At 48.1% G+C, this 57,671-nt stretch carries 61 protein-coding genes, 2 tRNA genes and 1 rRNA gene (1 of these 64 running past the window's edge); 32 read left to right on the forward strand and 32 right to left on the reverse strand.

Annotated features, from left to right (window positions below; translation table 11 throughout):
* The 4 genes from QXJ75_04475 to QXJ75_04490 form a co-directional block, all read right to left on the reverse strand.
* Positions 1-227, reverse strand: a 227-nt coding sequence (locus QXJ75_04475; protein ID MEM3737322.1) for a hypothetical protein, incomplete at its 3' end; no start/stop codon positions are given.
* Between the two features lie 95 nt (positions 228-322).
* Positions 323-3,682 carry a helicase-related protein gene (locus QXJ75_04480; protein ID MEM3737323.1) on the reverse strand — a complete coding sequence of 1,120 codons (3,360 nt, stop codon included), beginning with the start codon at positions 3,680-3,682 and terminating at the stop codon, positions 323-325.
* A gap of 15 nt (positions 3,683-3,697) precedes the next feature.
* Entirely contained in the window at positions 3,698-3,898 is a 201-nt protein-coding gene (locus QXJ75_04485) for a winged helix-turn-helix domain-containing protein (GenBank protein ID MEM3737324.1), read from the reverse strand.
* A gap of 122 nt (positions 3,899-4,020) precedes the next feature.
* Entirely contained in the window at positions 4,021-4,194 is a 174-nt protein-coding gene (locus tag QXJ75_04490) for a hypothetical protein (protein MEM3737325.1), read from the reverse strand.
* Between the two features lie 582 nt (positions 4,195-4,776).
* Here QXJ75_04490 and QXJ75_04495 point away from each other — a divergent pair.
* Together QXJ75_04495 and QXJ75_04500 are read left to right on the forward strand one after the other, a co-directional pair.
* Complete coding sequence (locus tag QXJ75_04495) at positions 4,777-4,998, forward strand: hypothetical protein (GenBank protein MEM3737326.1); 222 nt, start codon at positions 4,777-4,779, stop codon at positions 4,996-4,998.
* A gap of 356 nt (positions 4,999-5,354) precedes the next feature.
* Positions 5,355-6,398: a type I restriction enzyme HsdR N-terminal domain-containing protein gene (locus QXJ75_04500; protein ID MEM3737327.1), complete on the forward strand. Its 1,044-nt coding sequence runs from the start codon at positions 5,355-5,357 to the stop codon at positions 6,396-6,398.
* A gap of 824 nt (positions 6,399-7,222) precedes the next feature.
* Here the strand turns inward: QXJ75_04500 and QXJ75_04505 are convergent.
* The gene (locus QXJ75_04505) at positions 7,223-7,372 is read right to left on the reverse strand and encodes a hypothetical protein (protein MEM3737328.1); all 150 of its coding nucleotides are present in this window, start codon (positions 7,370-7,372) and stop codon (positions 7,223-7,225) included.
* 238 nt (positions 7,373-7,610) lie between these two features.
* On the opposite strand from QXJ75_04505, the gene QXJ75_04510 reads away from it, so the two are divergent.
* Entirely contained in the window at positions 7,611-10,049 is a 2,439-nt protein-coding gene (locus QXJ75_04510; GenBank protein MEM3737329.1) for a valine--tRNA ligase, read from the forward strand.
* Here QXJ75_04510 and QXJ75_04515 read toward each other — a convergent pair.
* The 9 genes from QXJ75_04515 to pyrH all read right to left on the reverse strand — a co-directional run bounded on the left by QXJ75_04515 (position 10,038) and on the right by pyrH (position 18,628).
* Positions 10,038-11,591 (reverse strand): 2-isopropylmalate synthase, encoded by a 1,554-nt coding sequence (locus QXJ75_04515; GenBank protein ID MEM3737330.1) that lies wholly within the window; start codon positions 11,589-11,591, stop codon positions 10,038-10,040. The two genes, QXJ75_04510 and QXJ75_04515, sit on opposite strands and share 12 nt — an antisense overlap.
* Before the next feature lies 1 nt (position 11,592).
* Positions 11,593-12,633 carry an isocitrate/isopropylmalate dehydrogenase family protein gene (locus QXJ75_04520; GenBank protein MEM3737331.1) on the reverse strand — a complete coding sequence of 347 codons (1,041 nt, stop codon included), beginning with the start codon at positions 12,631-12,633 and terminating at the stop codon, positions 11,593-11,595.
* Entirely contained in the window at positions 12,608-13,102 is a 495-nt protein-coding gene (locus tag QXJ75_04525; protein MEM3737332.1) for a 3-isopropylmalate dehydratase small subunit, read from the reverse strand. Before QXJ75_04525 ends, QXJ75_04520 begins: the two co-directional genes overlap by 26 nt.
* Positions 13,103-13,104: 2 nt before the next feature.
* Positions 13,105-14,367, reverse strand: a complete 1,263-nt coding sequence (locus QXJ75_04530) for a 3-isopropylmalate dehydratase large subunit (GenBank protein MEM3737333.1) — start codon at positions 14,365-14,367, stop codon at positions 13,105-13,107.
* Between the two features lie 36 nt (positions 14,368-14,403).
* Positions 14,404-15,393, reverse strand: coding sequence for a ketol-acid reductoisomerase (gene ilvC, locus QXJ75_04535; protein MEM3737334.1), 990 nt, complete (start codon positions 15,391-15,393; stop codon positions 14,404-14,406).
* 7 nt (positions 15,394-15,400) lie between these two features.
* Positions 15,401-15,898 carry an acetolactate synthase small subunit gene (ilvN, locus tag QXJ75_04540; GenBank protein ID MEM3737335.1) on the reverse strand — a complete coding sequence of 166 codons (498 nt, stop codon included), beginning with the start codon at positions 15,896-15,898 and terminating at the stop codon, positions 15,401-15,403.
* Positions 15,899-16,295: 397 nt separating this feature from the next.
* Positions 16,296-17,576, reverse strand: a complete 1,281-nt coding sequence (gene prf1 / locus QXJ75_04545; GenBank protein MEM3737336.1) for a peptide chain release factor aRF-1 — start codon at positions 17,574-17,576, stop codon at positions 16,296-16,298.
* A 68-nt stretch (positions 17,577-17,644) separates the two neighbouring features.
* Positions 17,645-17,917: a hypothetical protein gene (locus QXJ75_04550; protein ID MEM3737337.1), complete on the reverse strand. Its 273-nt coding sequence runs from the start codon at positions 17,915-17,917 to the stop codon at positions 17,645-17,647.
* 9 nt (positions 17,918-17,926) lie between these two features.
* A complete protein-coding gene (gene pyrH, locus QXJ75_04555) occupies positions 17,927-18,628 on the reverse strand; it encodes a UMP kinase (protein MEM3737338.1) in 702 nt (233 codons plus the stop codon).
* A 187-nt stretch (positions 18,629-18,815) separates the two neighbouring features.
* Between pyrH and QXJ75_04560 the strand changes: the two genes are divergently transcribed.
* The 3 genes from QXJ75_04560 (at position 18,816) to QXJ75_04570 (ending at position 21,485) form a co-directional block, all read left to right on the forward strand.
* Complete coding sequence (locus QXJ75_04560) at positions 18,816-19,220, forward strand: hypothetical protein (protein ID MEM3737339.1); 405 nt, start codon at positions 18,816-18,818, stop codon at positions 19,218-19,220.
* A gap of 387 nt (positions 19,221-19,607) precedes the next feature.
* Positions 19,608-19,725 (forward strand) — tRNA-Leu (locus tag QXJ75_04565).
* Between the two features lie 191 nt (positions 19,726-19,916).
* Positions 19,917-21,485, forward strand: a complete 1,569-nt coding sequence (locus tag QXJ75_04570; GenBank protein ID MEM3737340.1) for a DNA topoisomerase I — start codon at positions 19,917-19,919, stop codon at positions 21,483-21,485.
* Here QXJ75_04570 and QXJ75_04575 read toward each other — a convergent pair.
* Together QXJ75_04575 and rrf are read right to left on the reverse strand one after the other, a co-directional pair.
* Positions 21,451-22,674, reverse strand: coding sequence for a DUF438 domain-containing protein (locus tag QXJ75_04575; protein ID MEM3737341.1), 1,224 nt, complete (start codon positions 22,672-22,674; stop codon positions 21,451-21,453). The two genes, QXJ75_04570 and QXJ75_04575, sit on opposite strands and share 35 nt — an antisense overlap.
* A 70-nt stretch (positions 22,675-22,744) precedes the next feature.
* Positions 22,745-22,863 (reverse strand): 5S ribosomal RNA (rrf, locus tag QXJ75_04580).
* A 119-nt stretch (positions 22,864-22,982) separates the two neighbouring features.
* Here rrf and QXJ75_04585 point away from each other — a divergent pair.
* Complete coding sequence (locus tag QXJ75_04585) at positions 22,983-24,098, forward strand: DUF1512 domain-containing protein (GenBank protein MEM3737342.1); 1,116 nt, start codon at positions 22,983-22,985, stop codon at positions 24,096-24,098.
* A gap of 15 nt (positions 24,099-24,113) precedes the next feature.
* A complete protein-coding gene (locus tag QXJ75_04590; GenBank protein MEM3737343.1) occupies positions 24,114-24,509 on the forward strand; it encodes a hypothetical protein in 396 nt (131 codons plus the stop codon).
* A gap of 134 nt (positions 24,510-24,643) precedes the next feature.
* On the opposite strand, the gene map is transcribed toward QXJ75_04590, so the two are convergent.
* Complete coding sequence (gene map, locus QXJ75_04595) at positions 24,644-25,546, reverse strand: type II methionyl aminopeptidase (GenBank protein MEM3737344.1); 903 nt, start codon at positions 25,544-25,546, stop codon at positions 24,644-24,646.
* Positions 25,547-25,650: 104 nt separating this feature from the next.
* Here map and QXJ75_04600 point away from each other — a divergent pair, with 104 nt between their 5' ends.
* On the forward strand, positions 25,651-26,130 hold the full coding sequence (locus tag QXJ75_04600; GenBank protein MEM3737345.1) for a pantetheine-phosphate adenylyltransferase: 480 nt from the start codon (positions 25,651-25,653) through the stop codon (positions 26,128-26,130).
* Here QXJ75_04600 and QXJ75_04605 read toward each other — a convergent pair.
* Entirely contained in the window at positions 26,124-27,278 is a 1,155-nt protein-coding gene (locus QXJ75_04605) for a tryptophan--tRNA ligase (protein MEM3737346.1), read from the reverse strand. The two genes, QXJ75_04600 and QXJ75_04605, sit on opposite strands and share 7 nt — an antisense overlap.
* 208 nt (positions 27,279-27,486) lie before the next feature.
* Here QXJ75_04605 and QXJ75_04610 point away from each other — a divergent pair, with 208 nt between their 5' ends.
* The 3 genes from QXJ75_04610 to pheT are packed head-to-tail and all read left to right on the forward strand — an operon-like array spanning position 27,487 to position 31,054.
* Positions 27,487-27,789, forward strand: a complete 303-nt coding sequence (locus QXJ75_04610; GenBank protein MEM3737347.1) for a hypothetical protein — start codon at positions 27,487-27,489, stop codon at positions 27,787-27,789.
* A gap of 35 nt (positions 27,790-27,824) precedes the next feature.
* Positions 27,825-29,375: a phenylalanine--tRNA ligase subunit alpha gene (locus QXJ75_04615; protein ID MEM3737348.1), complete on the forward strand. Its 1,551-nt coding sequence runs from the start codon at positions 27,825-27,827 to the stop codon at positions 29,373-29,375.
* Between the two features lie 2 nt (positions 29,376-29,377).
* A complete protein-coding gene (gene pheT, locus QXJ75_04620) occupies positions 29,378-31,054 on the forward strand; it encodes a phenylalanine--tRNA ligase subunit beta (GenBank protein ID MEM3737349.1) in 1,677 nt (558 codons plus the stop codon).
* A gap of 277 nt (positions 31,055-31,331) precedes the next feature.
* On the opposite strand, the gene QXJ75_04625 is transcribed toward pheT, so the two are convergent.
* Positions 31,332-32,378, reverse strand: coding sequence for a hypothetical protein (locus QXJ75_04625; protein ID MEM3737350.1), 1,047 nt, complete (start codon positions 32,376-32,378; stop codon positions 31,332-31,334).
* Between the two features lie 103 nt (positions 32,379-32,481).
* On the opposite strand from QXJ75_04625, the gene QXJ75_04630 reads away from it, so the two are divergent.
* From QXJ75_04630 to QXJ75_04655, 6 genes are all read left to right on the forward strand, one after another.
* Complete coding sequence (locus QXJ75_04630; protein MEM3737351.1) at positions 32,482-32,862, forward strand: hypothetical protein; 381 nt, start codon at positions 32,482-32,484, stop codon at positions 32,860-32,862.
* A 6-nt stretch (positions 32,863-32,868) separates the two neighbouring features.
* On the forward strand, positions 32,869-34,209 hold the full coding sequence (locus tag QXJ75_04635) for a glycosyltransferase (protein MEM3737352.1): 1,341 nt from the start codon (positions 32,869-32,871) through the stop codon (positions 34,207-34,209).
* 176 nt (positions 34,210-34,385) lie between these two features.
* Positions 34,386-34,775, forward strand: a complete 390-nt coding sequence (locus QXJ75_04640) for a hypothetical protein (GenBank protein ID MEM3737353.1) — start codon at positions 34,386-34,388, stop codon at positions 34,773-34,775.
* 29 nt (positions 34,776-34,804) lie between these two features.
* Positions 34,805-34,882 (forward strand) — tRNA-Asp (locus QXJ75_04645).
* 81 nt (positions 34,883-34,963) lie between these two features.
* The gene (locus QXJ75_04650; protein MEM3737354.1) at positions 34,964-35,683 is read left to right on the forward strand and encodes a nuclear transport factor 2 family protein; all 720 of its coding nucleotides are present in this window, start codon (positions 34,964-34,966) and stop codon (positions 35,681-35,683) included.
* Between the two features lie 128 nt (positions 35,684-35,811).
* A complete protein-coding gene (locus QXJ75_04655; GenBank protein MEM3737355.1) occupies positions 35,812-36,348 on the forward strand; it encodes an Hsp20/alpha crystallin family protein in 537 nt (178 codons plus the stop codon).
* Positions 36,349-36,662: 314 nt separating this feature from the next.
* Here QXJ75_04655 and QXJ75_04660 read toward each other — a convergent pair whose 3' ends face one another.
* Positions 36,663-36,812 (reverse strand): chorismate-binding protein, encoded by a 150-nt coding sequence (locus QXJ75_04660; protein MEM3737356.1) that lies wholly within the window; start codon positions 36,810-36,812, stop codon positions 36,663-36,665.
* Between the two features lie 290 nt (positions 36,813-37,102).
* On the reverse strand, positions 37,103-37,663 hold the full coding sequence (locus tag QXJ75_04665; GenBank protein MEM3737357.1) for a UbiX family flavin prenyltransferase: 561 nt from the start codon (positions 37,661-37,663) through the stop codon (positions 37,103-37,105).
* A 208-nt stretch (positions 37,664-37,871) separates the two neighbouring features.
* Here QXJ75_04665 and QXJ75_04670 point away from each other — a divergent pair, with 208 nt between their 5' ends.
* From QXJ75_04670 to QXJ75_04695, 6 genes are all read left to right on the forward strand, one after another.
* Positions 37,872-38,306, forward strand: coding sequence for a 4Fe-4S binding protein (locus tag QXJ75_04670; GenBank protein ID MEM3737358.1), 435 nt, complete (start codon positions 37,872-37,874; stop codon positions 38,304-38,306).
* Positions 38,303-40,072 (forward strand): aldehyde ferredoxin oxidoreductase family protein, encoded by a 1,770-nt coding sequence (locus QXJ75_04675; protein ID MEM3737359.1) that lies wholly within the window; start codon positions 38,303-38,305, stop codon positions 40,070-40,072. The genes QXJ75_04670 and QXJ75_04675 overlap by 4 nt, the downstream gene beginning before the upstream one ends.
* 242 nt (positions 40,073-40,314) lie before the next feature.
* Positions 40,315-40,914, forward strand: a complete 600-nt coding sequence (locus QXJ75_04680; GenBank protein MEM3737360.1) for a magnesium transporter — start codon at positions 40,315-40,317, stop codon at positions 40,912-40,914.
* 102 nt (positions 40,915-41,016) lie between these two features.
* Positions 41,017-41,511: a magnesium transporter gene (locus QXJ75_04685; protein ID MEM3737361.1), complete on the forward strand. Its 495-nt coding sequence runs from the start codon at positions 41,017-41,019 to the stop codon at positions 41,509-41,511.
* 69 nt (positions 41,512-41,580) lie between these two features.
* Positions 41,581-42,165 (forward strand): TrkA C-terminal domain-containing protein, encoded by a 585-nt coding sequence (locus QXJ75_04690; protein ID MEM3737362.1) that lies wholly within the window; start codon positions 41,581-41,583, stop codon positions 42,163-42,165.
* 6 nt (positions 42,166-42,171) lie between these two features.
* A complete protein-coding gene (locus QXJ75_04695) occupies positions 42,172-42,756 on the forward strand; it encodes a TrkA C-terminal domain-containing protein (GenBank protein ID MEM3737363.1) in 585 nt (194 codons plus the stop codon).
* Here QXJ75_04695 and QXJ75_04700 read toward each other — a convergent pair.
* The 7 genes from QXJ75_04700 to QXJ75_04730 form a co-directional block, all read right to left on the reverse strand.
* On the reverse strand, positions 42,753-43,088 hold the full coding sequence (locus QXJ75_04700) for a hypothetical protein (protein MEM3737364.1): 336 nt from the start codon (positions 43,086-43,088) through the stop codon (positions 42,753-42,755). The two genes, QXJ75_04695 and QXJ75_04700, sit on opposite strands and share 4 nt — an antisense overlap.
* 250 nt (positions 43,089-43,338) lie before the next feature.
* Entirely contained in the window at positions 43,339-44,007 is a 669-nt protein-coding gene (locus tag QXJ75_04705; GenBank protein ID MEM3737365.1) for an RlmE family RNA methyltransferase, read from the reverse strand.
* A gap of 8 nt (positions 44,008-44,015) precedes the next feature.
* The gene (locus tag QXJ75_04710; GenBank protein ID MEM3737366.1) at positions 44,016-44,411 is read right to left on the reverse strand and encodes a transcriptional regulator; all 396 of its coding nucleotides are present in this window, start codon (positions 44,409-44,411) and stop codon (positions 44,016-44,018) included.
* A 162-nt stretch (positions 44,412-44,573) separates the two neighbouring features.
* A complete protein-coding gene (locus QXJ75_04715) occupies positions 44,574-45,524 on the reverse strand; it encodes a transcription initiation factor IIB (protein ID MEM3737367.1) in 951 nt (316 codons plus the stop codon).
* 10 nt (positions 45,525-45,534) lie between these two features.
* The gene (locus tag QXJ75_04720) at positions 45,535-45,771 is read right to left on the reverse strand and encodes a Gar1/Naf1 family protein (protein MEM3737368.1); all 237 of its coding nucleotides are present in this window, start codon (positions 45,769-45,771) and stop codon (positions 45,535-45,537) included.
* Between the two features lie 66 nt (positions 45,772-45,837).
* Positions 45,838-46,164 carry a signal recognition particle subunit SRP19/SEC65 family protein gene (locus QXJ75_04725; protein MEM3737369.1) on the reverse strand — a complete coding sequence of 109 codons (327 nt, stop codon included), beginning with the start codon at positions 46,162-46,164 and terminating at the stop codon, positions 45,838-45,840.
* Between the two features lie 17 nt (positions 46,165-46,181).
* Positions 46,182-46,583, reverse strand: a complete 402-nt coding sequence (locus QXJ75_04730) for a 30S ribosomal protein S8e (protein ID MEM3737370.1) — start codon at positions 46,581-46,583, stop codon at positions 46,182-46,184.
* Between the two features lie 174 nt (positions 46,584-46,757).
* Between QXJ75_04730 and thiC the strand changes: the two genes are divergently transcribed.
* A complete protein-coding gene (gene thiC / locus QXJ75_04735; protein MEM3737371.1) occupies positions 46,758-48,044 on the forward strand; it encodes a phosphomethylpyrimidine synthase ThiC in 1,287 nt (428 codons plus the stop codon).
* Positions 48,045-48,049: 5 nt separating this feature from the next.
* On the opposite strand, the gene QXJ75_04740 is transcribed toward thiC, so the two are convergent.
* From QXJ75_04740 to QXJ75_04755, 4 genes are all read right to left on the reverse strand, one after another.
* A complete protein-coding gene (locus QXJ75_04740) occupies positions 48,050-49,306 on the reverse strand; it encodes a translation initiation factor IF-2 subunit gamma (GenBank protein ID MEM3737372.1) in 1,257 nt (418 codons plus the stop codon).
* An 88-nt stretch (positions 49,307-49,394) separates the two neighbouring features.
* Positions 49,395-50,396 carry a KEOPS complex N(6)-L-threonylcarbamoyladenine synthase Kae1 gene (gene kae1, locus QXJ75_04745; GenBank protein ID MEM3737373.1) on the reverse strand — a complete coding sequence of 334 codons (1,002 nt, stop codon included), beginning with the start codon at positions 50,394-50,396 and terminating at the stop codon, positions 49,395-49,397.
* 88 nt (positions 50,397-50,484) lie between these two features.
* On the reverse strand, positions 50,485-52,200 hold the full coding sequence (locus tag QXJ75_04750; GenBank protein MEM3737374.1) for a PGF-pre-PGF domain-containing protein: 1,716 nt from the start codon (positions 52,198-52,200) through the stop codon (positions 50,485-50,487).
* A gap of 65 nt (positions 52,201-52,265) precedes the next feature.
* Positions 52,266-52,523 (reverse strand): hypothetical protein, encoded by a 258-nt coding sequence (locus QXJ75_04755; protein MEM3737375.1) that lies wholly within the window; start codon positions 52,521-52,523, stop codon positions 52,266-52,268.
* Between the two features lie 290 nt (positions 52,524-52,813).
* On the opposite strand from QXJ75_04755, the gene QXJ75_04760 reads away from it, so the two are divergent.
* From QXJ75_04760 to serS, 7 genes are all read left to right on the forward strand, one after another.
* A complete protein-coding gene (locus tag QXJ75_04760; protein MEM3737376.1) occupies positions 52,814-52,981 on the forward strand; it encodes a TMEM165/GDT1 family protein in 168 nt (55 codons plus the stop codon).
* Positions 52,982-53,438: 457 nt separating this feature from the next.
* Positions 53,439-54,149: a KEOPS complex kinase/ATPase Bud32 gene (locus tag QXJ75_04765; protein ID MEM3737377.1), complete on the forward strand. Its 711-nt coding sequence runs from the start codon at positions 53,439-53,441 to the stop codon at positions 54,147-54,149.
* Between the two features lie 3 nt (positions 54,150-54,152).
* Entirely contained in the window at positions 54,153-54,755 is a 603-nt protein-coding gene (locus tag QXJ75_04770; protein MEM3737378.1) for an XTP/dITP diphosphatase, read from the forward strand.
* A gap of 306 nt (positions 54,756-55,061) precedes the next feature.
* The gene (locus QXJ75_04775) at positions 55,062-55,511 is read left to right on the forward strand and encodes a 30S ribosomal protein S15 (protein ID MEM3737379.1); all 450 of its coding nucleotides are present in this window, start codon (positions 55,062-55,064) and stop codon (positions 55,509-55,511) included.
* A 19-nt stretch (positions 55,512-55,530) separates the two neighbouring features.
* The gene (locus QXJ75_04780) at positions 55,531-56,976 is read left to right on the forward strand and encodes a DHH family phosphoesterase (protein ID MEM3737380.1); all 1,446 of its coding nucleotides are present in this window, start codon (positions 55,531-55,533) and stop codon (positions 56,974-56,976) included.
* Positions 56,963-57,202, forward strand: coding sequence for a KEOPS complex subunit Pcc1 (locus QXJ75_04785; GenBank protein MEM3737381.1), 240 nt, complete (start codon positions 56,963-56,965; stop codon positions 57,200-57,202). The genes QXJ75_04780 and QXJ75_04785 overlap by 14 nt, the downstream gene beginning before the upstream one ends.
* Positions 57,203-57,671: the start of a serine--tRNA ligase gene (gene serS, locus QXJ75_04790; protein ID MEM3737382.1), read on the forward strand. 1,115 nt of this gene lie beyond the right edge of the window; the window shows 469 of its 1,584 coding nt (coding positions 1-469); its start codon is at positions 57,203-57,205; its stop codon lies beyond the right edge, outside the window.

Genomic DNA, 57,671 nt, shown 5'->3' on the forward strand with positions numbered 1-57,671 from the left:
CGAATCCATTGATCAAAATCTGAAGACAAATGAAGAGTATTTGGATTCATAATTTGATAAGGTGATATTTTGTGATTCTCAGGAACGAATAATCTTCTGTCAATGTACAACCAGACAGAAATATTTAGTTGGGGAGATAATTCACGGACTAAGGTAATTACTTCTTGAAAATTTCCTCCCAGAAAATCTAAGAATGATTGTTTTTTGGTCTTGAACTCTTCGGACAATTTGTCGTATTGAGCCTGAACAATTTGATTTTCTAAGGTCATCCTAAACGTTTTCGACGCATCTGTCAATATTCCTACTGTTTTTCTTCTTCTCATTAGGATACCACATTTTCTCTGTTAGCAACGCTCTTCCACTGTTCCACGATATATCGAACAACTTCAATCTCTTCTTCGGGTTTTAGTTTCTCTGCTGGGTTTTGTATCGTGTAAAGTTCAGGCGACTTTGCAGCGTTTACCACAATGTAAAGCCAGTACTCGTTTCCTAGCCTATGCGCCATCAACCATTCATTAGGCGTGAGCGCTATCTTTCCCTCTCCCGCTCTCGCTTTAACCTCTATATATCTGATGCTTTCATCTGGCGCTTTAGAACGTATGTCAAAACCCAAGTTCTGGGCCGCCACATCCTCTGGACTTCGCCCCTGAGCCATCTCAAACTCCATAGCGACACGCATACCAATCTCTTCGATTTCCCTATCTTCTTTCAAGGTGTCGTCTACTGGCAGCTTAGGCAATACAGCCACTGCTCCAAGAACTTTCGGCGGAGACAGCAAAAGGTTGACTTCTGCCTCTATCTGTTTTTCAAGCTGTTCCTTCCTTCTCTCCAATTCCTCCTTGTTTCTCCTCTCGTTCTGTATTGCTGCTTCCGGAATGTTCTCTCCCTTAGCCCTCCTAGTCTCATAATCAAGCAATTTCACTTCCGATTGCCCAATAAGCTGTTGAAGAGACCTCACCCCATATCTCCTCTTAATTTCCGCGTCATGTTCCCTCTGCTTCTTCAACTCGTCCAGATACATGGGTAGAACCGTTTCCACTGCGAAGCTTAGAATGGAATCTTCGCTGCCCACCGATCTTAACAATTCAGTAGTTAGCGAAGCGTGGTGAGGCTTCAAATCCCAGAGAATAGATGGAGAAACCGACCTCACGTTATTGTGATTATCCTGATACAAGGCGAAGATTCGTTTGCCAGCCACCGAACCCGTTCCGTCATTTATCATACTTTCTAAGAACCAGATGAAGCCGTTCATGCTACCTGAAGGGTCGAGGAAAACTGTGCCTTTATCAACGTCACCACTGTATTTTTCGAAAATCTTCTCCACAACAGCCTCCAAAAGTGGATGCCCGGGCGCCACAAACTCTGCTTGCCCCTTAATCGCCTGTTCCTTGTCAAAGCTGATTTTGCCATATTCCCTGAAGACTTCTCCGAACTTTATCTTGAACTCGAAGGGAAGTCTCCTAAGCTCGTAGGGAATGCTGGCTATTCTGTAAAAGCCATCCTTCCTCTTTTCCACCTTCAAGCCAAGCTTCTCAGACGCTTTAAGGAAAAACTTCTCAATGTATTCGGGCACTAGCCTATTCTCTCTCGCTATTCTTGCTTCGCCCAAAATTCGGGTTAGGTCGATGTGCTTTGTGGCAAGACCTTCCATCGTAGCTTCCTTCGCCCTTCTAATTGCTTCCTCGTCTGGAATCCTCTCAATATCCTTCAGAATATCATCCAAAGAACGTTTGTTTGTCACAGCCTCTACAATGAGGTCTTGAAGGCTTCGTCCAGGAAGCACATCGCCAATCACGTCGAAGACTCTGTCGCTTCCAAGATGCATCCGTATGATGTCAAGTTTGTTGAACAATTTCTCAAGAATCTTGCCTTCCCTTGTGTCAATAGCCACAAGATTGTAAATGTAGGCTTCATACTGTTGCCCATACCTGTGTATTCGCCCCATCCTCTGCTCGAGCCTGTTTGGATTCCAAGGAATGTCATAATTCACCATAAGCCAACAAAACTGGAGGTTTATTCCTTCTCCGCCAGCTTCTGTGGAAACCATTATTTGCGCTTTTTCTTTAAACTCGTGCTCCGCCTCTATTCTCTTGTCGAGATTCATCGCGCCGTGAATGTACGTTACCGAGTAGCCCCACTTGCGGATTTTCTCTACAAGATATTCAAGAGTGTCTTTGGATTCGCTGAAAATTAGCAGTTTCTCACCGTTCTTTTTTAGCTTAACTTCCTCCATCACTTTCTTAAGCTCGTTAAGCTTCGTTTCAACCTCCTTCTTTTCAGCTTCCTTCGCCAGCCCGATAAGCTCGTTAAGCTTCTCGATTTCCTCCCTGAGTTCGTCAAGCGTCTCGGCGGAAGTAAGCTTCTCCAGCAGCTCGTCTTCTTTTCTCCACCTTTCCAGTTCAGAAGAGTCTTCAAGTGCTTCTTCGTCTATGTACCCGGCTTCCTGAATTATTTTTCCCTGGTCGAGCAGTTCCTGAAGCCTATCTCTCCTTCTTTCCAAGGACCTTCTTATAGCCCTTAGGCTGGATGCTAGTCGCCTTTGAAGGATAAGAAGGGCGAACGCAACGTTTCTCTTGTCTTTCTGCATCGCCCTATTATAGTGCTTCTCAACGTACTCCGTCACAGCGTTGTACAAAATCTTCTCGTCATCGCTTAGGCGATACTTGACGGTTATCACTTTTCTAGGAGGGAACAAAGGAGTATTGTCAAAGTTTTTCAAGTCTTCTTTCAGACGCCTCAAGAAAAGAGGGTTATCCTTGTTCGTTATGGATTCCACAAGCATCTCGTTCGTGGCGAAGAACCCTGGCTCAAGCAAATCCAAGAAAAGCCTAAAATTGCTTGGGTCACCCCTATGGGGCGTCGCTGTCAAAAAGAGCAGGAAATCGGAGTTTCTTGAAAGTAGCTCTCCAAGCTTGTATCTTTCAGTCTTCTTCATTTTCTCGCCGTATTTGTAAGCGGCCATCTTATGGGCTTCATCAACAATCACCAAATTCCATCGGGCTTCAGCGAGGCTCACCATGACATCTTCCTGCTTCGCAAAATCCATTGACGTTATCGCTTGGTTCTCTTCAAGCCAGACATTGCGCCCCCAAGACGCATCCATCACTCCTCTATCAATAGTTCTGAAAGTCTCGCCAAACTTCTCTTTAAGCTCCCTAACCCACTGGTCCCTCAAATGGCCAGGTATAACGATAAGAACTCTTTCAACAAGCCCCCTCTGCTTAAGCTCCTTGAGTATTAATCCAGCCATGATGGTTTTGCCAGCACCCGGGTCATCGGCGAGGAGAAACCTAATCCTAGGATGCTTCAAGATGTAATGGTAAACCGCGTCAATCTGGTGAGGCAATGGGTCAATCTGCGACACGTTAACAGCATAGAGAGGGTCAAACTGGAAAGCATAACGGATCCTTTTCCCTTCCATAGCAAGGAAAAACGCCTCAGCATCCCCAGAAAAATCCTTCTTCCCCAAATCAACTCTCTTAACCTTCTCCAAATCGCTCTTCCTCAAAATCCGCGAGTAAAAGCGTTCAGATTTTACACCGATGCCTTGCACTTCAACGCCAGTGCCAATCTGCTTGCATGAGATAACCTTTATGCGCTCAGGCCAGAAGGGCCCTTCCAGAATACTTTCTGGCTTCAAGAAAGCTTCGCCTAAAGATGCACCCCCACCTACAGCCGCCATCTCATCACCTTTCCACTATTTTTCCTTATTAAAGTAAACCTTGGCTGGGCCAATCTTCCTAGACTTCACGTAGCCATGCTCCTCCAGAGCACTAAGATAGCCAGAAAGAAAAGTCCTATTAACATCCATTTGCTTGGCAATCTCTTTAACAGACTGCCCAGGCTGCCTCTTCAAAAGCTCAACGATTTTGGTGGTTAAACTTTGACCATTCGGCACCTTCTTATCCCAAAACATAATCAACTCTCAACTTCATATATTTTCGCATGAGTTAACAAATCTGTTTATCGACCTGTATCCACGATTTCGTAGTATCAATCAGTGCTAGGCGCATCTTCTATTCATTTCTCGGTAACGATGAAATACTCCTTTGACTCTGGAAGACGTGGCGAGTCGATTACTGTGGCTACTCGTGTGCCTTCCTTAGCCTTTCTGATGTAAACTCTATGGGTGCATGCGTGGGCTAACACATAGCCTCCAGCTGGTCTGTTTGGGTCGCCGAAACCTTGCTGGATTAGCCTGCACCTGGTTTGTCACAACCACAGCTATGTTATAGATTTCCGCCAGCCGAAGCAGCTTATGTAAGCGCTGGTTGAGTTTTTGCTGTCGTTCAGCTAGGCTCTCGCGTCCAACATGTTCTCCTCGGAAATGGCTAATCATAGAATCAACCACAACCAGCTTCACATTCTCTTCGGGACAAATCTTGAAGAGCCCATCGATTAAGAAGACTTGTCGCTGTTGTACGCCCGTGCGATCATCACGTTGTTAAGCGCTTGCTGCCGATCCAAACCCATAGCGGCGGCAATACGATAAACCCTTTCAGGGCTAAAAGTTCCCTCGATGTCGATGAAAAGCACATCGCCCTCCAGGACTTCTTGGCTCTTTGGGCAGTTGCGCCATGACGCAAAGCTTCAGGCAAATTTGCATCCTGCCTACATGCTCTTTTTACTTATAAAGTCAAAATCTCGGCTGTGATCTGCTTAGCATAGTCTTCAGGTTAGGTTTTCTATCTGGGCCTCTTTTTCGCGCCCAGCTTGGCCCCGTTCCTCGTTACGGGTTTCACTCTTCAGAATAGTTGAAGAGGGGGGTTCTTTTATTTGAGGCGACTGTTAACAGCGAGGCAACTACTCATTTTTATCGTCTTGGCTTTAATGATTTCTAAAGTGGGATACTATTCACGTCTTAAAGCTTCCACGGGTGTCAGTCGGGATGCTCTCCAAGCTGGGATGATGCCGGCTAGCGCTCCTACTGCTGTGGCCATGAGGATGGCTGCGAGTATAAGCTCAGGGGTTACAACTGGAGTTATTGTGAGGCTTTGAACATGCGAGGTCCTAGGCCCGCCTGGGGGGCCTCCGAAACTGCCAAATGTGAAGCCCCCCCCAAAGATGGAGACTACAAAATGGGAGGCTACGGCTCCAGCTAGGCTTACATCTGTTTTCCCACCCCCCCCAAAACAATAAGAGAAGCCTCAAAAGACAAGGAGATTCACACATACCCACATAGACAAGGTTCACCTCACCCTCCCAACGTCTGCTTCAAACAACTCCCAAAGGGAGAGCCTGACACCCCTACCCATAAACTATAAAAAAGGAAGGAGCCTAATTTTGAATCAACCTATAGCCTATACCACAAATTAATAAAATATAGGGGGTCTCATGACAGAGGGGCTGATTAAGTGAACGACCTAAGAGAAGCATTAAAGCTGATGGCAGATAAGATAAAGAAGTTTCGTTCTCTCTATGAACAGAATGAAATGGCAGTAAGGGATCAAATAGTAAATCCTATTTTGAGAAATCTTGGATGGGACCCTGAAAACCCAGAAGAAGTTCAACCTAATGTATCTACTGAAGAAGGCGTGCCTGACTACTCTTTAATCCAAGATGGAAAGAGAATTTTATTTGTTGAAGTAAAAAAGTTGAGTGTTGACATTGAGCAAAGAGGAGTTATACGTCAATTGGCGAAGTACTCCTTCAGCGAGGGTACAAAATACGGCGTATTGACAAATGGCGCAGTATGGATACTAATTAAATCATTTGAGGAAGGGACCAGTTTACCTGAACGGGTTGTCTGGAAAGTAGATTTAGAGAATGATGAATTGTCGGAAGTTCTCAGAAATATAATTGCAATCTCAAAGGCCAATATCAAAAACATAGAAGTTTTAATGAAGAAGATTCAAATACTAGATGAAGTTTGGCAATCTATTCTAGACGCGCCTGAGAAAATTGTCAAAGGTTTAATGCCAGCAGTTAAATTAATTTTAACTCAAGGTTACCCAGGCTATCATTTTGAAGATGAAGAAATTGAAGATTTGCTGAAAGAAAGGCTCAAAGAAATAATTTCAGAACCAGATGAAGAGTCTCTAACTGAGGCGCAAATAGAAGCTACAGCGTGGCGAGGCGAAAGTCCACGAAAAATGAGGCTAAAAAATGAAGTATTTGAACTTCATAACTCCTTTGAAATTTTGGTAAACACTGCCAATTGGCTCATAAAGAACGGAAAGTTGAAACCTTCTGATTGTCCTGTGGGAGCTGGGCGTGGCAAAAGAAACCTTATCAACAAAGAACCAAAACATAAATATGGTGATAATTTTCGATCGCCCAAAAAACTTTCTAACGGGTTGTGGATAGAAACACATTATAGTACTGCTAGCGCTATAAATTATGCAAAGCAACTATTAGAAAAATTTGGAGTCCCATCTGAAGTACTCGTTATTGAGTGATTGAGTAACATATTTACACAAGATAACGCGCATAGATCACCGAATTTATAGCATATCTAATGGTACCATTCTAACCACAATACTCGTTTTGAATTTTCTGATTAAACTGCTTTAAAAATTGACGCCCCATTCATTCTTTAGAGACTAAAAATCCTCGGAAAGTACAAGCCGGAACTCTGGAAGATTCACTCCACGGAGTTATCTTAAGCCTGTGCCGTATGGGATGCCGATAGCGATGGCAATGGACTACTTGACCAAGAGGCTATGAATTATTAATGAAGAAACTTCCATGAAGCGCGAACCTTAACTTTTAAAGCAAATTGAAGAAATCGATGTTGAATCTTTATACCACATAGATGCTTTACATGAATCTGGCATACCAGAGCCTTTTCAACGCCAAATATTATCCATCTCCCAGCAATAGAGAAGTTTAATATTCCAAAAGCCCGCCTATACATAGTAACACTTTACCGTTTTAAAGGTGGCCCAATATGGGCGAACAGAAGACAAGAACGAGACTGGGCTTCCCAACATTCTGGAGAAAGAATATTCAGCCCGGACCACATGGCAGAAAAGCTCAAACTCTGAGACCACGCCGCCGAACAACCGAACGAAAACAAAACCCAATGGACAGGAGAACAAACACCTTAGCCAAGCTGAGCTATCGGCCCACGTAAATTCTTATCACTGGTTGGGCTTCTTATCTCTTTCTTCTCAGGGGGCACGCTCACCACACGTGACGGCAGAAGGACTCAACAACTCAGATAGTTCAGATCTTCTTCTGTGGGCGGTAATTCTTTTTGATTGGAGACCATTCGGATTCATTAATATTTTATCTCATAGAAGGAAGGTTGCTCTATGCGGTCGAGTATGAACTTAATTAAGAATGGCAAGATGAAATGCGTCAGAATTACGCCGATAGCTCCTATGTAAAGATCTCTCCTCGTTGCTTTGAAAGATTTTTTTTCATCCAAAATTTAAATCATCCACGATGGTGTTGTAAAACCTTCCATAAAAACTTAACTAGTCTCAGCTATGGTAAAGAGTGATTCTCGATCTTGGATAAAAGGATTCGTTTACATATCGAAGCTACTTCAAACACTCCGAAAGTTGACGTATAATATATATGCGAGATTCTTAATCTTCAATGAAAAATGCCTGTAGTGCGAAGGATGACGACTTCGTGGAAAGAGAGTTGATGGTTTGGGTGTATTGAGCTTGGCAGGAATGCTGCCGACCAACTTTAAGCCGAAGATAGCCGAGAAGAGATGGAAACCCGAGAGGGAAAGGTTCCTTGTCGAAGAATGGTCAAGGGAGGGTATCTACAAGTTTGACAGAACTTCTGGAAAGCCTATCTTCTCGATTGATACGCCCCCACCCTATGCGTCGGGCCGCTGGCATGTCGGCGGTGCTACCCATTACGCCCAAATAGACATGGTTGCACGATACTACAGAATGAAAGGATACGAGGTTCTCTTCTCTTTTGGGATAGACCGAAACGGCCTACCAGTAGAGGTTGAAGTGGAAAAGAGGCATAATCTCAATGCTCACGAGATCCCAAGAGAGAAGTTCATAGCCCTATGCAAGGAGTTTCTGGATAGTGTAGAGAAGGAGATAATCTCGACTGCCAGAAGACTGGGAATGAGTTGCAACTTCGAAGGACTCTACCGCACTGATAGTGCAGAATACCGGAAAATTACTCAGTCCACCTTCATTGAGTTATGGAATCGTGGTCTCATCTACGAGGACAATAGGCCTACTAACTGGTGCCCAGCATGCCAAACCACGCTTGCCGACGCAGAGGTGGAGTATGCCGACCTTGAGACGAGTCTGTGCTATATACGCTTCAGAGTCAAAGAGGGAGGTGAGATAGTCGTGGCTACAACTCGGCCGGAGTTGATCTGCTCTTGCGCCGCCGTAATATACCATCCAGAGGATGAACGTTACAGACATTTAGAGGGACGACACGCAATAACTCCCATATATAATGCTGAAGTTCCATTAATCCCAAGCCACTATGCTAAGCCCGAGTTTGGCACGGGTATAGCGATGATTTGCTCCTTCGGAGACTACACCGACGTGAAACTCTTCCGAGAGCTTGACCTTAAGCCGAAGATAGCGATAACTAAAACGGGTAGAATGAACTCTCAGGCGGGCATTCTCGAAGGCCTGAAGGTAGAGGAAGCTCGCAGTAAGATGATCGACCTCCTAGAAGAGGCTGAACTTTTATCACACAGGGAGAGGATTATTCATAAAACGCCGATATGCTGGAGGTCAAAGAATCCCATCGAGTTCATTGAGATGCCTGAGTATTATCTTAAGCAACTTCCATTCCTCGGCGAGCTCGCCGCCGATGCTGACAAGATGAAATTTCACCCACCTGAAGCTAAGCAGCTGCTACTTAACTGGATAAACTCTGTAAGCACAGACTGGCCTATTACTCGGAGACGCTATTATGGGACTGAAGTCCCCCTCTGGTACTGTCGAGAATGCGGCAAACCTTACCTCCCTCCACCAGGCGCATATTACCAACCCTGGCGTGAGAGACCTCCAAACGGAAGGTGTAGCTGTGGCTCCATCCAATTTGTCGGAGAGACCCGGACATTCGATACATGGATGGATTCTAGCATAAGCCAGCTCTATATCCTAGGATACGGATGGGATAATGACCTCCTGACTCAAAGTTTCCCTTGCACTTTAAGACCTCAGGGAACCGACATCGTAAGGACATGGTTATACTATTCCATGCTGAGAACTCGGCAACTTCTCTCGGCACTACCCTTTAAGCATGTAAGGATATCCGGAATGGGTTTAGACGAGAATGGGGAAGCCATGCATAAGTCAAAAGGTAACATCATCTGGCCTGAGCCGATCATAGAAGAATTAGGCGCAGACGCATTCAGGCTGTGGGGCGCAAGTGAGGCGCGGCTTGGCTCGGATTACCGGTTCAGCCGAGAGAGGTTAGAGGGGGCCGCGAGGTTTATTACCAAACTCTGGAATGTCTCCAGATTTGTTTCCTCCTTCCCTCAGCCCTCAGCTGGAGAGGCTGCCCTGATGGCTACGGATCAGATGATCTTAGCCGACCTTAACAACCTAATTCAAGAATGCGAGAAGGGATACGAAGAGATGGATTTCTTCATACCAGCTCAATCTATACGTGGTTTCCTCTGGGGTATCTTTGCCGACCATTACGTTGAGGCGGTGAAAACACGTGCCTACAATTTAGAGGGCAAGTTCACTAGGCAGGAGCAGGAGGGAGCTTGGATGACTTTACATACAGTCATCAAGACTGCCCTTAAACTCTTGGCACCCATCTGCCCGTTCGTTACAGATGCCATCTGGCGGGCAGTCTACGCTGGAACCTCAATCCACAAAGAGGATTTCCCAAGACCGCGACCTGAATGGAAGTCTGAGCTGGGCATGGTTACTCAGAGTTTTATGGAGTTCAACTCGACAGTCTGGAAGTTTAAGAGACTGAAAGGTATAGCACTTAATGATGAAATAAAAGCAGCATACGCCACCGAGGATCTACAACCACTTGAGAAGGATCTAGCGGCGATGCATAGGATACGTTTCCTCTCTTTCTCAACTCCCCCAAAGAGGTCTGACAGTCCGGTGGAGAAAGTAGGATCCGTCTACTTAGTCGCTTGATTGGGAGGCTTCAGACTTTTGCTTTCTTCTGCTTCTCTGGAGGAGGAGATTAAGACCGTTTACCATAGCCTCCACACTTGCCACAACGATGTCCGGTTTGGCGGCTCTGGCTGAGACTACCTCGCCACCTCCACTCTCCACTTTGATAATTACTTCTGCCAAAGCGTCGGAGCCCCCGGTGAGGGCTTCTAGTCTAAACTCCTTCAGCCTCACATCTATTAGAGTATCAGTCACCTTCTGGATGGCTCTCATCGCCGCGTCAACCGGTCCCACTCCTGTCTCCGATGCCACGTATTCTCTACCATCCAAAATCAGTTTGACTGAGGCAGTAGGTGTCATATTTACACCAGTCACCACAACCAAATCCTTGAGATTAATATAGTCCCGCACATTAACTTTTGACCCACATACGAGGTTGGCTATGGAATAGAGGTCTGTAGTGGTAACCGATTTACCCTTGTCACCCATAGCCTTGATCTGCCTTATTACCTCCCTCATCTGTTGCTCGGTTAACTGGAAGCCAGCTTCCTCTAACTCACGTTTTATACCATGATACCCCGCGTGCTTCCCAGCTACTATTAGGCGGCTTCTACCCACCAGCTCCGGGGAGATAGGCTCATAGGTTAGGGGCATCTTAACTACACCGTGAGTGTGAATCCCAGATTCATGGGCGAATGCGTTGTCGCCTACGATAGCTTTGTTAGGCTGGATCATCACCCCAGTCAGCCTAGAGACCATCCTCGATGTCTCATAAATGAGATGAGTGTTGATGTTGGTTTTCTTCTGGTATAGTGAATGTAGAGCTACTACAACCTCCTCCAATGCAGCGTTCCCAGCACGCTCACCTAACCCATTCACTGTGACGTGAACTTGCGAAGCCCCCCCTTCCAAGCCTGCGAGAGAGTTGGCGACCGCCAAACCGAGGTCGTTGTGGCAATGGACACTTATTGGGACACTGACTACTTCCGCCACTGAGCCTACAAGCATCCGCATCCGTGATGGGGTCATGACACCGACCGTGTCAGGTATATTTATCCTATCGGCCCCCGCCTCCACAACTGCCCCGTAGACGTGTTTCAGAAAATTCAGATCCGTCCTCGTCGCATCCTCAGCTGAGAACTCTACGATGACGCCTCGATCTTTCAGATATTTTACACTTTCAACAGCCTTCTCAACCACTTCGGCAGGAGTTAGATTGAGTTTATACTTCAAGTGAAGCTCAGAGGTGGCTATAAATGTGTGGATAGCATCTAAGTTGCACTTCAACGCTGCGTCAAGGTCTTCCTTAACAGTCCGAGCTAAGCCACAGATTTCCGCTCTAAGACCTTCTCTCGCTATTAGGGAGGCTGCCTCAGCTTCACCAGGAGAGGAGATAGGGAAGCCAACCTCTATGGTGTCGACGCCCAGTCTGTCTAGTTGCTTAGCGATTGCAAGCTTTATCTCCGGGGTCAAGGCTACGCCTGGCGTCTGCTCACCATCCCTCAGTGTAGTATCGAATATCCTGATCTTCTCCGGCAGCTTAAACTCCGACAACCTTACCACCTTAGCCACTGATCCTACCCGCTATAGCTGATGCAACTTCAAATGTTGAGGAGTTGCCGCCGAGGTCTGGAGTCATCACACCAGCGGCGAGCGTCTCCCTTACCGCCGACTCAACCCTCAAAGCGGCTTCAAGACACTTTTGGTCACTTTTACTCTCTCCAAGCCAGTCTAAGAGGAGAGCTGCAGCTAGGATCATGGAGCAAGGATTCGCCCGTTGCTTCCCAGCATGTTTAGGTGCTGATCCGTGTATGGGCTCAAAAATGGCGAAATCTCTGCCTATGTTGGCTCCTGGAGCCATACCCAAACCTCCCACTAGTTGAGCAGCCTCGTCGGAGAGTATGTCACCGAAGAGGTTCGGCATAACCATCACGTCGAACTCGTGGGGCCGCTTGATCAGATGCATCGCCGCGGCATCCACGTAAAGTTCGTCGTATGTGATTTGGGGGTAACGTGAAGCAACCTCTCTACAGACCTGTGAGAAGAGCCCGTCAGTAAGCTTGAGCACATTTGCCTTGTGAACTGCGGTTACCCTCTTCCTCCTCCTCCCAGCTAGTTTGAAGGCGAACTCGGCGATCCTGTGGGAGCCCTCCCTACTGATAACACGTAGGGCGGCGGCTGTATCCCTGTTGATCATGAACTCTATCCCCTTATAGAGGTCCTCGGTATTCTCTCTGACGATGACGAGGTCTATGTCAGGTCGCATTGCGGGGATATTCGGATATGCCTTGATGGGCCGCAGGTTGACATAGAGGTCGAACATTAACCTCAGCTTCACTATAACGTCGGCGGCTGTCTCTCCAACAGGCCCCTTCAGACAGGCTACAGAATCTTTGATTACTGCGAGCGTCTCCTCAGGCAGCGCTGAGCCTCGCCTCTTTAGGCAGTCATCTCCAGCCTCAACCTTGACGATCTCGAAGTCGAGCCCAACAACCTTCTCTACAGCTTCCAGTACGGTTATGGTGGCTTGCGTCTGCTCCGGCCCTATTCCGTCACCCGGTATCACAGCTAACCTATATCTACCTATAGTTCTCACTCCCCGCATTCACGTACCCTATGAGACCGCCATGCCTGAAGATGCTGAGTATAAACTTGGGTAGTGGTCGACTTTTGAAGGTCAGACCGCTGCTCAGGTTTTCTATTAAACCTCTCTCCAAGTCGACGAGCAGTCTGTCGCCCTCGTAAACCTTCTCGGCGACCTCTTTACACTCAATAATAGGTAACCCGATGTTCACAGCGTTACGGTAGAAGATCCTCGCGAAAGACTTGGCTATGATGCAACGCGTCCCAGCGTATTTAAGAGAGACTGGAGCATGCTCTCTGCTCGAGCCGCAACCGAAGTTCCTGCCAGCCACAAGAATCCCGTAGGACTTCACCTTCTCCGGGAAATGTGGGTCTATACCAGACATGGCATATCTGGCTAAGTCCTCCGGATTTGTCAGCGTCATGTAGATGCCTGGGAAGATCAGGTCTGTGTTGATGTTATCTCCATACTTGAGAGCCTTGCCCTCAATTATCACTCGCCCATAACCTCCTTGGGGCTGGTTATACAGCCCTTTAACGCCGAAGCTGCGACAGTTGCTGGTGAGGCGAGGTATACCTCAGCCTTCGGGTTTCCCATCCGTCCTAGAAAGTTTCGGTTTGTGGAGCTGATGCAAACCTCCCCATCGGCTAGGATGCCTAGGTGGCTGCCCATACATGGCCCGCATGTTGGACCCCCAAAGTAGGCTCCTGCCTCTACGAAGATCTCAGCTAGCCCCTCCCTAACTGTCTCCTTGTAAATATCCTGTGAGGCTGGTATGACGATCATCCTCACGCCGGCTTTCACCCGCCTTCCCTTTAATATGTTTGCCGCCACTCTAAGGTCATCTAACCTTCCATTGGTGCATGATCCTATGAACGCTTGGTCAATTCTGACACCCTCAACATCCTTAACAAGCTTGACATTGGCTACAGAGTGAGGGCATGCTACCTGAGGCTCTAAGTCTTCGACGCTGAAGTTCAACTCCTCCTCATAGTAGGCTCCAGGGTCACTGCTGACTGAGTTGATGGGGCCTGATAGTCTACCTTCTAGGTATTCTAAGGTCTTGTCGTCAGGTTCGATGATGCCAGTTTTGGCGCCAACTTCGACGACCATATTACTAAGTGTCATCCTGCCGTCGACGCTCATATCTCGGATGGTAGGCCCAGTGAACTCGATACCTTTATAGTTGGCGCCATCTTCACCGATGGTGCCAACTATACTCAGTATGAGATCCTTCGGGAACACATAACGCTTAAACCTCCCAGTAACGGTTACTTTAAGGGTTTCAGGAACTTTAAACCAGAGGCGGCCAGTCGCCATAGCTGCAGCTACATCGGTAGAGCCAACCCCGGTTGCGAAGGCGCCGAAGGCACCATAAGTGCAGGTGTGGGAGTCAGCGCCCACTATGACCTCGCCTGGAGCGACATAGCCTTTCTCAGGCATCACCTGGTGGCAGATGCCACCCCTACCTACGTCGTAGAAGTTGACTATGTTATAATCCTCCACGAATCTGCGGAGCCTCTTCTGAAGTGAAGATGACTGAGTAGTATTCGCTGGTACGTTGTGGTCAAAGATGACGACTACGCGGTTAACATCCCACACGCGCTGATCCTTGAGTTTGGAGAAAGCGTCAAGTGCAAGGGGGCCTGTTAGGTCATGAATCATGACACGGTCTACTCTTGCCTCGATGAAATCTCCTGCCTCAACCGTCTCTTGGCCTGAGGCTCTTGCCAGAATCTTCTTTGTAAGATTCATGGGTGGTCGCAGTTCTTCTACCCTCCAAGTTTGAGGTTACTTCCCTATCTTAGCCATCTCTCTTATGTAGGCACCAACCTTCTCCATCTGATGTTCATCAATTTCCTTCAGGAGGCGTTTCATATTTGGAGAACCATTCCTATACTCGGTGATCCACTCGCTGGAGAATGCTCCACTCTTTACAGCTCTAGCTGCCTTCCTCATAGCCTCCTTAACGTGGTCATCGATAACCTTAGGACCTACGGTTAGCCCCCCATATCTAGCAGTCTCCGAGACTCCTCGAAGCATCCCAGCGACTCCTCGCTCATAGATTAAGTCCATTATCAGCTTCGCCTCGTTGCAAGCTTCAAAGTAGGCTAGCTCCATAGGGTAGCCTTCCTCCACCAGAACCTCAAACCCCTTCTTTAGAAGCTCCATAAGCCCTCCGACGAGAACTATCTGCTCCCCTATAAGGTCGCTCTCCGTCTCATCTTTGAAGGTGGTCTTAATTACGCCAACCCTCGTACAGCCTATAGCCTTAGCTACCTCCAAAGCGATGGTCTCAGCTTTGCCAGTGTAATCTTGGTGCACTGCAATCAATGCAGGGACACCGCGTCCCATCTGGTACATCTCCCTAACTAGTTTACCTGGGCCTTTCGGTGCTACCATGAACACATCAATATTTGGAGGGGGAATTATCTGCTTGTAATGAATGTTGAAGCCATGGGCGAAGCCCAATGCTTTCCCCTCGCTTAAGGCTGGCTCTATGCTTGTCTTGTAGACAGTTGGTTGAATCATATCCGGAACTAGCATCAGTATAATATCCGCACGTGTTGCAGCCTCACCATACGAGTATGCCCTGAAACCTTCCTCGGTTGCTAAACGTTTGGAGTCATCCTTCTCCCAGCATCCTATGACCACGTCGATCTTTGAATCCCGCAAGTTCTTAGCTTGGGCTACTCCTTGAATGCCGTAACCTATCACGGCAACAGTCTTACCACTCAAAATATTTGTGGTCACGTCCTCGTCGTAGTATATCTTCATCATACGAAACTCACCCCTTTATCGACTTAGACCCCCTCGCCAAGGCGGAGAGCCCAGTTCGGGCAATCTCTTTTATCCCGTATGGTTTCACCAAGTTTAGGAAAGCATCGATCTTTTCAGGATCACCCGTTATCTCTACTATTAGAGAGTCAGAAGAGGCGTCAACAATTCTCGCACGGAAGATTTCAGCGAAGTCCATGACGTCACTTCTAGCCTTACTCTCGCTGGCATGAACCTTTACTAGAGCTAGCTCCCTTAAGACGGATTCCGCTGGGTTGAGGCGTACTATCTTGACTACCTCTAACAATTTACGGAGCTGCTTCACCACCTGTTCAATTATCTTCTCGTCCCCATTAATGACGATAGTCATCCGCGAGATGCTGTGCTGGTCTACTGGACCAACCGAGATGCTGTCTATGTTGAAACCTCGCCGTCTAATCAGGTTTGTCACCTTGAAGAGAACCCCAGGTCTGTCCTCAACTAAAGCTGCCACTATGTATTTCTCCATACTCGATTCTACTCCTCAACCCTTCCCCAGCATTGTTGTTTTTTAACCCTCCCCGCCATGACGGTGGAGGTGATACCCAGTAAAGGGTATCAAGATACCTATTACGTTAGGTGCTTCACTCTTTAAAGCTTCGGCTATGACCAATTTAGACTTTTCAACTCTACAGCGGATCTCTTTTCTTTCCGAAAAAGGAAGTATACCCCTGACCAAGCCATTTGAGAAGTATATGGTAGGGATGTAGCTATAGTCCTTGAAGAACCATATCCCTCACATTTCCTTCAGCGAAGGTTAGAAAAAAGTATTGCTATAAAAACCTTTTTAGAGAAACATTAGGCACAGCTCAAGATAAGAGTTCTAATTAAATACAGCCTAAAACTCCAGTGAATCTCGAACACATTTAACCTTTCCCATATCGAAGAATCGCGGCGATACCTCCAAAACTCTTGTGTAACATCTCTCCCTCTTCATGTGCATGAGAGATCATCTCTACCCTCGCGTTGGAGGCTAAGGCCAACTCACTCAACTCGTCGATGAGATCACGTTCCTCTTCCACGATGAGACCTAAGCTGTTGCATTTTGGGCAAACTCTAGTTGCTACATCACCTTTGAAAGCCATCAGCTCGTTACTCTTTACTGTGGAATGCTCTGAGTAACCGCAGTTGCTGCAGCTCACCGTAACTTTAACAACATCAACTTCTTCGGATAGAAGAAGTATTCGAACTGAACCCTCCTTTAGAAGCTGCCTGACCCGTTCCTCTCCATACGCAGCAAGTCCAGTATCATGACCTAGCTCACGGAGGAACTGTTGAACGAGGTTACGCTCCTCCACATACCTAGTTCCTCTGAGGATTTCCGGCGCCTTAGAGACTATCTCCTTAATGCCCTGCTCATCCACATAGGCTGTATCCACCACCGCTAAGATCTTACTCTTCAGACTATAATGGAGGTAGTCGCCAGCTAGGAATTCCTCCTTCGTAGGGCCAGGGCCTCCGACGATTATCCCTTTAAGATCTGGAAGGTTAAGAAATATCTGAGAAGCGTAGTTGGCTACCCGTTTATAGTACTCATTAACCTCAACTTCACGGAGACGCTCAAACCGTCTGGCTGATTGCCCCCCAGCTCTATGTTTGCTGGAGATGCCTGAGGTTATAGACTTGACTACTTCCAATCTTTTGCCTTTCAAGGTTGCGAAGCTCGCCCCGCTGCCGTCTAGGACGAGTATCCCGTAAGACTCTCTCTCCCTAATCATCTCAAATAGGGGTTCCAAGTGAAATAGAGAGTCGCACCTGTAAAGGTATGTGTTAATTGGCTCAGGAGGTATTATAGTGTAGATTTCCATCTTCTCAGAGCCAGGAGGGCCATAGGGGATAGCCCCACAGAAAATCGCGAGACCGGTGGGGGGTGGCTCTTTATACAGCTTTAAACGTTGCATGACCTTCTCTATAGCATCCTGTACATAGTGTCTAGTTGTCCTAGATTTAATGTTGGAGGCTGTGCCGTATTCCTGCCGCAGATTGTTCATTACGTCACTGATCTGTCGGCCTGGAGGGATTAGGAGTGTTATGAGCTCGGTGTGGCGACCTTGCTTGGAGGCGAGCTCTTCTAACAGTCTCTTAAACCGGAAGACTTCTAGGGAACTTTTTGGAGCCTCTGCGTTCCCGAATCCTTGGCTTTCCATATTGTGCACCACGAATCTCCACTCTGACACTATGTGGAGTTGCTGTCTTTGACAATTCACCAGCCATATTAGAGAGTTTTAATTTTTCCGTAAAAATCCAGGAGTGTCTTCACCTTTTCATTTTCAATGTTTAAAGCAAGAACCTTCATCTGCCCCGAAATCTGCTCGAATGCTATAATCCCCTCCTTGATTAAGGGCTCAGTCAACCTAGCAACCGTGGAAGGGGAGCAGTCGAGCAACCTCGCTAAACCAGCCTGGTTGAAGACGCGATTAGGAGTTTCCAGTAGATATTTTAGAAGACGAGTTTGCATCCTGCTGCCGAATAGTACCTCCAAGTCCATCGCCAACACCTAGATACGGCTGTTTGGAGTGTCTCTATGGGTTAAGATTTGAGTTCCTATTCTCCTACCCTCTACTACGCGTCGAGCATTAAGTGGATCTAGACCGTTTATAAAGTATGTGGGGATCCTAGATCTTTCCACAACCTTTACAGCTATTGGGTCGAGCGCATAAGTTCCAGCCCAGCACCTCCCCGCCAAAGCCATCTCTAGCACCTCTCTAGTGGTTACCTCGTCCAGTTTTTTGGCGCTTCGATCAACTTTCGGGTCGGCCGTGTATATGCCGTCTACATCGCTCGATATTATGTAAATGTCAGATCTAGTAGCCTCCGCCACTAACGCCCCAACCGCTGTCGTAGAATGCCCTGGCGATAACCCTCCCACCACAACAACCTTTCCTGAAGAATGGAATCTTCTAACCTCATTTAGTGTGGTTGGAACTTCTGGGTAGGCTTGCGCCCCTAGCTTTGAGACTAAGAGAAGGGCGTTCAACCGTGAGATTTCAATCCCTATTTGATCGCAGGTAGCCTCATCTGCACCAGTCATTCTCGCGGCGGCGATATACTTCCTCGCAGCTTCACCACCACCCGCAACAGCAAGCACAGAGTGACCCTCTTCCACCAAGCCTGTTATAACCTCAGCGTAAGCGTTTACCATTTCAATGACTGGTGGAAATGGGAAAACATGCCCTCCTATCTTTAGAGTGACCTTCAACTTACCCCCACCAAGATTCGCCCATTTTTATATTATCCTCTACTCTTTATATTAATTGGATCGATTTGGAAAATTTGCCGGAGAGATACAATCTACACGTTCGAACATTTTTTATAGAGCTTCACCGCTAGTTTAACGTGAAGGCAACTGAGAGACACACCCGCCCACGCAAAGAAGGTAGTCTTATTTGAAATGCAATGACAGCGACTGTGTCTGTAAAGGCTCGGGTGATCTTATATGGGTGATCGACCTAAACAGGTGGAGTCATCAACTTCTCTGCAATAAAGGCGGCCTTATCTTCCTAGAATTAGAGGGCGATATTGAGGTCTATGACTATGTAGGGGATAACCCGGGGCTTAAGGGTAACCCCGTCATATGCGCGCCACCAATCCCAACCATGGAAGACTATATGAGGTGCACTATGTGCAACCGGTTAACATTAAGGACTGGCCACCGCCAGATATTCTGCCCGACATGTGCGGCGATCCACCGAAGACTCCAGAAGAGGGAATGGATAAGGCGAAGACGGGAAGGAGAAGCGGCAACCCTCCACCATAAAAATGGTCAAGATTCAAATTCTGAGCGCCAATAAAGCCTATAGCGTCTCTACTATTTTAATACTTTTTAAAATGTCTACAAAGCGTCCATAAACGAAAAGAGGCTATTAACCCTCCCCTAAGCCCTCACCGCCCAAAGATCTAGCTAATTGACAAGTGAGCTTACATGCAGATATCTCCCAGTCTTCATTTCCTGATCTTTTACACTTAACTCTACACAGGTTCTAAAGAGCTGCAGGATATTTTACCGATAAATTCCCCACATCAACCCACATAATCGCCACAACACACATGAAGCCACTAACCAAAATGGCAGATTTACTACGGAGGAGAGCTAATACGGCGGGTAGGGGTTGAGGTGTAACCCACGCGGAGTAGAGAACTGGGAAAGCTTAAATTCTCGCCTTTTGTTAGGTTGTTGGGCGGCGATAGCCAAGCCAGGTCAAAGGCGGGAGACTCAAGATCTCCTCCCATAGGGGTTCGCCGGTTCAAATCCGGCTCGCCATCCCCACCGCAAACCGGAAGGGACGAGAAGCACCACTCCGCCGCCCACATACCAAGATCCCTCAAAACTGCAATTCTGAACCAACGCTTCCTTGAACTTAACAATTTAGCGTGGTGTACACCCCAAATTGGCTGCGGCCTAACGAGACTATTCAGATTAGCTTATCTCTCCCCAATAACGTCATAGATGACAATAATGACCGCGGTGCAAGGTAGCGGTGGGGCTAATGGAACGACTTGAACATAACGGCATACTGATCCCCAAGTATGAGGCGAAGGGCTTCCACATATTTTTGAAGGGGAAGAAGATAGATCTCACATCTGACCAGGAAGAGATGGCGGTAGCGTGGGTTAAGAAGCTCGACACCATTTATGCCCGCGATAGACGCTTCGTATCCAATTTCTTCGGTGACTTTTGCAGAGCACTGGGGTTAAAAGAGAAGGTTAAACCTGAAGACTTCGACTTCTCCGAGATCAAACGCTACCTGGATGAGGAGCGGGAACGGAAGTTGAAACTCACACCTGAGGAGAAGAAGACTCAGGCACAAGCTAGGAAGACGCAGAAAGAGGCCAATAAAGAAAAGTATGGTTACGCTATCGTTGACGGTGCCCGGGTTGAGTTGGCAAACTATATGGCTGAACCCTCATGCATCTTCATGGGGAGGGGGAAACACCCCCTAAGAGGTAGGTGGAAGAGAGGGCCATCTGAGAGAGATATAATTCTGAACCTCTCTCCGGATGCACCCATGCCACCGGGAGAATGGAAGGAACGGGTCTGGGAGCCTAACTTCATGTGGATAGCTAAATGGACTGATAATCTCAGCGGTAAGGAGAAGTATGTCTGGCTAGCTGACTCTTCCCACCTCAAGCAGGCGAGGGAGATAGAGAAGTTCAATAAAGCTAGAGAACTTGAGGGGAATATCAACGCCCTACGCGAGTACATCTGGAGAAATCTCAACTCGGAGGATCTAAAACGGCGTAAAGCAGCTACAGTATGCTACCTGATTGACGAGTTGAAACTAAGAGTTGGGGACGAGAAAGATAAAGATGAAGCTGACACGGTTGGTGCCACAACTCTGAGACCTGAGCACATCCATTTCGAATCCAATGGGACCGTTAACTTCGACTTTCTAGGTAAGGACTCGGTCAGGTGGTGTAGGTCGGTCAGTTTACCCACCCCCGTCATAGAGAATTTGAAAGAGTTCAGCTCCACTGCCAAATCTTCGATATTCGCTGGCATCAATTCGAAGGTTATCTCCAGCTTTCTTGGGGAGGTTATGCCCGGACTGACTGCCAAGGTATTCAGGACATATCACGCCTCCAAGATAGTGGAAGAGTACCTTAAAACGTCGAAGGTATCTTGGGCAGACCCTGACTACTGCAAAAAATACGTCGCCACTATGGCCAACCTCCAAGCAGCCATCAGCTGCAACCACAAACGTAAACTACCAAAGAACTGGCGTAGCTCCCTGGCTAAACAGAAAGAGCGGCTGCGGAGGTTGAGGGTGCAGAAGAAGCGGACTGCGAAGGCTAAGGAGCGCCTTGAGGCGTTGCGTATAAAGATCAAGACTATGGAGGCAACTCGTGACTATAACCTCCGGACATCCCTAAAGAGCTACATAGACCCCCGCGTCTATTACACTTGGGGGAAAGAGGTCAATTACGACTGGAAACAGTATTACCCTAAAGTTCTTCAGCGTAAATTCTCTTGGGTTGAAGGGACAGCAGCCCCCCTAAGTGCGGGTGGAGACGTAGATAAACTTACAGTAACCTCTTCTCCCCCTCGATCTTTTTGATATCGGTGATGTCTTGTGTTACCTCTAAACAACCCAGGTAGCTTCCATCACAGCCGCGGACAGCGAAGTACCGGATGTAAATTAACCTACCTTTTTGGTCTATCCAGAAATCAGCTACATCCCTGCGGCCACTTTTAAAGTCATCTAAGATCTGGTTGACAAGGTGTACGCTCTTTTGGGGGTGGCACTGCTGAACCTTTCTGCCTATCACTGCCTTCGTCCTCACGAAGATTCGACTCTTTGACTGGCTGAAGTATCTGACTGTATCCTCTTTATCCACAAACGTTATGTCAACTGGTAAAGTGTTAAGAATCGCCTCCATCTCTATCCTTGATAGACTGCCAGTTTTGAAGTAGATTAAACCTTCAGCTCCAGCTTTGGGAGCCGGAGCCCCCGCCGCTGTGGTTGTTGCCGCTACTCTCGCTTGCTCGGGGGTGAAGCAACAGTAGCCGAGCTCATCGAATTGGCGCCCTATCTCCTCCCACTCACTCTCCCCTATAACCGTCAGAGCTGTGGGGAAGAGAATTTTATTCTCTTTGTAAAAATGGTTCGAGAGCATCTCAGCCAGCGAAGCTGCCACCTCGTCCAGTTGCTTGGCAAATTCTTGGAAGGCCATATCTTTATGCTTTTCAACGAGGCTGTTGAGATTCTTCTTGGTCTCTCTTATCTTATTGTGCTCCATCCACATTATTGCTGGAGGCTGGGTGATGCCATGCCTCTCAAGGTAAGGGAAGAGAACATTCTCCTCCCGCGTATAGTGACTTTCTGCCTCTTTAAAGCGCCCAACGATGTGGCCCAGACGACCCATCTGCCCATGAACAGAGTCGAAACTCTCCAACCCTATGAATTCTCTTGCAGTTTTCTTAAGTTCGTCGGCGAACTTCAGGAGCAACCTATGTTCCTCCATGAGGACGTATATGGGGTGTCCCGCAGGTGCCAGCGTCTCCTCCCTCTCAAGTGGCTCTCCAAGCACTGCTAAGTGGATGTCGCAGAGCCTATGAATATCCTCCCTCGACATGCCCTCCCTGACAAGTTCCTCTTCTATATGGGCTATCTCAGCTGGCGTGGTGTCTTTTATGGCTCTGAATTTTTCCTTTATCTCTTCTGGGCTCGCGCCCTCATGCAGTCTTCTTATTAAGTTTTTTAGGTATCCCTTTTTATCTGATTTCTCGCTGAACGGTTCAGCCACAGTTTCGCCTCCATATACTGGACTGTAGTTTTACAGCTCAAAAATGGTAGCTGAAAGTTGTGTAAAGTTGAGACCACAGCACCGCCCTTTCCCGCCCCCTTGCGGAGAGCAGTATTTGACGGCGCCTCTAGGATTCACTTCCGAGATCTGACGGGATCGGGTCTTGCCCTAGAGGCTATGGCCGTGGTCTCTTCCTCTCAAAAAAAGAGAGTATAGAATAAAAACTTTGCTCTAACAGGAAACTTTTATAACACCATTCCATTTCTCTTTTGTAGTCTAAACAGGTTTACCGGTATCTGGTGCAAATTATGTCCCTATCGCCATGGATCACAGGGGAGGAGAGCGGCGCCTATTCTTGGGTGTTCCAGCTCATCTTCCTAGCTTTCATCGTCCTTTACTTCCTATACGGTCAAAAACTCCAGATGGCAGTATGGACACGGGATATTGAGAAGGCATTGAGAAGGTTGAAATCGATGAAAGAAAATGCCAGAGACCTCTCAATTAGGACTGTGAAGGAGCTGGGCAAGCCGCAGAATGACCCTACACCACGGATTGATCAGTTCTTGGAGCGGTTCTTCATTCAACCAGTAGACATGGATCCGGCCGGGATAGTTTGGAAGTTTGATCATTTACTGGACGTCCGCGACATGAGCTTCAAAGAGGAGATAAAACGGTTAGCTCCGGCAGCCGACGGCCCTACACTGAATAATTTGGAAAATCTCCTGGAAGCCTCGATGGATCTCAACTTCATATATAAGATGATTAGGCACTACTACCTATTCGGTAAGAGGAGGAATGCTTACGTCATGGTGATGCAGGTTCACATGCTCCTACCAATTATAATGGATATAGCCGAGTCATATGCTGGATCTGTCCAAGCCTTTGCGACGGGTCAACCGATAGGCGACGGCGCCGGCCCACTCCTAGCCAATAAACTGATCCGGGGGCTAGAAGTGAGAAAGTTGGAGAAGGATATGATTGTAGCTGAAACAAACATAGATGGTAGAAAGATCTTTGTATTAAAGGCAGAAGGGCCAGGAGGCAACGTAGGCAAACCTGGAGATGCTTTGATGTCACTCATCGAGTCTCTAGGTGCCAAGGTTTCAAATATCATCATGGTGGACGCAGCCTTGAAGATGGAGGGGGATGAGAGTGGAGAGGTAGCTGAAGGGGTTGGTGCAGCTATAGGAGGGGTTGGTACTGAACGTTACAAGATTGAGGAGATATCCCATAAGTATAAGATCCCTCTCTTCGCGGTCACCATTAAAATGTCATTAAGGGAGGCCATAGCCCCCATGAAGAAAGAGATCTATGAGGGCGTCGAGAAGGCGATCGAGCGGACAAGGCGCATAATTAGAGAGAATACGAAGGAAGGAGACACCGTGGTTATAGCTGGAATTGGCAACACGATAGGGATAGCTTGAGGTGAGTGACAAAAGGTGAGTCAAAACACTGAGTCAGAAGGAGGCTTTCCATACGCTACGCTCCTCCTCGTTCTAATTGGAATATCTTCAGCCTTTCTCCTAGCTCGCGGCATAGACGCTTACATTGGCGGCCAGACTGCGAACGCTATAACATACCTCATCATGGGCTCCTTCGGTGTTGCGTTCATAATCATCATGGCAACGCGCACCACCAGCATATTCAGTACTCCACCCACACGGGTTACTCTCACCCTAATCCAATGCACCTCCTGCGCCTTCAAAAGCGTAAGAAACTTTCAAATAGGAGATTACGTGCCCAAACCGTCGGGTACTTGTCCTAGCTGCGGAGGGCCCTCAATTATTGAGGCAATCTACTCTGAAGAGAGAGGCCACACCAAAAAGAGGGAGTAATACCTCAAAAAACGCGAGTTTTTAGAGGGGTATTTAATGCCTCCCAGACTATTTGATGAAACCTGAAAGACGCCATCTCTTAAGAGTTTTTATTCTATTCGATTTTTTTATTCTAACTATCCTGAAAAAATGCCCTAAAAGGTTAGGACTTCGCAGCCGTCCCGTGTCACTAGGATTGTATGCTCTGATTGAGCTATAGGCTCCCTCTTGGACTCTACAAGAACTGGGTAACCTCGTATGAATCTTCCTTCAACCAGCTCCTCAAAGGCGGCGTTGGTATCTTCTCTAGGGAAAGCCTTGAAGATCCATCGCTTAGCGAATGGCAGTGTACGATAGTTTTCCCTGATATACTGGAGTATGCCCCTCGCACTCTCACCCTTTGGCTGCTTCTCTTTGATGACCCTATAGATGTGCACGGACTTGTCCTCAAAAACAAGCCCTCCCCCTTTTTGGGTGGTGGCGAAGGGTTCCACCCCGTAAATCTCTCCCTCCTCAAGTCTGGGCCCGATGGGCATTCCCACGTTGGGCAGAACTTTGCCTGTATGAATTATGTAACGGGAGATCCCATGGCCTGTAAGGTTTCGTATAACCTTGAGGCCGTATTTCTGAATTGTATTCTGTATAACCGCGCCAACCTCCGAAGTCTTCATGCCGGGTTTGATAACCTTTAGTGCCGCCCTAAGTGCCTCTTCGGTAGCCTGCTTCAATACCATGTATTCGGGATTTAAGCAGATGGATATAGCCGTGTCACTTATGTAACCATCAATGTGAGCTCCTATATCTACCTTAACCAAAGAGTTCGGGGGGATACATGAGGTATCTCCAAGAGGTGAAGTATAATGTGCACCAACCCAATCGATACCGATGTTGCAGGGGAAGGCTGGCTTTGCACCTCTGCGGCGAATCTCCTCTTCTAGGCTTTCACAGATGTCTAAGATCCTAACTCCCTCCCTCACGCACCTTTCCGCGTAGGAGCGAACTTCCGAAGCGATCTTCCCGGCTTTTCTAAGCTTCTCTAACTCCTCAGCAGTCCACATGATCAACGCTCATCACGCGGGTTAATGATTAATTATACTTGAGTTATAAGGTAGATGGCATAGAAATTGCTAGGAACGCCTAGGTTGGTGATGAACAGTATTCCATGGTGAACAAGTTTAGGAGAATTGCGGTCGGGGGAACTTTCGACTCCCTCCATAAAGGCCACCGGAAGCTCCTAGAGGAGGCTTTCCTCAAAGGTGAAGAAGTCATTATAGGTTTGACCACCGACAGGTTGGCAAGGGAGCTACATACCACACACACAGTTGCCTCGTATGAGGCAAGGAAGGAAGCCTTGCTGAATCTTCTGCGGCGGAAGGGGGTAGCTTCCAGAGCTCACATCATCCCGATTGATAGTAGGGAAGGTACAGCTGCGGATACGCTGGACTTGGAAGCCATAGTTGTCAGCCCTGAGAGCTACCCAGGCGCATTGAGGATAAACGAACTTCGTAGGCAACGCCTGATGAAGGAGCTAGAAATTATAGTGGTAGAGGAAGTCATGGCTGAGGACGGTAAACCAATATCCGCTACTAGGATCAGAGCTGGGGAGATCGACAGAGAAGGTAAGACCCTATCACCTCAGTAAAACTTCTTTCGCAAGTAGGCATCTTCCAAAAAGAAACCATCCACAACATCCTTCGCTCTCTCCCTGTTAGCCTGGTGGTCTCGGAGGAACTTTGACACTCTACCGGCTAGAATCTCTTTACATTCTCCACAAAGGAGCTTACCTGTACGACAATTCTCCCAAAGCTCAGCGAGTTTAGCGTCGTCCTCTTCGAATAGGAATAGGAAGTAATGGTATACAGGACAGATCTCGGGGTCGCCCCCAAGTTTTCGTTGTTCTTCCACGGTTGGCCTACCACCAGTGAAAGCGTTCATAACTTTTTTCACGGCCACTTCCGGGGGGTCCACCGTGAATATGCAAGTCTCGGGTTGAGAGGTAGACATCTTTCCCTCTCTCCCAAGCCCCGGCAGGAAGCGAGAGTGAATCTGGGCTGGCTTGTAGTAGCCAAGCTTGGGAGCAACATCTCGAGTGATACGCCAGTAGGGATCCTGATCTATCGCCGCAGGAATAAGGCAGGGGACGTTTCGCCCAGTGATAGCTGACTCAAGGAAGGCTGGGGCTGCCTGTAAGGCGGGAAAGTAGATAATTCCGATATTGGAGCTGTCATCGAAGCCGAAGGTTGCCTTCGCTGTGGAGAGGGTCACATGTTTGGCAACTCTTAAAGATATATCATATAGGGCGCTAATGTTCTTGATGTTAGAGATAATCTTAGTCTTAGCTTGATCGAACCCGACGGCTACAACATCCAACGCGTTATCGTAGGTGAAGCCCCACACATCCTTAATCGAAAGCCCCTGATGGATGAGAAACTTCTCGTCGTCTGTCATCTGGAAGTAAAGTTTCGCCTTGAAGACGTTTTGGAGGTGTCGAGTGAAGAGCCACGGTACGATATGGCCTAGGTGGACTGGACCGGACGGCCCCCGTCCAGTATAAAGGACAAATTGTTCACCTCTCTCGTAGAGGTTCAGGATCCAGTCTAAATCTCTGTGGGAGAAGAAGATTTTTCGCCTCAGTTGTAGATGCAACTCCCCAGAGAACTTCTTTATTCGTTCAAGTAGCTCCGTAGTGATAGGCTGCGTACCGAACTGGTTTATTAGTCTATCATAATCTATCTCCCCAGATACCCTCCAAGGGGTTACAACCATTCCGCCCTCTCCTTCGCCAGTCATAGCCTTAATACCCCAAACTGTTGTAGCAATAGGTTGGGGCTGATAGTTGATAAGAGCTTTTCCCTAAACTGCTACCCAGCGCTCAGTTTAAGTTTGATAGTTATCTCATATTAGTAATAGGGAACTGCCGCTCATGGTCTCCATAAATACCCACTGCCCGCTAGAGGCTTTCCGGCGGTTTATCATACTTAGTTGCTGTAAGAGCTTTATGCCGGACGAACTCATCGATGACGAGTCAGTCTTCCCAGAGCGGGCTGGGGAAATGGGAGTCATATATGTGGAGGCTGAGGACAAAGTAACCATCAGCAAGATCAGAGATGTCGAGTTTGTAAAGGCGTATAACATCGTCGGTATTGTCTATAACTCGAGGAGCGGCATGACGAGGTTGAGGTGGGAGAGGACTGTTGAGAACCAAGGTAAGGTTACAGGCGAGGCTACAATACGCTCACTCGTTCATCTCGCCGAGGCTGGAGTTATCGGTAAAGATAAACGAGCGAAGCCTCAAGGCTGAGGCTACATTGTGAAATCTTTAATTCTCATAATGGGATGGCTCATAGAAGCAGTTACCTGCAAGTTGGGTGGAGGCTGATAAGGTCCATGGCTGAGATGAGAGATTTAGAGTTTGAAGTTCTGAAGGCTCTAGCGGAGTCTAGCGGTCAAGGGTCTGTTGAGGAGGTCTGCAAAAGGTCAGGGTTAAACCACTCGGCAGTCATGCGGTCAATCCTCGCCTTAGAAAAAGATAACCTTGTAGAAGTAACAGAGCAGCCTGTAAGTTTCTTTAAGTTGACTGATGAAGGGCGGACTGACATTGCTAAGGGTCTTCCAGAGAGGAGATTGGCCAAGGCTACCATTGAACTTGGGGGATCTGCCACATTGGCGGCTGCAGCTGAGAGAGCTGGTTTGAGCAGTGAAGAGGCAAGCATTGCTCTAGGTTGGCTTATAAAGAAGGGGCTGTGTAGCTTGGAGCGGAAGGGGGATACAGTCGTAATAAAAGTCACAGAATCACCGCCAGTTAGCATGGAGGAGTCACTACTCCGCCTTGTTGAAGAGCGAATGCAGATTGCTTCGACCGAGCTTAATTCCGAGCAAATTGAGACAGCCAGAGCATTGAGGAGAAGGAAACTCCTCGAAGAGAAACCCGCAGTCTTGAGAATGACTAAGCTGACTGAAGCCGGCTGGGCTCGGGTCAAAGAGGGCGCAAGTTCTGGAATAGAAATAACCGCATTAACCAGCGAGTTATTAACCTCAGGTCGATGGAGAGAAGTGAAACTTCGAGAGTACGATGTGAAGGCCCCCCCACCTCCACTCTATCCTGGAAGGAAACATTTCTACCTAGAGTTTCTAGAAGAAGTCCGGCTGCTACTCGTCTCGATGGGCTTTGAGGAAGCTGAAGGCCCGTATGTAGAGACAGAGTTCTGGAACTTCGACGTCTTATTCCAAGCACAGGATCACCCAGCGCGGGAGATTCATGATAGCTACCTTATCGAGGAGCCCACCCGTGGGTCTCTACCAGACGACACCCTAGTGGACAGGGTTAGGCGAGTTCACGAAAATGGCTGGAATACGGGATCTCGAGGTTGGCGATACAAGTGGAGCAGAGATGTTGCAAGTAGACTTATACTGAGAACTCAAACCACCGCCGTATCAGCGAGATACCTATACCAACATAAGGACCCCCCGGTAAAGATGTTCTGCATATCTAAGGTATACAGACCCGATGTTCTCGACGCCAAACACTCGATGGAGTTCTCCCAGTGTGAAGGAATAGTCATGGATAAAGGCCTAAACTTCCGCCACCTAATCGGCTTCCTTCGAGAGTTCGCTGAAGCATTAGAGTTAGGCGAAGTCATTTTCAGACCTGGCTACTTCCCTTTCACCGAGCCCAGCGTCGAGTCATTCGTCAAACATCCCATCCTCGGTTGGGTGGAATTCGTCGGAGCCGGTATGTTCAGGCCGGAGGTGCTCAGCCCCCTCGGTATTAAGCATCCTGTTCTCGCTTGGGGAATTGGCATTGACCGTCTAGCCATGGCGAAACTCGGAATTAGCGACATACGAGAGTTATACTCGAAGAGACTTGACCTCTTGAGGATGCGGTAAATATGCCAACTGTTGAATTTGACCTTGTAGATTTGCACGAGTTACTTGGGAGAGATATCCCCCTTAACCGTCTCACCTATGCCCTTCCACTAATCAAATGCGAGGTTAAATCTGTGGAAGGAGGGAAGGTGACTCTCGAGGTTAATGCTGACAGGCCTGATATGTTCTCAGTTGAGGGTATTGCCCGAGCCTTGAAGGGCTTCTTGGGATTGGAGAAAGGTTACCCATCCTACCGCTGGAGGAAAGGTAGGGTGGTGGTGAAAGTCGACAGAAGCGTCGATGGAATCCGGCCTTACATCGCCTGCGCAGTCATCCGTAATCTAAAGTTAACTGATAGTTCCCTTAAAGATATACTCTTGCTCCAGGAGAAACTTCATGAAACGATCTGCAGGAAACGTCGGAAAGGCTCGATAGGCATCTACGATCTGGATAAGGTTACGCCTCCTATGAACTACGGGGCGTTACCTCCTTGCAAGATAAGGTTCACGCCACTTGAGGAGACAAGGAGTATGACTGCTCAGGAGATTCTCAGGGAGACTCAGAAGGGGGTTGAATACGGGATATTACTGGAGAGGCTCCCACGCTACCCTCTGCTTAGAGATGCGGAAGGCACCGTACTCTCCATGCCGCCAATCATAAACAGCGAGGACACAAAATTGACCACTCAAAGCCGGAATCTATTCGTTGATGTGACTGGGCTCAGCGATGAGATCGTCAACGACGTAGTGAACATCGTGGCAACGAGCCTCGGGGAGAGAGGAGCCGTTATAGAAAGTGTAAAAGTTGAGTATCCAGAGCACATGGTGTACACCGCTTCACTCAAACCTCGAAAAATGGAGTTGAAGCTGGACTACGTGGAGAGAGTCTCAGGGCTAACTCTAAACATTAAAACATTAGAAGCCATAGCTAATAAGATGCGGTATGGCGTGGGAGTTAAAAGCAGGGAGAGCCTCCAGCTGATTATACCGCCTTACAGATGCGACATAATCCACCCAGTCGACCTTGTGGAGGACATAATAATAGGTTATGGTTACGACCGTGTCAAACCAGAGATGCCGGCTACCTTAACGTTTGGGCGGACTCTAAAGGAGAGCAAACTAACCCGGTCGGTTAGAGATGTAATGGTAGGTTACGGCTTCCAGGAGATTACTAGTTACGTGTTAACTAGCAGGGAGAGCCAGGTAGCTATGATGGGGTTGGATTGCGCGGAACTAGTAGCGGTTGCAAATCCGACGACTCGCGAACATTCGGTTATGCGGCGGTGGCTTCTTCCATGCCTCCTCGAGTTTCTCTCCTGTAACACACATGTAGACTACCCCCAGAAGGTCTTTGAGTGTGGGAACGTGGTAATCAGGGATCCAACGGAAGAGACTAGAGCGAGGAACGATCTTCGGCTTGCGGGTATCGTTTGCGATTATAAGGTTAGCTATGAGATGATTCAGTCGACGGTATACGGCGTACTCCGATATCTAAACGTGGAAGGTTGGAGCATTGATGGTAAAGACCATAAAAGCTTCATAAAAGGGCGAACCGCCGCCATCACGGTCGGAGGGGAGGAGGTCGCAATACTGGGTGAGGTTCACCCCAAAGTCCTCACAAACTTCAAGATACCAAACCCTGTAGCCGCCTTCGAGATAAATTTATCTTTCCTCCTACAGAAGAAACACGGCTACCATTAGGGCTGAGAACAAGCATACTGTTTGATTCCAAACAGACGAAGCAAGGCTGGCCTATTTCTATTAGATTTTGAGAGACCCAGCTGTCTCCATTTGCTCAATATCAAGGTTTAGGTTAAGCTTAGAGAAGCCTTCCATAAACGAATTGGAGTTAGAATGGCTACAATCCAGGCTGCTTGAGATGAGCCTTGAAAGCGATATTTTGTGTAGAGCTTACAGAGCCATGCGCCGGTTTCAGGGCTAGATTAGTAAACCGTGCGTCAACTGGTTGTTTAGGTTTTTAGATGGAAATTCTGCTTGCCGCCTCTTCCAGTTTGTTGTACAGCGTTCTACCGATGTCCCAAAAGAGCAGCACTATAATGGCGGCTACAACGATCTGTGATGCTGCAGCTAGAGCAGCACCGATGCCTGGGATTAAGACTATGAGCTGATAGGCAACCCAGTAGACTATTAAGGCCAAGATGATGAAGGAGAGGTCGAGGAAAATCCTATGTAGAAGGCTGCGCGCATTTGGTGACGCTAAGCTGGGCATCAGTCCAGTTAAGGTTTCAAGGGGAAAACCAAGGAGAGCAATGGCACTGGTAATGAACCGAACCGCAATTAAGCTAAGTACTCCAAGGATAATTATAGAGATTACGAGGCTTAAAGAAATTCCAAAGACTGGGATTAAAATGTTGGAAGAGAATTCTAGCAAGGGCATGAAAGTGTAACTGAGGACGAGCACCCCAATCAAAACTAAAAAGGATATAACCACTTTCAGAGCCTTTTCGCCAACCTTGCCGAGTGGCAACTGCTTCGCCTCTGAACCCCAGACTATCCTACCTATAGCGACCTCCAACTCCCTATAGGCTAATCTTCCGACTCCCCAAAAGAAAAGAACGACTATAGCACCCACAACCGTTTGCAGAGTAGCGGTAATAACAAGCCCCAAGCCGGGGATTAGGTTAAGGATTGGTGACGCTACCCAGTAAGCTATTAGGATTATTACTACAAGATAGAACTGAAGAATAAGTTTTCTTAACAAGCCAACGTGACTTGGAAATGTGCCCGGCATAAATCTAGCCAGCTTATCCGGTGTGAGACCGATGCGAGCCAGAACTGAGCCTATAAACCTGAAAGCTGCGAACGAGAAGACCGCCGCGAAGATCACAAACACTACCATGCCTATGCCGATCTCTGTTCCCGGGATGAATATTTTAAAGGCGAAATTTATGAGTGGCAGAAGCGCATAACCAACTATTAATATACCGAGTAGTGATAAGATTTGTGTGACTGCTCCGCATATGCTCTTTACAATTCTTCGCGCTGGACGCCATTCTTTGCCCATAGTAGCTCATCGCCGGTCAGGTGGCGCCGCATGGGCACAATTTTTAATTAAATAATCAGGATAACCATTAATAAACTTGGCAAGATTTAATCGTGTTTAAGTTATGGTGAGCTTCGTGAGCGAGTATCCTACCGTATTTGAGGCTGATCATGAAATTGTCGAGTTGAGGAAAGACTACTTGGCGATTTACATTAAACCTTCATCCATAGAAAGCCTAAAGGAACTGACAAAGAACAATGAGACAATATATGGAGCTCTGCTAACATTGCTTAGATGGGCTCATCACCCCATAATCCCATTACCAGACATCGTGGATGTCTCGGTGGAGGTGATTCCTACCCCGCCTGGAGGGCGCGAGTTGGCTAGGTTGATCATCAAATCGAAGTTTCATGGGGGATACCGTCTGCTTGAGGTACATTTAAGCCTTGGTGACGCTCAAAAGTTAGCTGCAGAGATCAAGGAGTTAATTTCTCCAAAGTTTTAGCTACATTTGAGTGGAGAAGTGACCGGTTGCTGGAGGGCGAGAGCAGTGACTCTCAAAGATTATGAGGGGATCGTCGGCGCCAAAGTCATAGAGGAAATTATGTCTCTGGGCGAGAGACTGCGTGGTAGAAAGGTTATCCACATCAACTCAACAAGAGTTGGTGGAGGGGTCGCGGAGATACTACAAAGGCTCATCCCCCTATTAAATGAGAGCGGTATGGAGGCTGAATGGCAGGTTATCACGGGAGATGAAGAATTTTTTCATGTTACAAAAAGCTTTCACAACGCACTCCACGGGATGCGTGTTGCGATCACCAATAAGATGTTAGAGTCTTACATTCGAAACAACGAAGAGAATGCTAAGCTCTTAGATCTAGACGATGCGGACTTTGTGGTAATACATGACTTGCAACCTGCCGCCCTCATTGAACACTTCCCAAAAAGACGGGGAAAGTGGATCTGGCGGTGTCACATAGACGTCTCAACCCCCAATCCGAGAGTCTGGGAATTTTTGAAACATTTCATATCTCAATACGATGCGGCAGTGTTCCACGTAGAGAAGTTCGCTAAGAAAGACCTCCTAATAAGGCAGTTCATAATCCCCCCTTCAATTGACCCCCTAAGCGAGAAGAACCGCGAGATACCGTCAGAGACGGTGGGCATGGTTCTGGAAAAGTTTCACATTAACCATGAGAAGCCCGTAATCTGCCAAATAGGTAGGTTCGACCACCTAAAAGACCCTGAAGGAGTAGTTAAAGTATACCAGCAAGTTAAGAGACCAGATGCTGTCATCGACATCCAACGGCTGATCAGAGGTGGGGAGCTGTTAGATGCTACACAGCTGGGCAAACGGGGAATCGACTGTCAGCTCATACTTGCTGGGGGGTTAGCGGCGGATGATCCTGAAGGCCAGGAAGTATTCCGAAATGTCCAAAAGCTTGTGAAGGGTGATAGAGACGCTCACATACTCCTCCTTCCCGCAGGCGCCGACTTGGAGATTAATGCTCTACAACGGGCTTCAAGTGTCGTCCTCCAAAAATCTTTGAAGGAAGGTTTCGCCCTTACTGTAAGCGAAGCCCTCTGGAAAGGGAAGCCTGTAATTGGCGGAAGCGCCGGCGGGATTCCTTTACAGATAATTAATGGTGTCAATGGCTTCCTAGTTAACAGTATAGGAGAGGCCGCAGAGCGTGCACGATTTCTTCTGAAACATCCGCAGAAGGCTAGGGAGATGGGTGAGGTGGGTAGGGAGTATGTAAAGAGGAACTTCCTCATTACGAGGCATGTTAGAGATTACTTGATGTTATATCTGACGCTAGAACTTATACCAGAGAAACTAGTTCAGGTTTAACCAATCAATTCCAGAACTTCCACTCGGTGCTACACAGTGAAAAGCTTCACAATACTGTAAACATGCATAATGTCACAGTAGCCGGAGCTATAGAGGTAGTAACGACAAGCATTGAGGCGAGCTAATTTGCTACGTCTTAATAAAGCAAAAGCTAAGTAGATACGTGGGGAGTAGATGTGAATAAAGCCGACGAGCTTGGTTGTCCATACTTCGCAGGCGAATACGCCAGCCTCACTCTAGATCAGGTTCGAGAACGCCTATCAGATCTTCTAAGCCTAATCAAGGAACTCGAAATATGCCTAAAAGAATCGGAAGAGGACTTGGGGAGGATTTCGACGAGGTTGACACTTGCAATGGAGCAACTATCTGAACCCACCCCGATGCAACATAAACATGCACCAATAGAGTGGCACGCCACCGTCCTAAGTAAAGTTAAGGCTCTGAGGGAGGAGCGTTGGAGAGCTAGAGAACAGATTGAGCTTACTCAGCAGCGACTCATGGATGTTAAAAGCCGCATCGAATATCTAGAGAGCCTCCTCAAGCGCGCCTTGAGAGAGAAAAGCTAATAATTGAGGAGGCTTAACCTCTTTTCCGGGCCCTGGTAGTATAGTCCGGTCTAGTATGCGCGGCTGTCGCCCGCACGACCCGGGTTCAAATCCCGGCCAGGGCGCCACGTCTCACTTTCAGCACCTTTTCTCTCTCCCACTGAGAGGCTCGGATCTCTAGGACTGCCAGTTGAGAAAGGGTTATTGGTTTGAAAGGCTTAAGAATGTTTAGGTATCTCGCCTTGGATGCGGAAAAAGCTCTGGTTGGAGAGGTCATCCGCCGCCGGATAGAGGGTATTAGGCTGAGGGATCCCTCCATGATAGCCTCGACTGTTAAGGTTGGATTCTATACAAAGTTCGACGACTGGACACCGAAGCTCCAAGAAGGATCTGAGGCTTTGAAAGAGGAGGAGGCCGCGTTGAAGGTTCTGTCGAGCTACAATTATAAAATGAGAGATCTCAGGATAGAGGTCCACGGCGGATGTGCTTGGGCTTCCTTCTATCTAGACTATGAGGGTGCTATAAGGGGAAGTAGGTTCAATGTTCAATCGCGGGTATCTATGTTCCTCTTAGAGGAGGGAGGAGAGTGGAGAATCGTGCATGAACACTTCTCCATAATGCCGAAGGAGTTACCTATTCAAACAATGCCTGAAGAGGAAAGGTTTCAGGCCAAGGCTCAGGCTGAAAAACCTGTACTAGACGAGCTTGATGAGACTATACTAGCCGTGTTGGGGGATGGGATAGAGAGGAGCGCCCGCGAGATAACTATTTCAATCGTTGAGCTTAAAGGGCGGCCGGTTGAAGCGGCAGATGTTGTGGAGAGATGCCGTAGATTGCTCGCCATAGGTTTGATAAAACAGACTAAAGGCGGTCTCTACCCTAAATATGTGATTGTCAGAAAAGGCGACTTTAAAAACGCAGTAGTTTAAACTTAGTGAGACATGTAGAGGCTCGCTGTATTAACCTTCACTTCTGAGTGGAGAAAAAGTTATATACGGGTTGTTTATTTTATTCATTGGTAACTTTATGTTACTAACTAAATGGGGGATAGATAGATATGCCCGAAGAAGTGAAACCTAAGGAGCCAGGCACCACCCTACCAGCAAAGACAACCACAAGACGGATGCTACATCCCACAATACGGCCATCATTACCCAGCTTCTGGGAAGAGGTGGACAGATTCTTCGACGAGTTCAGGCGTGGCTTCATAGATCTATTCTCGCCTTGGGCAGCTCCCCTAGCTCCGCCGCTTAACGAGATTAGGGAACCATGCTGCGACCTAATAGATGAAGGCACAGCTTACAGGATGCGGTTAGAGGTACCTGGAATACCGAAAGACAAGATTGAGATCCACGCAACCAATAATAGTATAGAGGTCAACGCTGAAGCAGCAACCGAGGAAGAGGAGAGGAAAGGGAAGAAAGTTGTCAGCCGAGAGCGAAATTACTCGAGGCTGTACCGTTGCATCACCTTACCGGAAGAGGTTGTACCGGAGAAGGCTGAAGCTACTCTGAAAAATGGCCTTCTAGAGATCGAAGTACCCAAGAAGACTCCGACACCCGAACCAAAGAAACATAGGGTCCAGATAAAATAGAATCCTTCCTTTTTCTTTTTAATGAACCAACCTCTTAGACTGAAGAAAATATCCACTCTGCTCTTGCTATGTGTACATAAATTAAACCTGTTGCAATTTTTTAGGTAACCACCAGTCAGAAGATAACTCTAGCGGATGGCAACCCCAAACCAACTCCTGTAAAGTGTCTAGGTGCCGCTTGATTCTCAAACGCTACAAGCCAAACTCGCCAATAGGTGACGCTTAAATTTACCTTCGCCTTGAGAATGTGTATCACTTCGTATATGTTGGAAATAAAAAGAGAGTTTTCCTCTGCGGGAGGAGGAGAACATTTGTTAATCGACTTTATGAGCTAAACGAAACTTCTTTCCGCAGTGCTCAAATAACTGCACATGTAGTTTTGGTCCTTTCTTTCCTTTAGGGATTACGTCCCACTCCTTGATGGGCGTTGAAACTTCAGCTCCACACTTCGGACATTTAGCCATCATACACCACCCTAATCTTCCAAATCCTTACCATTGAAGTATATAAGACCTTACTATTTGGGCTTCAGCTAGACTCTTCCACCTTTTAAGGGCTTCTATTCGAAAGTTTGCAGGTTCATATGTTTATGCTATAGACATGGGCGACTATACAGGGGATAACATTGGCGTTAAAGATGCTTGGCGATTTTGGTCGAAGATACATCATTGCCCTACGAATTAAGCGGACTCAGGAGATACCTCAAACTCGCTAATATACTCATTGCAAGTAACCATAAAACACTAATTTGCAGCTACGTACCGCCTTCCCACCTTCTATATAGGCTGTGCTCTATGTGGAACAAGTCTAGAACCTTGCCCACAACATGGTCAACTGCATCGCTCAGCGACTTAGGTTTGTGGTAGAAGGCTGGGGAAGCAGCCATGAGGGTGCCTCCAGCCCTCGCCACCCTCACCATATTCTCGAGGTGAATGAGGCTGAAAGGCATCTCTCTGACTACGATAACAACCCTGCGACGCTCTTTCAACGAGACTTCGACCGCGCGTAGGAGGAGGTTATCACTATACCCGCAGGCAATACCTGCTAGAGTCTTCATACTGCAGGGGGCGACTACGGCGCCTTCGACCACATAGCTTCCACTCGTGATCGGGGCCATCAGATCGTCAGGGGCATAGCATTTTGAGGCTAAACTTTTAACAGCGTCCAAGCTTAGCTCAACCTCATATTTGATGAGTTTCTCAGCCGCCTTGCTTACGACCAGATGGGTCTCAACCCCCAGCTCCCTTAGAACTTGGAGGAGCCTTACCCCATAGACAACCCCACTAGCGCCAGTGATACCTACTATAAGCCGCATACACATCCTCAACCATGAGTCTAACTATCTTCCAACCTGAAACCGTGGCTTCGCCACAGAACACTTTACACTAGGTGTAACTTATAATCTTGGCGCACCAACCCGAGGGAACTATGACGTGAACTAACCTTGAATCATGAAGAAACCACTGCCGAGTATCAAGTCGTAGCGGAAACCTAAAGAGGTGTGATGAACTACTTTGAGTTAGGTGTTAATTCTGAAAGCCAACAGGTTGGTGGTTGTGGACTATGATCTCTGCGTCGGCTGTCAGTGTTGCATGTTCGCCTGCACACGCCGCTTCGCGGAGGCCGGTCTCTCAAGATCTACAATACATATAAAATCCGCTGGAGGGTTTGAAAGAGGCTTCGTGGTTACAGTTTGTAAGGCATGCTCAGAGCCGCCTTGCATGAAAGTCTGCCCAACCGACGCGCTCGTATTCAGAAAGCCTGGGGGTGTAACTCTCATACCGAGCAAGTGCATAATGTGCAAGAACTGTGTAGATGCCTGCACTGTAGGCGCAGTGTTCTGGGATGAGGAGGTAAACAAGCCTGCCATCTGCGTTTACTGTGGATATTGTGTCGGCTATTGCGCTTACGGTGTGATAAAACTTCAACCTGTAGGTGAGGGAGAGGATAGAAGATGATTGAGGGCGATCCTATCTCGAGAGTATTGTATATTGACCTGACTAGGCGGAGGTCGTGGGTTGAGGAGCAACCCGAACTCTTCAAAGAGCGTCTAGGTGGAACCGGCGCCGCAATAGAACTCCTCCACAAAGAGTGCCCCCCTAGCGTGAACCCACTTGGGCCGGAGAACCCCATCATCTTCGCGGTGGGCCAGTTGAACGGAGTTTTCCCTATCGCTTCTAAGATGGTAGCGATGTTCAAATCTCCTTTAACTGGAAATCTTGGAGAGAGCCATGGGGGCGGCCGGAGTGCTGTAGCTTTGAGGATGGCAGGTTACGGTGCACTGGTAATCAAGGGTAGGAGTGAGACGCCTATCTACCTGAGTGTTCATATGGATGAGGTTAGTTTCAAGGATGCCTCAGTTCTATGGGGCATGGGAAGCAGTGCTACAGGGCGTGTGATCCGAGAGCGTGAGCCCAAACCTGGGATACGCACTATCATGCGTATAGGACAGGCTGGGGAAAGGATGGTCTCATACGCTTGCGTGGTAACGGAGACTTATAGACACTTTGGCAGGTTGGGGTTAGGCGCAGTTTTTGGGAGTAAGAAGTTGAAGGCACTCGTGATATCCGGGAGACGCAGTTTCAAGTTCAAAGACCCCAGACAGTACAGAGTTCTCTATGATGAAGTTTTTAATGCCCTAGTAACCTCGCCCCTAATGAAGAAGTATCACGAGTTAGGCACCTCGATGAACATCCTCCCACTCAACGAGATGAGAGCACTCCCAACCCAGAACCTTGCTAAGAGCGACTTCGAGTGTGCTGATGGAATCTCCGGTGAGACCTTCGCTGAGAGATACCTCGGTCGGAGGGTGGCATGCGCTCACTGCCCTGTAAGCTGTATTCACATAGCAGCCTTCAGGATTCCCTACGAGACCGAGCCCTACTTCTACAAGACCAAGATGATCTCATACGACTATGAGTTGATCTACTCGTTAGGTGCCATGTTGGGGGTTGGAACTTGTGAAGGAATCCTCAAACTGATAGAAGAGGTGGAGACCCTAGGCCTTGACGCTATGAGTACAGGCGTCTCCCTCGCTTGGGCTACAGAGATGCAACAGAGAGGATTAATCACAGAAAGAGAGACAGCTGGGCTTAAGTTGCAATGGGGAGACTACGGCGTATACCTCAACGCGGTAAAGAACATTGTAGGCCAACCAACTGAGTTCTACACTGCGCTGGCTCGTGGGGTTGACTACGCCTCTTCGAAGTATGGAGGTGAAGAGTTCGCGTTAGCGTTTGGGGGTAATGAGATGCCAGGCTACCATACGGGGCCTGCAGCCTATGTAGGCTACTTGGTAGGAGCCCGACACAGTCACCTGGATGGGGCTGGATATAGCGTGGACGAGAAATTTGCGAAAGCTGGTAAACACCCGACTCCTGAAGGTGTGGCTGAAGCCCTCATCGCTGAAGAGAAGTGGAGGCAGATTCTCTCCAGTTTAGTGGTCTGTTACTTCGGGAGAGGAGTATACACGCCCGAGATAGTCGCAAGGGCTTACAACTTGTTGGGTTATCAGTTAAGCTGCGAGGATCTAGTGAAGATTGGAGCAGAAATACTTAGGTCGAAGTATAACTTTAAGTGTAGGGAAGGCTTCGACTTCGGGAAACTTAGAATACCTACCAGAATATTTAAATCGCCCACACCCTTAGGGCCGGTTACTGAAGAATTTATCAGGGAGAGTATTAAACACTTCAAAACGATTCTGGAATCAGCGCCAGAAGGGTAATTGACGTATAAAAACACTAACAGCTCGGCCTCCAATACGCAGGTTCTCCAGTTACTGCCGTAGAACTTTTATATCAGCCAGCCACAGCTCCGAAGCTTGCGACAGCAAAGCAGATTTCTCATCTAGCACCGTAACTTTAGGCGAGTTTAGGCAGAGGCTCAGCGAGACTCAAACTTCATATCAACCCATAAATACTTGATGCTAGAGCTTACTTGCTAACGCCGCTGGGGAGCAAACTGGAGATGCCAACGCGAACCCAGCTGAGGTCCATGGTGCATACGTACATGGAGGTCACACCCTTCATCCTACTCACGACTCTGGCGGAAATAGCTGCTGGAGCCTTCTTGTTAGACATTCGCGGTTTCTTCGAGCTGCTGCCAGGGCTTCTATTCCTTCTACCGGGACTGATGGAGCTGAGGGGAAATGTGGCAACTTCCCTCGCCCAGAGGCTAGGTTCAGCGATTCACATAGGGCTTGTAAGCTGGGATAAAGGCTACAATAACATCCTTAGGAGTAACGTTGAATCTTCGATAGCGTTAAGCCTGGTAGTATCAGGAGTTCTAAGCGTGGGAGTCTATCTATGGTCGCTCGTAGTTGGGGTACTCGTAGTAAACCTGCTCACCCTAATTCTATTAGCCTTCCTGACCGCGGCACTCTCAGCTGTAACTCAAGCCTTCTTAGCCGCATTCGTCGCAGTCTATGCTGCTTACAGAGGGTTAGACCCAGACAATGTCACAGCACCAGTTCTATCTGTAATTGGAGACATATTGACGATAGTCTTCCTCATCTTAGCTGTCAAGTTAGTACTTTACCTGAGCCCGATCATTCAGCTGGTGGGTTAGGTGAGAGGTCTGAAAAGGAGACGTGAATATGAGAAAATGTATCGGGGGTCGGTGATTATTCGTGAAAGTTTACCCATCCTACTATTCTTAGTGCTGTTTTCCTTGGTCACGGGTAGAACTCTAGAGGATGCCACCTACCTCATCGTTGAGGATGCCCCTTTTGTACTACTGGTAATACCCGCGTTTATCAATATGGCTGGAGTCCTAGCTACAGTTTTCAGTTCTAGGTTAACTTCCCGTCTATTCATAGGGACGATTGATAGACATTTCAGGCCACGCCGCCTTTTAGCCTTCGACTTGTTGGCTATATCTGCGGTAGCATTATCAGGATTCACCCTGCTAGCTGTGATAGTTATCCTAGCTACGAGGTATTTCCTATTCATCTTAATCGACGCCACTCTGGTCTTCGGGGCGTTTTTGACTGCCGGTTTAACAGCCACGATCGCCATGTGCATAGTTGGTATAATAGTCGCCTATTTGAGCTTCTCCAAGGGATTAAACCCTGACAACTTTACCGCCCCCTTCACCAGCACCTTGGGAGATATGGCTGGTACCCTTATCCTGATATTTTCGGTAAAATCTTTCTCCTTGGTTTAACCAACCTTTTGATTGGTAGAAAAATTAAAAACCAAGAACCTCTATCTACATTGAAGGTAGAAGAGTGTTATGTCCCCTGGAAGGGAAGAGTATAAACCTACATCGATCAAGGAGTTATTGGTCGAGATAAGGAATAACACAACACTGATAGTTGACCTCTCCTACGCAACATTGATCCTTCGCGATAGGAGTCTAGCGGAGGAGGTGCTTACCTTAGAAAAAAATATCGACGGACTACTCAACCAACTACAGAAAATAATTATGCTCGCTGCCAGGGATATTGAAGATGCTGAAGCCTTACAATCAATCTTGACAGTGGCGTTGGCGACAGACAGAGTATCCAACGCTGCTGGAGAAATAGTTTACCCCATTCTTAAGGGTGTGGAACCTCACCCAATCCTCCTAGAGGGACTGAAACAGATAGATGAACCATTTGTAGCAGTTCGAGCCGCAACCAACTCGATCCTATGTAAGAAGTCTATGAGTAGCAAGAGTATAAGAATGAAGCTTGGAGTGGACATAGTCGCAGTGCGGCGGGGTGAGAAATGGATCACTCAACCTGCAAGCGTAGATAGAATCCTTCCTGATGACATAATTATAGCTAGAGGAGAGAATGTTGGTGTTGAAAGGTTGAAGGAGATTGCGGCAGGTTGAGCTTAATTGACTGAAGAGACTGAACTCTCCCAGAGGGCTAGAAACCTCTTCTCAGAGCTGATGGACAGATCGGAACTTCAGTTAGACCTAGCTTACACAGCCCTCCTTTTTAATGATAGGGATCTAGCGGAGGATGTCATGGAGCTCCACCAGAAGCTTGAGAATGTCTATATTGATTTTGAGGAGACTACGTTAAAGTTAGCCAAAGTAGTGCAAACTCCTGAGAAACTCTGGAGCTTGGTTAGAACTGGAGATCATGTTAAGGACATAATTGACGCCGCCTCTACCATATCTGATGTTGTGCTAAGGGGGTTGCCAACCCACCCAGTGATCCGGTCAATCTTTGACTCATCGAGCGAAACAGTTAGGAGAGTGAAGATTGAGCCAGGCTCCCAGTTGGACGGGAAGACGCTCGGCGAAGTAAAACTTCAAGAACTAAGTGGTATGCGGGTGATATGCATTAAGAGGGGGGAAGAATGGGTGTGCGGCCCCACCAGCGCAACAGCGATTAAAGGAGGCGATATCCTTTACGTTAGGGGGCCGAGCGAAGGCGAGCAGATAATTAGAAACCTTGCCATATCCAGCATCTAAATTTTACATGAACATTCTTTACTAAACAGGACTGCCTCCATCAACAGCGACTTTATAGCGCCAAGCTTCGTATCGTCTGTTATATCCATGGTATACCACCCTTTCCACTGTGCTGGAAAGATCCCCAAGTGCCCCAACGCCCTCCCTCGGTGGCCTAAGAGAAACCATAACTCAATCTTCGTCTTCGCATGATATACCCTCATTATATGCCCCTCTACTCCGTGGACGAAGACAGATATGCCATGAGTGTCCACAGCGTAGCGCAGGGGGTGATTAATCTCTTTCGTTAATTGCTCTACGAGAGCCTCAATTTTTTTGACGGTCACCGACATGCTAAGCTCCTGGTGTGGAACACCTTCAGAGCTACATCCGCCATCCGCCTCACAATCCTTACCAAAAAATCTTAGAAGCTGACCCAGGTCGACCCCCCACAGTTTACAGAAAGCCTGTAAGAATTAAGACTTTCCGCGGTCTCCTTACGTTTCGAGGTAGATCTGGTGTGCGCCGATATTTTTATACGCAAAGAATTAATTGACACCAAGGAAACAAAACAGACGACAGATTAACACTGGATATAAATTTTCATGTAGAATCTTGCAGGTCGGGAGGACATGTAACACGTAGCTGAAGATCTCCGCAACCCCTGAAGCCTAACCCCAAAAGGTAGAGTTCGGAGCTCTTCGCCCTGCTGGCCTCAGGCTTGAGGAGCCTTAAGTCTCGGAAGTGTTGTTTAACTTCTCCAATATATTCCTTCAAGAGAGGACCATCAAACACTTTCACAAAGAAGCGCCCACTCTCTTTAAGAGTTAACTTGGCGATGCTAAGTGCCGCTCTCGCCAAGTGAATCTGCCGGGCGTGGTCAACCTCCCAGACGCCTGAGACGTTTGGGGAAGCGTCACAGAGTATGACATCAGGCCTTCGCCCCAACCTGTCCGTTATCTTTTCTGGCAGTTCAGGATCTAGTATGTCACCTTCCATGAAGACGACCCCCCGACTCATCAGTTTCTGGTCGATACCTCTAACATCAACCCCTAGCGCAACACCGTCAGGTCCGATTATTTTGGCTGACACTTGGAGCCAGCCGCCTGGAGCACAACCTAGGTCTACGACTACGTCACCCCGCTTTAAAAATCTAAACCGCCTGTTTGCTTGGATCAACTTGTAGGCTGCGCGGCTGGGGTACCCTTCCTCTTTGGCCTTCCTGTAGAAGTAGTCTCTCTTCCGTTCCTCAAACCACCTTCCTACCGACACCACCTCCTTCAATGCTGAGCTACTCCAGACTTCTCAAAGAGCCACCGGGTCAGCTTATCACAAGTGATCGGAGATACGGCACCTCCTACTCCACAACGTTCCTGTTCACTGCAAAAAGTGCAAACTTGGTCTAGTATGGAATCTGCCTTGACTGAGCGTTTCTTTGCTATCAACTTATAAGTCCATTTACCGTCGTGGAGCTCTCTTTTCCTATCTATGAGGTGGGCCTTCTCGAGTCTAAGCGAGACACGTGACCCTTCCCTGCTACTGGCGTTAATCTTCTTCCAGAGCAAACTCTGCAGGATGCCCTCCTCGCCATGCTCCTTGATGATCTGAAGAACCTTATACTCTAGGTCTCTATCCCTTCGTGACATAGCGAGAGCACCCATCAATCTTTCCCACAACGCACCTTAGAAGACATTGTTACCCTGCCAATAATATTGAGAGTTTGAAGTGGTGCCATGTTCGTAATAAGTTTGTCATATAATGACATATAAATTTCTCGGAGACCTTCCACTACCTTAGAGGAAGGCGAAATCCTAAAACTACGACAGCCCGCACAAAACTCAAATTCTTACCTTTATATCCAACTTATCCATGAGCTCTCGGTAGCGGTTTCTTATAGTCACTTCAGTTACATTTGCAATCTCGGCAATCTCCCTCTGGGTCTTCCTATCACCTGCTAGGACTGACGCAATGTAAGTTGCAGCGGCAGCTATGCCCGTTGGCCCTCGACCGCTCGTTATGCGGAGGTTACTTGCACTCTCAAGAATTGAGGCGGCCACCATGGTCGCCTTGCCGGATACAAACAGCTGATTAGAAAACTTGGAGGCATATTTTAAGGGAAGAGCTGGAGGGATGAATTCCTCCAACTCTCTCGCGAGAAATCTGTAACACCGACATATCTCTTTCTTGCTGACGCATATGACCCTGGTTAGCTCATCTAAGGTGCGTGGTATAGCACACTTCCTACAAGACATGTATATGGCAGCCGCCGCGATGCCTTGAATGGACCTTCCTCGAATCAGCCTTTTCTTGACAGCTCTGCGGTATAGTACTGCGGCTGTCTCAAGAATGCTCTTAGGAAGGTTCAGCGCTGTGGCAATCTTATTCATCTCGGATAGGGCAAAGGCGAGATTCTTCTCTGACGCGTCAGCAACGCGTATCCTCCTGTGCCACTTCCTAAGCATAAATACTTGGCTCATCTGTACTGGGTTGAGACCCTTCCCGCAAGTATCTTGATTGTGCCAATCGATTAGAGTTGAGAGACCCTTATCATGGATGGTATACGTTAGAGGCGCCCCCACCCTAGCCCTCTTAGCCCTCTGCTCGTCGTCGAAAGCTCTCCACTCAGGGCCAGTATCCGTGATCTTGTCATCTATCACGAAGCCACAGTCCATACATACAAGTTCGCCCTGATCGTAATCATTCATCAGCCTATCTCCACCACACTCGGGGCAAATCTTCCTCCTCTGCTTAATAGAGGAGGTTGTAGCCGCTGCTACTTTACCTTGCATGACGTGTTCCCTACCTCTTTTTCTCGAGAAGATATAAAACTTGATTAACAAATTTTTCAGGACTAGAATGTGAAGGTTTGATAGCAACGTAAGGTGAGACTACCGGCCCTAAGACGTCGAAGATGACGCCGACCTCACGAAGCTTGTTATCGAAAACTTTAACGCCAACTTGGAAGACTGTTTTTGCCTTAACTATCAAGTTACCCGTAGTTGGGGAGATGTGAAGAACTTTTCCCAATCGTTCCAAGCCGTCGACTCCTTATCTGGAGCCCATCGACTCCCTTTTTAGCGAGATAATCAAACTAACTTTGAGTCAAGATTTAAACTTTTCTCGAAGGTCTCTGCCACTCCTCCTCAACTCAACTAGTTTGGCGGCTAGAATCTTTAAGGTCTCGCGTTTAGACTGACGCTTGTCCACAAGCAAGTAGCCACACCCCTGCCACCACGATCGAGGGTAGCGGGCGTCAGGTTTAGGCTGCGGGTTTAAACCTAACAAGGCGGCCAGCTCCTTTATCTCTTCTATACGTGGAGACTCGACTGCCAGCTTTTTTGGAAGCCTCCTTCCAGCGGATGTAGTTTTTGAGATGTCAAAATAGACAGGCCAGACAATTACCCGGTCATTATATTTTCTCAAATACATCCCGATTAAAGACGTGGTTAACTTTGCGTCTTTCTTCCTGCCTCCACGAGAATTGCGTTTATGACTCCATGCTGCCCTGGACGAGAGGTTACCTTCGCGGTTCCAAGCTCTGTCTCGATTAGTGCCCCTTTAGTTATAACTCCTCTTCTGTCGTACTCGGCGTTCGATGGGTTTTTAATCACCCTCAATATCTTAGCCTTTCTAGTGATTCCTGCCACTCTGTCCGAGACTTGAGCCATGTAAGATGACAGGAGACGTAACTTGGCGCCCCCTCCTCTAGCCCTTCGAATTACTAGGGAAGGGTCTCCAAGCTTAGTCTGTGTAGGTGGGCCGCCTTGTTCGAATTTTCTCTTACCCCTCCAGGGACGACTCCTGCCGCCAGTGGGTTTACGTTTGTGAAGATCTGAATGCCAAGCCATCTATATGCCACCTATTTTTTACAACATGAAACTCATCCCAAATATTAATGCTTTCGCCTAACAGAGACAGTTGGCAACTGGGCTGTGAAAGGATAGATTATAGGCGAGGATGTTGATCAATAGGTTTAGGTACTCCCAGCTGTTTCCTCTAACCATAGTTGAGAGTGAGCTGTGGTGGGCATTGTAAGTACGGCAAAGGTTGGAGGCATCACGGAAGACATGCTGACGGTTGCGAAAGATGAAGGCGTGGATGCCGAGAAGATCAGGCGGTATGTCGCCGAAGGAAGGATAGTCATCTTGAGGAATTCACTGAGAGAACAGTGCCACCCCGTCGGAGTCGGAAAGGGTCTGAGAACTAAGGTGAACGCAAATGTTGGCACCTCGACAGATCTGAGCGACATAGACTCTGAGATTGAGAAGGCAACAGCCGCCGTAGCCTACGGTGCAGACACCGTGATGGATCTGAGCACAGGAGGCAACCTCGACGCCGTTCGGAGAGCTATCTTGAAAGCTGTAAAGGTTCCGGTTGGAAGTGTACCTATCTATCAAGCGGCTATCGAGGCTCTAAAGAGAAGACATGCCGTCGTGGACATGACAGAGGATGACCTATTCTCTATTATAGAGAGACATGCAAAGGATGGAGTAGACTTTATGACTATCCACGCAGCCATAACCAAGGAAACAGTCGATCGCCTGAAGAGAAGCCCACGAGTCACAGGCATCGTAAGCCGTGGTGGAGCCTTCCTTGCAAGCTGGATCCTTCATCATGAAAAAGAGAACCCCCTATACCGAAACTTCGACTGCCTTCTAGAAATAGCAAAAAGATACGATTTCTGCATAAGCATAGGAGACGCTTTGAGGCCGGGATGTCTCGCTGACGCCGACGACTGGTATCAACATCAAGAGTTGCTGAAGGCTGCTGAGCTGGTCGAGAGGTGCAGAAGTGGGACTGTGCAAGTAATTGTTGAAGGCCCCGGCCACTTACCCCTTAACCAGATCAGGGCTAACGTGATTATTGAGAAGTCGATATGTAAAGGTGCACCCTTCTACGTCTTAGGACCGCTGGTCACCGATATCGGTGCAGGCTATGACCATATAGTTGGGGCTATAGGGGGCGCCGTAGCTGCCGCCGCTGGTGCCGACTTCCTCTGCTATGTCACCCCGACGGAGCACTTGGGGCTACCCACACTGGAGGATGTTCGCGAGGGCGTGGCAGCGGCGAGGCTGGCCGCTCACGCCGCTGACATAGTAAAATTACGCAAAAGAGCCTTTCCAAGAGATTTCGCGATGGCTGAGGCCAGAGCCAAACTAGAGTGGGATAAACAGTATGAACTGTCAATAGACCCGGCGAGGGCGAGAAAGATCCGTGAGAGTAGAGGCCCGAAGGCTGAAGGTTGTAGTATGTGCGGCGAGTACTGTGTCTTTAAGGTTTTATCCATGAAGCAGAGGGTATGTCTCTAACGAAGTTAGCCTTTCAGCAAACCGTATCCTATTAGTCTCCATTTGCCTGCAATCCTACGACTGAGAGCTACTCTCGCCCCAGCCTTTACACAGACAGGTTTCTTTAGGGCTATCTCTAAGAGACCGGCCCTCAAACTTGTGACCGTACCTGAGGTGACAGCCGTCCCAACATTGATAACGAGAGGCTCGTTCAGCTTTAAGGTCTCAACCCGCATCAACTCTTGAGTTCCAATAACATTCTCGAAGAGGGAGACCTCCATCGATAAAGTTTCCATAGAAGGAGGGAGCATGTTTGGTTTACCTACCACGTTACCGATAAGTCTGTCCGCCTTTGATAGTGAAGGGTCAAGAGTTGTCCCAACCCCGACTAAGCCACCGCAGCCAACCTCCTCCAATTTCCTACAACCTGCGTGGAGGCTGGCAATGTTTGTTACTAGGCTGGTGTATCCTAGTTTGGCGCCTCTCTCACTCTTTATGCCTGGCCTTATCTCTATCTCTTCGCCTGTGTGAAGCTTACCTTCTACTATTGTACCGCCCAAAACCCCGCCGACAAGATTCTCTGCAGGAGTCCCAGGCTTGTTGATGTCGAAGGATCGAACTACATGCATAAAAGGCGGCTGAGCGGTGTCACGGTGCGGCGTGGGTATAAACTCTTGGATGGATTCGATTAAGAGGTCTATATTCAGCGCGTGCTGGGCTGAAACTGGAATGATGGGTGCGTTCTCAGCTATACTCCCAGCCAAGAATTCGCGGATTTGTTTGTAGTTCTTGAGGGCTTCTTCCCTGCTAACGAGGTCGAGTTTATTCTGGACTACAACTATATTCTTGACGCCGGCAATCTCCAAGGCTGCGAGATGTTCCCTAGTCTGAGGTTGGGGAACTGGCACGTCTGCGGCAACTATGAGGAGAGCTCCGTCCATGACTGCAGCCCCAGAGAGCATCGTCGTCATGAGAACCTCGTGGCCTGGACAGTCAACGAAGCTCACTGCCCTAAGGAAATGCGCCGGCCCCCCACACTTGGGGCATCTCTCATCGGTAGTATAACAAAGTGGTGGGGGGCAACTTGGGCATTTGTAGAAGGCACAATCAGCGTAGCCGAGTTTTATAGTTATGCCGCGCCGTAACTCTTCTGAGTGTCTACTCGCCCACACACCTGTGAGACTTTTAATCAGCGTCGTCTTTCCATGGTCAACATGACCAGCCGTACCTATGTTGACCTCAGGCTGTCTTGGGAGAGGAGTTACTCTGGATGTCTCAGCCAACTATGCCACTCAGCAGAGATAGAGAGAGGAGATTTATAAGATTGCGGGAAAAGATGTCAAAATTGAGTGGCGGCCTACCGAATGAGTCTCATACACGCCACTTAACGTAGACTTCTTCCAACCTCCACCTCGGACGTACGTAGCTTTTGCTTACATTAACCTTCACGCCACTCCGGTAGGCGAGAAGACCCGCCCAAGCTATCTGAGCGCCGCAGTCTCCGCTGTACTCTCGCGGAACGACGCGGAACTCAGCGTCATGCTCCCCCGCAATGTACCGTAACATCTCTTGGAGCCTTTTGTTGGCCGCCACGCCACCGGTCAGTAGGAGTTCTTTCTTCTCCGTGAAGGCTAACGCCCTCTCTGCCGCCTCAGTAAGCATCGAGAAGGATGTCTCTTGGAGTGAGTAGCAGAGATCCTCGACGTTTCCATCACCACTCTTCAACTTGTTTACCGCCGCAGTTAGGAGACCCGAATAAGAGACATCATTGCCCTTAACTACGTATGGTAAATCGATATACTTCACTCCCCTGCTAGCCAAGGTCTCGATCGCTGGGCCGCTTGGTGAAGGTAGGCCGGCTTCCCTTCCGAACATGTCGAGAAGATTTCCGAGTGTAATATCTTCTGTCTCACCAAAGACCCTCCAACGCCCGCCAGCGAAAGCGGTTATTGAGGTGTGACCCCCTGAGACCAAGATTACCAAAGGATCTTTAGCGCCAGTGGCCAAGGCGGCTATCTCTATATGGCCTATTGCGTGGTTGACTGGGACGAGGGGGAGGCGAAGGTATGAGGCGAGTGCCCTTGCCACTGTTGCGCCGGTCCTAAGGCATGGACCCAGCCCTGGGCCTTGAGAGAAAGCTATTACGTGCAAGTCCTTCGACGTGACACCCGCCTTTGCTAGAGCAACCTTGATTACGCTGGGAGCCTTCTCGCAGTGGTGTCTGGCGCTCTCGCGAGGGTGGATACCTTCACCGGGGGGAGGCTTGTAAATGCTCCGTTCATCGGAGAGGATACGCCCATCCGATGAGACTACACTTGCCCCGAAGGTGTGTGCGGTACTCTCTATGCCTAGGCAGAGTAACTCGCCAACCATTCGATTCTCACTCAGAGTTGTAGGCGGGGCAGCACTTAAGCATGTTTAGTCTACAAGGACATTAAAAAAAGGAGGGGGGACCTTGGCTTTATCTTTTAACTATTTGGACAGCTTTTATGGCGATGGCTCCGGCGGCGAGGGCTATAGTTGAGACCACGAGGATACTTGTTCCAACCATCATTAGTAGCGATGACGCTGAGAGTTCTCCAAGCAGGATTGATATGAGACTGCCCAGCCAGGGTATAGACAGCAACCTGAGGTTAGAGATTCTTGGCGTGTATCTTAGCTTACGTTTGAGGCCGTAGAGCAGTACTGCAACTGCAGGAGCGAAGTACACGACGCCAATTAAGGCGCTGGCTATAATGCCTGTAACTACCACGCTTACCTCGTTATTTACGTTGAATAGACTTCCGACATTTACTGCCAGATGGAGTATCCCTAAGAGTGGGTAGATGATACCCTTCAATAGCATCTTAATTTGAGGGGATGCAACGATCGAGTCAGCCACGTATGGGCTGAATGAGTAGTACCACCCGTTGAAGACAGTCATAAACTGAGCCCCCGCATAAGTGGCGTAAACGGTTCTCTCCCTGAATCCTCTGAGGAATTGAACTTCCGGCGCCAATTCAGACCCATATGTCGCGGTAGCTATTAGGCATCCGGTATCCACTACATTGAATGACACATCTGAGCTGGTGGCACCTAGATAAGTCTCATCACCAGCCCAGCTGGCGACGACGCTCCAGGAGCCCCCCGCATCTGGTGTGTAGGTGCTTGAGAATGAACCATCCACGGCTGTTGTGGCAGTACGTTCAACCGAGACAGCCCCTGCCTTAGTATAGGTGAGCTTGACCGTAGCTCCCCCGATGGGTGGCGTGATCGCACCTGTGAGAGTTATCGACTCGCCTCTCTTAATGCTCGTTGCTGATGCTGATAGGGATATAGAGGTAGGCGTCTTAGCTGTCTGGCCTGTTACAGCGAATATTGAGAGCCCTGGAGACTTTGCTTCATAGTATACAGTGTCCGCATCCTCCTCAACCTCAGTAGTGGGCAAGCTGCTCCATCCAGTCACTTGGTATCTTTGCAGAGTGATAGTGGAGCGATGTATCTGGTTCGCAGTCATCCACGACTTTTCCACGCCGAAGCCTATTGTAGCATTGGAGATGTCAGTATCTCCAATGTTTGTTTTATCTATAGATATGTAATGGTATACCTTGCCTGTAACGTTCACAGTTACGGAGGCGGGTTTATCAGGTAGCTTTGTGATATTAATCGCGATGTTGTTCACGTTGTTTATAACTGAGATGATAATCGACCTTACCGCGAGATCCTCCGTCTTTGTTATGGTTACATCAGCTCTTCCACCTGCAATAACCCTAGGAACCACAATGTACGCACGCCCTCGACTAGTGGCCACCTGCGGCGCCTCCTCTGACACCTGGAAGGTAGCAGTCTTCACGACGCCTCCCTGGCTAGCCACAACAGTGTAGACGCCTTCAACCGCGTTCTGGGGCAACTTGAAGTGGCGTTGATATGCCCCCCCAGCGCCCGGTTCGGCTGTCACCAGCCAGATAACAGTCCCATTCGGATCAGTTACTTGAATGGCTACGTATGCGTTCCTTGAGGCGACGCCTGATATGGTTACAGAATCCCCTGGCGGATATATCGCCCTGTCAGTCTTTATCTGCTCAACTTGCGCCCACACAGGAGAAGCCCATGCTGCAGCTACGCTCAATACAGTTATAATTAGGAGAGGCACAGCTACAACTATGTTTAGGTTATCTCCTCTCAGTTTCAGAGCCATGAAATCTCTTTTTTGGGCCTTTGAGCTTTTAAGCCTTTAGATAAACATATGCAACCTAGCGAGCGTTATTCTTCGATATAGTCTATTGAGCAATCTATAAGTATACCCCGGAGTTTGGGTTTAATCACCTCGACTACCTCACCTGTCTCAGCTCTCATAGCGAAGCTATCTATTGTTGATAAATCGACAGGTCTATTGTGAATGATCTCACATATCCAGGCATCAGACTCCTCAGGCTTCTCGACTATTATCCGGCCGCCAGGTATGATAGTGCCGTCGGCTAACTCGACTTCCTCTTTCGAAATGTACCTTTTACACTCCACACAACAGCCTTACATACTGGCGTCTATAAAGTCTTCCATACATTAATCCCAACATTTTGGTCAAGACACGTATCCCAACATCGCAACCGTACTAAAATCAAGGAAAATCCCGGCAGTTTACCTGTTCAACCTTTTCTCTTCCACTTAAGGTGGTTAATCTCGCCATTTCCAACCTTCCATAAATATCCACATAGCATGCATGTGAGGGAGGGAACTTTCGCGTAGTAAACCAACGCGATACTAGTAGAGTTAGGTATTTGAATCTCATTTAATAAGATTTGATTATGCAGTTGGATTTAACGCCCCTGCTGGCTTCTTTTGGCATAATAGCCGCAGCTGAGCTGGGATATAAAACGCAGCTTACCGCGATACTCCTCGCGGCAATATACGCCAACCCCACGTGGGTCTTCATAGGTGTGATGGCTTCTTACTCTGCCTTGACTGCGGCTGTGTGGTAATTGAATTCAGGGTCTCAAGATTGATTCCGATTGAAAGGATGAAAGTGATCTCAGCGGCGATACTCATTTTGTTCGGCATATTATTCTTGCTCAACTCAGAAGGTAGCTTCTCAGCTCTGTTGTAAAAGAATGGTGTTATCACGTTTTCATTACAAGGCAGTTGGTCACATTATCTGTAAGTGGATGACGAAAAGTATGAGCCATGGTCTGAATATTTATGGTGTAGAACAGTCGAGGACGTTGACTAAAGCCCAAAATACCTCAACCACCGTGTTACTCTTGACAGGGGTCGAAGTATGGTAATAAGGCTACCAGTATACTCGTTCTCGTTGGCAGGGGGTATCAACTCTAGAAGTTTTATGGGAGACTCACGCATGTAGTTGGTGTAATGGTGTTAGTGGTGTAAATGTGGGATCCTCTTAGGGGGTAGCTGTGAACATACTGAATTTTAGGGGGGTTGAAGAGTTTATTAGGTGGGTTAGGGCTGGCTTCGGGTGGTGAGGTGGAGAGTTCGGATCTTCTCGACGAGCCGCCTCGGCTACTGAAGAGGGGTGCTGAGGCTGATCTTTACATTAGCACTTTTGAGGGTTACAAGGTCATAGTTAAGAGAAGAGTCTGCAAAAGTTATAGGCTTCCAGAACTCGACAGGAGGATACGTGAATACCGAACATCTCATGAAGCACAACTACTCCACGAGGCCAAAGTGGCAGGCGTCCCAACTCCTATCATATTCTTCGTAGACAGAGTAAACTTCGAGATAATCATGCTGTATATTGAGGGTGTACGTTTGAGAGACTGCCTTGGTGAGATGAGCGAGCCCCAGCGGAGTAGAATTTGCCGCACTGTAGGGTACTCAATTGCTCTCCTCCACCGCAACGAGATCGTCCACGGCGACCTCACGACTTCCAATCTCATATTAACCGCGGATGGGCGACTCTTCTTCGTAGACTTCGGCCTCGGCTTCCACTCAAGAAGTCTAGAAGACCAAGGTGTTGACCTCTTCCTATTGCTGAGGGCACTCCAAAGTTACCACTACCGTTACGCAAAAAGTTGCTTTACCGAAGTCATGAAGGGTTACGGTAAAGTGGTTGGTAGTAGAAAACTCTCCGAGGTTGAAGCAAAGATCGAGGAGATAAGAAGGAGAGGGCGCTATGTCCTAGAGAGGTAGAGGATGGTTGAACCTATGCCCAGAATTGAGAGTTCAGATAATAAGTGGAGCCCGGTATATTTTGCTACAACAAATAGTGGAAAGTTTGCGGAAGTTGCGGCTTTAGCCTCAGAGTACGGTATAGTGTTAAGGCGTTTAGATCTAAAGCCGCCTGAGATCCAGTCTGAGAGGCTTGAAGATGTCGCAAGCAACTCTGCCCTTCAACTTTTGAGAGATGGCAACCCTCTACCACTACTAGTTGAGGACGCGGGCCTCTTCATATATGCCTTGAACGGATTCCCGGGACCCTTCTCATCGTATGTATATGCCAAACTTGGTGTTGAAGGCATACTTAGACTACTTGAGGATATGGATGACAGGAGGGCATACTTTGAGTCTGTGGTCGCTTATGCTTATGGTGAGGGGCAACCTCTCCTCTTTGAAGGTAAGGTTGAAGGGGTAATAGTTCACCAAAGCCGAGGAAGATACGGCTTCGGTTTCGACCCAATTTTCCAACCTCTCGACAAGCACCAGACCTTCGCGGAGATGACCATGGAAGAAAAGAACAGCTGCTCGCATAGAGCGAAGGCGTTCAGGAAGTTCGCCGGTTGGTACACTACAAAATGAGCACGCCTAGAAGGTGACATGCGAATATGAGAGCCAAATAACCCTACCACATGAGACGAGGCATATTAGCCAACATAACCTAAGCCTATAGGCGTTGAAATAAAATCCCCTACATAGGGGAATTATATGCTATTAGCTTTAGCACAACAGAAAGTTAGAATTTTTAGGCTATGGTTTAATTTTCCCATTTTCGTCAGCTAACCACATTGAGCCGAGTGCGTTAACTTAAGGATGCCTATCTAATGCTTTGCCGTAAAGTATAATAGAAGACGATTCTCTTTTAGAAAGTGTTCGGAGGTTGCTAAGCTGGCAAGAGTTCACGCCCCAAAGAGAGGGAGCTCACAGTCCACCCGACCTGTAACCAAGAGAGCCCCCTCATGGTGCAGCTACAGACCTGAAGAGGTGGAGTCTTTAGTAATAAAACTGGCTAGGGAGGGACAGCCAGCCGACATGATCGGCGGAATACTCAGAGATCAGTATGGCATCCCGCTGGTAAAGGCGATAACGGGGAAGAAGATCAACCAGATACTCGAGGAGGCAAAACTCACCCCACAACTCCCTGAGGATCTGGCGATGCTACTGAAAAAAGCCAGTAGGATGCAGCGTCATGTAGAGAAGAACAAGGCAGATCGTAGAAGCATCCATAACCTCCAACTCCTCGAGTCGCGCATTCACAACCTCTCAGTCTATTATAAGAAGAGGAAACTTCTACCTGAAGGCTGGAAGTACAAATCTGTAGTCGGCTCCTTCATATGACCCCAGTAGGCTAGCTGGGATGACTCATAATCTCGACGCCTTTCTTAAAGGCTGCGAAAATATTGCAGATAAGATTCTGCGGCATATCGAGAAAGGAGACCTTATTCAGATAGTCTCCCACCTAGACGCAGATGGTGTAGCCGCTGGTTCAATCATGGCTAAGGCTATCCACAGGTTGGGAGGCAACTTCAGCCTTAGAGTGGCAAAGCAGGTGGATGAGCGGCTCATAGAGCGAATGCTCCAAGTTAAGGCTAAGCTCTATATCTTCGCGGAAATTGGAAGTGGCTACCTCGACCTTCTCACGAGGATACGAGAGGCTGAGGTTCTGGTGATTGACCACCATAAGCCCCTCGAGGGAAGCTACCCTAGTATCGCCATGGTAAACCCGCACCTCTACGGGATCGACGGGGCAAGTGAAATCAGCGGAGCGGGGGTCTGCTACATCGTTGCGAAGAAGCTCAGCCAAGAGAATATCGACCTCTCGCCACTTGGGGTTGTAGGCGCTCTAGGTGACCTTCAAGATAAGAATGAGAAGAGAAGCCTCACCGGATTGAACCAAGTAATAGTAGAGGACGCTGTCGACGGCGGCTACCTTGAGGTGAGAACTGACCTCCTATTCTATGGAAGAGAAACCCGGCCGATCTATAAGGCGATAGCCTCTACAATGAACCCCTTTATTCCTGGGCTGAGTGGAGAGGAGGGCAATAGTCTAGGCTTCCTCGTGAATCTCGGAATTCCACTCAAGGCTGGAGAAAAGTTCCGTACACTAGCAGACCTCACCGCGGAGGAGAAGCAACGAATCTACTCTGAGTTGACTAAATACCTATCCTCAAAGGGATTTACGAGCAGTTTAATCATCAGCCTGATAGGATCCGTTTACACCCTTCTCAAGGAGGATAGACTGACCCCTATGAGGGACGGTAGAGAGTTTGCCTCACTTCTTAACGCTTGCGCTCGAATGGATAAACCCGGCGTCGCCGTAGCTCTCTGCATGGGTGATAGAGGGGAAGCTCTAAACGAGGCGCAGAACATTCTCAGCGAGTATCGGAAAGTCATCTCAAGATATATGGGGCACCTTCTAGGTGAGGCTCGAGAACGTATTAGAGATCTGGAAAATATCTGCATCGTGGATTGCGAGGGAATCGTTGACGAGAACCTCCTAAGCCCGGTTGCGAGCATTCTCTCCACATCGGGTGTCCTAAACCAGGAGAAACCTCTCCTCTTCCTGACAAGGACGAGGGAAGGTGAGGTAAAGGTTTCAGCTAGAGCTAGCGAGACTCTCGTAGGGAGAGGCTTAAGCGTCGGCACTATAATGCAGACTGCGGCTGAACGGGTGAAGGGGAGGGGAGGAGGACATAGTGTGGCAGCTGGTGCCAATATCCCCCATGATCAAAAAGACAACTTTATACGGCTAGTTGACCAACTAGCAAAAAGTGCACTGTTGAAGAGCGATGTTCAAAGCTAGGATCGAGGTAAGGTGCCCAAGCCGTCGTCACGCTGAGGCTATAGCTGAGAGCTTATCTCCAGACAATAGAGATGTACCAGCTAACCTAAAGGTTAAGACTGAGAGCGACGGAAAGAGTGTCGTAACCATCATAGAATGTGTAGGGAGGTATGAGACCTTCTTGGCGACCTTGGATGACCTCCTCACCTGTGTCCAGACAGCTCAGAGTAGCTTGGAGGTGTTATAGTTGAGTGAAGAGATAACTATCTTGGTCTCGGGAAAAATAGCCTTCAGCAAGAACGCCGAGGAGGCTGAGGACACGATAGCTGCCCTGGTGGAGAAGTCCAACAGGGAACTCTTTGTGAGTGGTATCCCCTCAAGCCGCACTAAAGTTGCCACAAAGATAGTTGACTGGAGCATTGAAGGTGAATCCCTAAACCTTACCATAATCTCTGGAACCTACGCTAGAGCCCCTGCAGCACTCCTGAGGTTCCGTAAACTCTTAGCTGAAGAAGTTGGTGCAAAATACCGTATTGGTGTACGTGAAGTTGAGGCCCCTGCTATCACCATAAAAATTCCAACCAGCCAATTGAGTGAACAGACACTAGAGAGAATCCGAGGTATGAGCTATGTAAGGGATGCAAACTATGAGGAGGGAAAACTCAGCGTCACATTGAAGCCTATAAAGGAGGGAGAGTTGAAACGAAACATCCCCG

It is taken from the genome of Candidatus Bathyarchaeia archaeon (genome assembly GCA_038883335.1).
GTDB lineage: Archaea > Thermoproteota > Bathyarchaeia > Hecatellales > Hecatellaceae > JAVZMI01.

Coding starts and splice junctions, on each gene's coding strand:
- QXJ75_04665 (MEM3737357.1), bottom strand. CDS start 37,663: ATGCGGCTTATAGTAGGTATCACTGGCGCTAGTGGGGTTGTCTATGGG.
- QXJ75_04630 (MEM3737351.1), top strand. CDS start 32,482: ATGGTGAGCTTCGTGAGCGAGTATCCTACCGTATTTGAGGCTGATCAT.
- pheT (MEM3737349.1), top strand. CDS start 29,378: ATGCCAACTGTTGAATTTGACCTTGTAGATTTGCACGAGTTACTTGGG.
- QXJ75_04655 (MEM3737355.1), top strand. CDS start 35,812: ATGCCCGAAGAAGTGAAACCTAAGGAGCCAGGCACCACCCTACCAGCA.
- QXJ75_04600 (MEM3737345.1), top strand. CDS start 25,651: ATGGTGAACAAGTTTAGGAGAATTGCGGTCGGGGGAACTTTCGACTCC.
- QXJ75_04530 (MEM3737333.1), bottom strand. CDS start 14,367: ATGAATCTTACAAAGAAGATTCTGGCAAGAGCCTCAGGCCAAGAGACG.
- QXJ75_04690 (MEM3737362.1), top strand. CDS start 41,581: ATGTCCCCTGGAAGGGAAGAGTATAAACCTACATCGATCAAGGAGTTA.
- QXJ75_04680 (MEM3737360.1), top strand. CDS start 40,315: ATGCCAACGCGAACCCAGCTGAGGTCCATGGTGCATACGTACATGGAG.
- ilvC (MEM3737334.1), bottom strand. CDS start 15,393: ATGATGAAGATATACTACGACGAGGACGTGACCACAAATATTTTGAGT.
- prf1 (MEM3737336.1), bottom strand. CDS start 17,576: ATGGAAAGCCAAGGATTCGGGAACGCAGAGGCTCCAAAAAGTTCCCTA.
- QXJ75_04675 (MEM3737359.1), top strand. CDS start 38,303: ATGATTGAGGGCGATCCTATCTCGAGAGTATTGTATATTGACCTGACT.
- QXJ75_04625 (MEM3737350.1), bottom strand. CDS start 32,378: ATGGGCAAAGAATGGCGTCCAGCGCGAAGAATTGTAAAGAGCATATGC.
- QXJ75_04780 (MEM3737380.1), top strand. CDS start 55,531: ATGACTCATAATCTCGACGCCTTTCTTAAAGGCTGCGAAAATATTGCA.
- QXJ75_04750 (MEM3737374.1), bottom strand. CDS start 52,200: ATGGCTCTGAAACTGAGAGGAGATAACCTAAACATAGTTGTAGCTGTG.
- QXJ75_04725 (MEM3737369.1), bottom strand. CDS start 46,164: ATGTATTTGAGAAAATATAATGACCGGGTAATTGTCTGGCCTGTCTAT.
- map (MEM3737344.1), bottom strand. CDS start 25,546: ATGTGGACTGCTGAGGAGTTAGAGAAGCTTAGAAAAGCCGGGAAGATC.
- QXJ75_04610 (MEM3737347.1), top strand. CDS start 27,487: ATGCCGGACGAACTCATCGATGACGAGTCAGTCTTCCCAGAGCGGGCT.
- QXJ75_04715 (MEM3737367.1), bottom strand. CDS start 45,524: ATGCAAGGTAAAGTAGCAGCGGCTACAACCTCCTCTATTAAGCAGAGG.
- ilvN (MEM3737335.1), bottom strand. CDS start 15,898: ATGGAGAAATACATAGTGGCAGCTTTAGTTGAGGACAGACCTGGGGTT.
- QXJ75_04770 (MEM3737378.1), top strand. CDS start 54,153: ATGGTTGAACCTATGCCCAGAATTGAGAGTTCAGATAATAAGTGGAGC.
- QXJ75_04700 (MEM3737364.1), bottom strand. CDS start 43,088: ATGTCGGTGACCGTCAAAAAAATTGAGGCTCTCGTAGAGCAATTAACG.
- QXJ75_04480 (MEM3737323.1), bottom strand. CDS start 3,682: ATGGCGGCTGTAGGTGGGGGTGCATCTTTAGGCGAAGCTTTCTTGAAG.
- QXJ75_04660 (MEM3737356.1), bottom strand. CDS start 36,812: ATGGCTAAATGTCCGAAGTGTGGAGCTGAAGTTTCAACGCCCATCAAG.
- QXJ75_04520 (MEM3737331.1), bottom strand. CDS start 12,633: ATGCGGGGAGTGAGAACTATAGGTAGATATAGGTTAGCTGTGATACCG.
- kae1 (MEM3737373.1), bottom strand. CDS start 50,396: ATGGTTGGCGAGTTACTCTGCCTAGGCATAGAGAGTACCGCACACACC.
- QXJ75_04550 (MEM3737337.1), bottom strand. CDS start 17,917: ATGGACTTGGAGGTACTATTCGGCAGCAGGATGCAAACTCGTCTTCTA.
- QXJ75_04785 (MEM3737381.1), top strand. CDS start 56,963: ATGTTCAAAGCTAGGATCGAGGTAAGGTGCCCAAGCCGTCGTCACGCT.
- QXJ75_04605 (MEM3737346.1), bottom strand. CDS start 27,278: ATGACTGGCGAAGGAGAGGGCGGAATGGTTGTAACCCCTTGGAGGGTA.
- QXJ75_04730 (MEM3737370.1), bottom strand. CDS start 46,583: ATGGCTTGGCATTCAGATCTTCACAAACGTAAACCCACTGGCGGCAGG.
- QXJ75_04615 (MEM3737348.1), top strand. CDS start 27,825: ATGGCTCATAGAAGCAGTTACCTGCAAGTTGGGTGGAGGCTGATAAGG.
- QXJ75_04585 (MEM3737342.1), top strand. CDS start 22,983: ATGTCCCTATCGCCATGGATCACAGGGGAGGAGAGCGGCGCCTATTCT.
- QXJ75_04570 (MEM3737340.1), top strand. CDS start 19,917: ATGGAACGACTTGAACATAACGGCATACTGATCCCCAAGTATGAGGCG.